The organism is Microvirga sp. CF3062 (assembly GCF_036314045.1).
Classification (GTDB): domain Bacteria; phylum Pseudomonadota; class Alphaproteobacteria; order Rhizobiales; family Beijerinckiaceae; genus Microvirga.
In genome coordinates this window covers 57672-115342 of the sequence record NZ_JAYGGN010000006.1, presented here as the reverse complement: position 1 = coordinate 115342, position 57671 = coordinate 57672, and the positions used below count along the sequence as shown (strand labels likewise).

Below are 57671 nucleotides of genomic sequence, written 5' to 3'. Positions count from 1 at the left end.
ATGGTCCAGAGCGCCACCGGGATCGTGACCGGCAGGGCAACGACCAACACTCAGGAGATCACCTCCCAGCCCGGGAGGCCAGCGCGGGCGAGCTTGCCGGAGAGCACATAGCCAAGAGCCGACGACAGGGCAGCCCCAAAGAGAAACACATCCCCCTGCCCCAGCTGGCCACCACCCTGGTGCAGGGTGAAGCCGATCACCAGGGCCGCACCGGCCAAGGCCGCCAGCCAGAAGGCCGGGCTCGGGCGCTCGCCAGCGATCAGGGTGCTGATGGCCGAGGTGGCGAGCGGCAGGATGCCGAGCACCACGCCGCCGTGGGAGGCGGGCACGCTCTGCATGGCAAGCGCCGTGAAGCCGGGGAAGCCCGCAACGAGGCACAGGGCGACGAGACCCAAGGTGCCGGCCTGCCGCCACGACGGCCAGCACTTGCGGAGCAAGAGCAAGGTCGCCAAGGCTAGAAGTCCCGCGAGCGCCGCTCGGCCCGTCGTGATGAAGAGCGGGCTCAAATGCTCGACGGCAATATGCGTGAAGGGCAGCGTGCCGGCGAAGATGCACACGCCGACGAAGCCCAGGAGCAGGCCGAGGGTTTCGCGGGACATTCAGGGAGAGCTTACCGGAACGGCGGCTCGTCGAAGCTGCGGAGCTTGCGCGAATGGAGGGAGGTGCGCTGCCCCCTGAGAATGTCGAGGGCCGCCAAGCCGATCATGAGATGCTCGCTCACGGCGCGCTCATAGAAGGCGTTGGCCGCGCCCGGCAGCTTGATCTCCCCGTGCAGAGGCTTGTCCGACACGCAGAGCAGGGTTCCGTAGGGCACGCGCAGACGATAGCCCTGGGCCGCGATGGTGCCGCTCTCCATATCGACCGCGATGGCGCGGGACAGGTTGATCTGGCGCCGCTCCTGGCTCCAGCGCAGCTCCCAGTTCCGGTCGTCATAGGTCACGACCGTGCCGGTGCGCAGGCGCCGCTTCAGTTCCTCGCCCTTCTCGCCCGTCACCTGGACGGCCGCCTCCTGCAGGGCGACCTGGATCTCGGCGAGCGCCGGGATCGGGATTTCCGGCGGCACCGCGCCGTCGAGGATGTGGTCGCGCCGGAGATAGCCGTGGGCCAGCACGTAGTCGCCGATGGATTGCGACTGGCGCAGGCCGCCGCAATGGCCGACCATGAGCCAGCAATGGGGACGCAGCACGGCCAAATGATCCGTGATGTTCTTCGCGTTCGACGGACCGACGCCGATATTGACCAGGCTGACGCCCTGCCCGTCCTTGCGCATGAGGTGGTAGGCCGGCATCTGGAAGCGGTGCCAGGGCGAGGAGCCGATCAGATCCTCGACGGTCGTCTCGTCCAATCCCCGCTCGATGCTGACGCCGCCCGGCAGGACGAGCCGCGTATAGGGCCCATTCTCGTCGGCGAGCTCCTTCACGGCCCAGCGGATGAACTGGTCCACATAGCGATGATAGTTGGTGAGCAGGATCCAGGGCTGGACGCAGCGCCAGTCGCTGCCGGTGTAGTGCACCAGACGGCGCAGGGAATAATCCACCCGGGCCGCATCGAACAACGCCAGCGGCCGCGCCTCGTTCTCATGGAAATTCCAGGTGCCGTCGGCAATCTCGTCACCGACCTTGGCCAGAAGCGGTGTCGGGAAATGCTGGGCAAGCTCGGAGGCGGAATGCGCGCCCCGGCCCAACTCGTCGCCCCGCTCGAACACGTAAGGATAGGGGATCTCCTGGTCACTGACCCCGACCTCGATGGTGGCGCCGTAATCGCGCACGAGGAAATTCAGCTGCTCCAGCAGGTAGTTCCGGTAGAATGTGGGCTGGGTGATGGTCGTGGCATAGACCCCCGGCCCCTGGAACTTGGCATAGGCGCGCTGCTTGATCGGCGGCACCGAGGCAGCCCGGTAGTCCAGGCGCAGTTCCGGATAGCGGAAGCGGGAACGTTCGAGGGGCGTGGGGGCCGTGCCGGTGGCGAAGAAATGCTCCAGCGCATGGCGTTGCGCCTCGATGGCGCTGTCATGGAGCTGGATAAGTCGCTCGACGGCTTCTTCAGGCGTGGCAACGGATTCGAAGCTGGAAATGTTGTCGACTGGCACGGAACGTCTTCTTTCTTCTATCTCGTGCCTCAAGGGTCATACACTGTTTCGTCGAAGAACCCAACTCCCTTTCAAAAAGCACGCCGGATCACAGTTGCCGCGAGACATGGACTGCATCCGCGCATCAACCGGCTTTCCGCGCCGTACACGGCGCTCACGGCTACGCACTGCCCAGGAGCTATCCATCAGGTGAAGTTCCCTCATTCGGGATACTGGCGTAGAATTGAGCCTTGGGGGCAAAACTCTTGATGTCTTCTGCACAGAGCCGGGTGCTCTCGCGGAAAAGGAAGGCATACAATGCTTCGCACAGTTAGTCTCGTTCTCGCCTTCAGCCTGGCCACAGCTGCACCAGCCTTCGCCCGCCGGTGTCCGATGGACATGGCTGCCATCGATAAGGCCATGCAGACGGCGCAGCTCTCGGCGGCTGATCGGCAAAGGGTCATGAGCCTGCGCCAGAGAGGGGAGGAAGCCCACAAGGCCGGCAACCATCCCGAGTCGGAGAGGCTCCTCGATGAGGCCAAAACGATCCTGAAGATCTAATGATCTGCATTGGGACCGGCTTCAGAACGGAAGCCGGTCTCCCTGCCAGTCGAAGAAGCCGCCGCTGTCCTCAAGCGCAACCCTGTCGATGAGCGCGACCAGACCGGCAGCGCTGTCCTGCACGGAGATGTCGGCGCCAGCGCCACCCATATCCGTTTGCACCCATCCGGGATGCACAGACACCGCAACGATCCCTTCGGAGCGCAGATCCGTCGCGAGCCCCTGCATCACCTTGTTCACGGCAGCCTTGGACGCGCGATAGGCGATGCGGTCGGACTTGGCGTGGGACATCGAGCCCATGCGGCTGCTGATGGTGACGATCTTGGCGGCTTTCGCGCGCCTCAGGTGAGGCAGGAAGGCCTGGGCAACGCGCAGAGGGCCGAGGGTGTTCACGTTCAGGGTTTCGAGAAACCCATCGAAATCCATGTCGAGGGTTGATTGCGGCTGCGGGCCGATGATGCCTGCATTGTTGACGAGAACATCGACAGGTTCCTCGACCTGTGTCGCGGCCTTTCGGATCGAGGCCTCGTCCCGCACGTCCAGGAAGAGCATTCTGAGCTGTCCGCCTGCCAGGAAATCGGCCCACTCGGCCGAGACGCTGCCTTCATGGCGAACCGTTCCGATTACCCGCTCGCCACGATGCAAGAGAACGCGGGCGAGCTCCCGCCCGATCCCGCGTCCCATGCCTGTGATGAGGGTAGTCCCCACGGAAACTACCGCGAGAACTTCTTGTACTTGATCCGGTGCGGGATCGTGGAGTCCGTGCCGAGGCGGCGCTTCTTGTCCTCCTCGTAATCGGCGAAGTTGCCCTCGAACCATTCCACATGGCTGTCGCCCTCGAAGGCCAGGATGTGGGTGGCGATGCGGTCGAGGAACCAGCGGTCGTGCGAGATGATCACGGCGCAGCCCGCGTAATCCTCCAGAGCCTCTTCCAGCGCGCGCAGGGTATCGACATCGAGGTCGTTGGTCGGCTCGTCGAGGAGGAGCACATTCGAGCCCGACTTCAGGATCTTGGCGAGGTGCACGCGGTTGCGCTCGCCGCCCGAGAGCACACCGACCTTCTTCTGCTGGTCGGAGCCCTTGAAGTTGAACGCGCCGCAATAGGCGCGGGCGTTGATCTCGCGCTTGCCGAGATAGAGGATCTCGTTGCCGCCGGAGATTTCCTCGTAGAGGGTCTTGTTGGCATCGAGCGAGTCGCGGCTCTGGTCGACGTAGCCGAGCTTCACGCTCTCGCCGATCTTGATGCCGCCCTCGTCCGGCTGCTCCTGGCCGGTGATCATGCGGAACAGGGTCGTCTTACCGGCGCCGTTCGGGCCGATGACCCCGACGATGCCGCCCGGCGGCAGCTTGAAGGACAGGCCGTCGATCAGAAGCTTGTCATCAAAGGCCTTCTTGAGATTGTCGAACTCGATGACGTTATTGCCCAGGCGCTCGGCGATGGGAATGATGATCTGTGCAGTCGTCGGGCCCTTCTCGTTGGCCTTGGCCACGAGATCATCATAGCGCTGGATACGCGCCTTCGACTTGGCCTGGCGGGCCTTGGGCGAGGCCGACACCCACTCGCGCTCGCGCTCGATGGTGCGCTTGTGAGCCTCGTCCTCACGCCCCTCCTGCTCGAGGCGCTTCTGCTTCTGCGTCAGCCAGGACGAGTAATTGCCCTCGTACGGTATGCCCTTGCCACGGTCGAGCTCGAGGATCCAGCCGGTGACGTTGTCGAGGAAGTAGCGGTCGTGGGTGACGATCAGGATCGCGCCGGGATAGCTGCGCAGGTGGCCCTCAAGCCAGCCGGTGGTCTCGGCGTCCAGATGGTTGGTGGGCTCGTCGAGCAGCAGCAGTTCGGGTTGCTCCAGGAGCAGCTTGCACAGGGCCACGCGGCGGCGCTCGCCGCCCGAGAGCTTGTCCACGGACCAATCGTCCGGCGGGCAACGCAGGGCGTCCATGGCCTGGTCGACCTGGGAGTCGAGATCCCACAGGCCCTTAGCCTCGATCTCGTCCTGGAGACGGGTCATCTCGTCCGCCGTCTCCTCGGAATAGTTCATGGCGAGCTCGTTGTAGCGGTCGAGGATCGCCTTCTTGGCGGCCACGCCCTCCATGACGTTCTCGCGCACGTTCTTCGACGGATCGAGCTGGGGCTCCTGGGGCAGGTAGCCGACGCGGGCGCCATCGGCCACCCAGCCTTCGCCGTTCCAGTCCGTATCGGTGCCGGCCATGATGCGCAAAAGCGTCGACTTACCGGCGCCGTTGACGCCGAGCACGCCGATCTTGGCGTCCGGGTAGAATGAGAGATGGACGTTGTCCAAAACCTTCTTGCCGCCCGAATAGATCTTGGTGAGGCCACGCATGTGGTAGATGAATTGACGGGACACTTAAAAAAGCCCTGCTTGATCGAGATGTGAATGGAGTTGGCCGTCAGTTAGCAGGGGCGGACGACCGGGGCAAGGCGCGGGAGTGTCGCCTTCGGAGATGGTCATCCCGGGGCCGCAGCGCGGAGCCGGGATCGTAGGCCGAAAATGGCACCTCATCCTGCCCCCGATCCCGGATCGGCCTTGCCACGCGGGATGACGTATTTTGGTTACAAACCGAACGGGTAGGTCTCCGGCATGCCCTTGCCGTGGGCATGGGTCAGCGGCGTGACGGCCTTGGTCTCCTCCAACCAGACGAAGGCGTCGAACTGCTCGGCGAGGACCGCCTCGAAATAGTGGCTGTAGAGCTCCGTCTCCGGCCGGTAGATCACGCCGACGGCCCGCTCCAGGCGCGGCCGGGAGAGAACCTCGGTGAGGGCGGCTTGGCCGTTCTCGCGCCAGTCGGTGAGGAAGCAGCTTAAGGCCGTATCGCGGAAGATCCGCTCATGGCTGTCCGGCCGGGCTGGGCGGACGCTCTTCACCTGCATCGGCTCGTCCCAATCATCGGCGGCTGCCACGGTGCCGCGATCCGTGCCAAAGCCGATGAGCACGGCCTCATCACGATAGGTCTTGCGGCAGAGCTCGCCGATGTTGAACTCGCCCTGCCAGCCCATGGCCGTGGCGGCGGCGTTGCCGATATGGGAGTTGTGCGCCCACACAACGGCCTTTGCATTGTCGCGCCGCGCGAGCAGGCTTTGCAGGGTCTCGAACATGTGCCGGTCGCGCAGGTTCCAGGACTCCGTCGCGCCCTCGTACATGATCCGATAATAGTGCTCGGCCGCATGGACGATCTTGGCATTCTGCACCGCGTCGAAGAAGGCTTCGCCGCCATCCGCCTGGAGATACTCCATCCGCTTGTCCAGTATCTCCTGCAACTGATTCAGCAAGACCTCGTCGCAGGGCTTCTTCTGACCTGTGAGAACCGCACGGCCATAGCGGGCCGGATCCGATTGCCAGGGGCTCAGGCAGCCGTAGCGCCCCCTCGCATCCTTCGCGGCCTCTGGATCGACCTTGTCGAGATAGTCGAGAACGGAGCGGATGGACCCATTCAGGCTGTAGACGTCGAGCCCGCGAAACTCAGCCCGCTCATCCTCGGCCAAGTCCTTGTTGTGCTCGCGCATCCAGTTGACGAAATCGGCCACCTCCTCGTTGCGCCACATCCAGGTGGGGAAGCGCTCGAAGGCCGCGTCGTCGCCGTCGGGAACAGGGCGATGGCGCACATAAGCGTCAATGCGCGCCGCATCGGGCCAGTCGGCCTCGACGGCCACGATAGAAAAGCCGTGATGCTCGATCAGGCGCTTCGTGATGGCAGCGCGGGCGCGGTAGAATTCTGATGTGCCGTGCGTGGCCTCGCCTAAGAGCACAACCTTGGCATCGGCAAAGCGGTCGAACATGGCGCCGAAAGCCTCTTCATCTGCAATCGCTGGCAGAGGCTCCCCATGCTCACGCACGAGATCGATAGCCTCCTTGACCGAGGCTTCGTTCTCGTTCCGCTTCCAGGACAACCGGGCCATGGCTGCATCTCCTGCAAGGCCGGGCAGATTGTCCGGCTCCGCCAGAGAACGACAGCAGGACTCGGCTTGTTCCAGGCGATGGGATTGACTGTCGCCTGAAATGAAGACGGCCGGAGATCTTCTCTCCGGCCGTCTTCACTTAAAAATTTTAGGCTCTTACCAGAACCAAATGTCGTCGCGTTGCAGGGTGGAGGCTTTAAAATTCTTCAGGGTCAAGACATCGCCGCTGCCGAAATCAATGACGGTGTTGCTGCCAACCTGCTTCACCAGTTTCCTGAAGATCTGCATGACCTCTGCATCGGTGTTGCCGCTGCCGATGCCGGTTCCGTTCATGTTGCCTTGAATGATCAGCTGATCGCCTTGCTTGAGCTTGAAGTCGTAGATGACGTCCTTGCCCATGCCGTCGCCGACGACAAACTTATCCCAACCTTTACCGCCCCAGAGCTTGTCTGTCCCGCCACCCGGGATCAGGACGTCATCGCCGGCTCCGCCCCACATCTGGTCGTTACCGAACCAGCCCTCAACAACGTCTTTGCCGTCACCGCCGTAGAGCTTGTCGTCACCCTCATTGCCCTCAACGTTGTCGTCCCCGCTACCGCCATTGACGAGGTCGTTACCCTCTCCGCCGCTGAGCTGGTCGTTGTCGGCTTCGCCATAGAGCTTGTCATGGCCTGTGCCGCCGTTGGCGACATCATAGCCGGCGCCGCCGCGCAGGAGGTCGGTGCCGGCATCACCATTAAGCATGTCGTCGCCGTTCTCGCCCCGGAGGTGGTCGTTATCAGCGCCTCCAGAGACGATGTCGCTGTTATCGCCGCCATAGATCCGATCGGCTCCGCTGCCGCCTTCGAGGTAGTCGTCTCCGGCATTGCCGTAGACAACGTCATTGCCCGTGCCGCCATCGACCGTGTCGTTGCCGAGACCGCCGCTCAGCCGATCACTGCCGCCAAGGCCGAGGACGGTATCGTCGCCTGCCAGGGCATTGATGACGTTCGCTTTGCTGGTCCCGGTGATGGTGTCGTCACCAGCCGTCGGCTTGATCGAGGGGCCGGATTCAGCCGTGAAGGTGAACCAGTTCGCGTTCGGAGCGTCTGTCGTCAGGATCGTCAGGCTGCCGCCATCCGGGAATCGGACGATATAGCCGCCATTGGTTTGCACGATCTGGAGGTCGTCGAACCCGGCCGCCCCCGCATTGATCAGGCGGATCTTGTCGCCTTGTGCAGACCGGAAGTCGGTGATGGTGTCGGCACCGTCGCCGCTGGTATAGACGAAGAAGTCTCCGCCTTGGCCGCCCGTCAGGGTGTCGGCTCCGGCACCGCCTGCGATGGTGTCATGGTTGAACCCGCCCGCGAGTCTGTCAGCCGCAGTCGTGCCATCGAGCTTGAGACCGGCGACCGATTGCGGATTCTTGAAGTACTGCTCCACGATGGCATCGGAGAGCTTGCCGTCGGTTCCATAGCCGACGTCAGGAGCTGGGTTTGGCTGATTGGCATCGTAGTTCCAGAGCCAGTAGCCGCCCATCCAGCCTTCATCGGCGCGATCGGTGATGATCTTGTAGAAAGCCTTGAACATGTTCAGCTGTTCGGGCTCGTCGATGAAATTGTCCTCTCCCCATTCCCACGGCGAGGTGTTGTTGAGGTTCATGCTGCGGAAGCCGGTTTCCGTGAAGATCAGCTTCTTGCCGAACTGCTGGGCGACCTGCTTCAAGGCATCCATCGCGGACATGTTCTGTCCGAATTTATTGATGATGGGCGTGCTCGTGCTGGAGACTTGAGACGGCTTGGTCCAGCCATCGACAAGTTGCTGCACGGTCGGATTCGCATTGTTGCTCGTGAAGGCGATGTAAGGATTGGCTCCCATGTAATCGAGCTGATCCCAGAACTCGACGTGAAGCGCTTCCGTCCAAGTTGCCGCGTAGGTGAGCTTGATGTCAGAGCCTACCTCGTTGCGGACGGAAGTGATGATGTCCCGCCAATACGCGGTGTATTGAGGCTGCGTCATGCTCTCGCATTCATTGCCGATGGCGAAGGCAGTGACGCCTTCCGCCTTCGCAAGCCTGGCATAGTGCAGCACGGCTTCCTTGTACGAAGCGAACCATGCGTCGGCCCATACCTTGGCCTGAGCCGGCGTAGATCCTGCGGGCGGTCCGATGAGGGCATTCCAATCATCGTTCTGCATGTTCACATGCAGCTTGAAGATCACCTCCAGGCCACGGTCCTGCGCCGCTTTGATCGCAACTCTGATGGAGGCATCGCTCTCGGTCCGCGGAGCACTATCGGTATTATGACCGCCAGCATCACCATTGTCGCGATAGACGCGGGTGGAGGTCAGTGAATCCATATAAACAGTCGGCACGATCACGACCTGGGAAGCACCATCACCGGCAATGAGGTCGAGATTGGCGCTTTGGTTTCTGTAATTGCCGTCCCACCAAGACGGAAGGCTCTCCGCCTGAAAATCAAAAAGCTTGGCCATATCGTCTGCCCCTATGACTCACAAAATTCGCTTATTCTGCGATATACCGTTTCATTACAATATAACGAAGAAGGGAGCAAGCAGAGCCAGGACGTGAGGATTAATCCGCCACGCTTTATTATTTTGAACTATTAATAAGACTTTAATCCTGAGAACAAGGACAGGTGAATAATCGTCTCTCTATGTAATCATCCGGGCGTCTGATCCGTTGACAGTGACCTTCAGGCAGGCAGCGATGAAGCCTTAAGCAACAGCACTCATCAGCGTATCGAAAGCCTCTTCGGCAGCAATGACAGTCGCCATCTGCACCGTGTGCGCGAAGCGATAGGCCTCGCCGTAGATCGTCTCGTCCGGGAATTCCGTAATCAGTGTCAGCGGACTCGGGTGCCTTTCGTCGGCCGTGATCAGGCAAGGGATCTCGTTGATGATCTCATAAGGTGTGCCGCCGGAATGGATCGAGCAGATCTCGATCTGGCGGCGGTTGAACTCGGCTAGGCCGGGAACGGCCGACAGACCCGTGGTGACAGCCTCAATCAGGGTTCTGGCCGTCTCGGCCCAGGCAGGATGGTGCCTCATGATCAGGAAGAAGCCTTTCGGGATAGTCCAGAGCTCGAAGCCACGCGGCAGATAGCCGGTGAATGGCCTGGTCCATTCATGAGCAGGATAACCATGAAGATTGAGGTGCAACTGCGCGCCCGAAAGGGCCAAGGCCTGGTTGCGGGCGCCGATCTCATAAAGAGGTTCGCTGCCTCCATGTTCCAGATCGTTGCCGAGCGATGTGTAGCGCGCGGCGTGATGCATGTGGCGTGGGCTGCCCTCGCAGAGGCGGCCATGCAGCGCATAGCCGTCCGGGTTCTCGACCGGGATGTAGGCGATGTTCGCCTCCGGGTTGGCGAGAAGCCGGCGCACCGCCCGCAAAGTTCCGACAGGGGCCGAGGTCTCGTTGGCGTGCTGCCCGCTCGTGACGAGAACGGCCGGGCGTGAGCCGGGACGATAGGTGCCGCGCACCGGGCGCCCCTCGCGGGAGACACCCTCGAAGGTTTCTCCCGGAAGCTCCGCCAGCTCGCGGTGGATCTGAGCAAGGGACGGTGCGGCTTCCGCCAATTCGATATCCTGCTCCGGCTGGACCGGATCGGACGGCGTGCCGAAGGCGCGCAGCGTCACGCGAACCTCCGCATCGCCTTCGCCTGCGCGGATGTCCGGCACGATCTGGCCCGGCTGCAGGCCCCGATCTTCAGGTGGGCGGCCCGAGCGGTGCTTGAAAAACTCGAGGATCGAGAAATAGAAATCCTCGTGCAGCGCCTCGCGGGTGCTCATAACCTCATCGCCGTAATCGAGCGGGCGCTCAATGCCGGGCATGGCGACATCGATGGCAAGCGTTTCGGCATAGGGCTCAGCCTCTGGCCAGTCGTGAGCCATGACAGCCGCCATCACCTTGTGAAAAACCTGCTCGATCTCAGTCTCAAGCGGCTCATCCAGGTCGGGACCTCCATCGGCACGCCCTGTCAGCTTCAGCCAGCCGGTCGGGGTGAGGTCGACCTGATCGAGATGGTTGGCGCGCAGGCGGTTGGGCGCGAAGACCTCATGCTCCGCGACGCTCCCATCGGCATATTCGAGCGTGATCTGGTAGGTCAGATCGGCTTCGCCGAGCTCAAAGCGGGTCTCGATGCCCTCCAACAGGGCAGCCAGAGGATAGGCCTCGGAGAGGAAGCGCAGACGGTCGGCCTTTTCGTGCACGGGATAGCGCACAATCGCCCGGATGGTGCCCGCCATGTCGAACTCTTCCAGGAAGGCATGCACGAGCGGCTTGTAGGCGCTGCGCAGGCGGGCGTGAATTCCAACATCGGCCAACATGCGCTCGGCATCGCGCCGCGCCGCCTCGTCCTCGAACAGCCAGGCCTCAATGATCACGCCGCGATAGTCGTCCCTCGCCCATTCGCGCACGAGAACGTCGAGAGTGCGCGGAACCCGTTCGTCGAGCAAAATCGTCATTTCGAGGTCTGTCCTGTCGGGTCGAGAAAATCGCGCAGCCAGTCGCCGAGAAGGTTCAGGCCGAGCACGGTGAACATGATGGCAAGCCCGGGAAACACGCTGACCCACCAGGCGGTCTGGAGATAGGTGCGCCCGTCGGCCAGCATGCCGCCCCAACTCGGAATGAGTGGATCAACACCGAGGCCGAGGAAGGTCAGGCTGCTTTCGAGCAGGATGTTGTTGGCCACCTGCAGGGTCATCAGGATGATGATGGGGCCGAGCACGTTGGGCAGGATGTGCGTAAAGATGATGCGCCCGTTGCCGACCCCGATGGCACGGGCAGAAAGAATGAACTCCCGCTCCCGCAGCGACAGCACGGAGCCACGCACGAGGCGGGCATATTGCACCCATTGGGTGGCGATCATCACAAGGATGACCTTGTCGATGCCCGCACCCAGGATGGCCAGGAACATGATCGCGACGAGGATGAAGGGCAGCGCGAGCTGAATGTCGACGAAGCGCATCAGGAGCATCTCGGCGATGCCGCGATAATAACCCGCCACCAGGCCGACGAGAGTGCCGATGGTGACGGCGCCGAGCACAGAAAGAACGCCGACCATGAGGGAGATCTTGCCGCCCACAGCGACGCGAGCCAGCACATCGCGGCCAAGCGGGTCGGTGCCGAGGATATGCCCCCAGCTCTGGAAGGGCGGAATGAGCCTCGCCATGAGATCCATGCCCTCGCCTCCATCCGGAAACAGCACGGGAGAGAGCAGCACGACCAGGGAGATGCCGCCTGCGAAGAGGATGCCGAGGACAAGCTCGAGCGACTTGAACCACGAGCGCGACGAGGAGACAGCCTGAGCCGTTGCCATAGGCTTCACTCCGTCCGAATGCGCGGATCGATCAGCCCGTAGGCTATATCGATCAGAAGGTTGATGAGAATGATGAAGAGCGCCAGCACCGTGATGGTGCCCTGGAGCACCGGGTAATCGCGGTTGGAGATGGCGTCGAACGCGAGCGTACCCATGCCGGGCCAGTTGAACACCCTCTCCACGATCACGATGCCGCCGATGAGGCCGCCGAACTGCAGGCCGATATAGGTGACGAGCGGAATGGCCGAGTTGCGCAGGGCGTGCTTGTAGAGCACCACGCGGTCGCGCAGGCCCTTGGAGCGCGCCACCATGATGTATTGCTGCGACAGCGTCTCCAGCATCGATGTGCGCACGAGGCGCACGTTGGTGGCGGTGAGAATGACCGCCATGGTCAGCGCCGGCATGACGAAGCTCTCGGGCCCCTCCATGCCGCTCGGCGGCAGAATTCCGAGGACGATGGAGAACAGGAGCACCAGCATGATGGCGAGCCAGAAATTCGGAAACGACAGGCCGACCAGCGACAGGATGCGGATCATCTGATCCTGCCAGCGGCCGCGATGCACTGCGGCGTAGATGCCGAGCGGGACGGACAGGAGGATGGACGTAATCAGCGAGGCGAAGGCCAGCAGGAGCGTTGCGGGCAGCGCGCGAGCGATAAGCATGGAGACAGGCGTGCCGCCCATGAAGCTCCTGCCGAAATCGCCCGTCAGGATGCCTTGAAGAAAGCTGAAATACTGGACGAAGAACGGCCGCTCGAGGCCCAACGCCTGCCGGATGTTCTGCAGGTCCTGTTCGGTGACGCTGCCGGCGCCGACCATCATGACGGCAGGATCGCCCGACAATCTGATCGCGAAGGAGACGATCAGGGTAACGGCGAGAACCACGAAAATAGCTTGCAGCAATCGTTTGAAAATAAAGCCCGCCACAGGGATTCCTTCTTTACTGGAACAGGCCCTGCTTTCGCAGGGCCTGTTCGATGGTGACGAGGGCTCGCGCTTACTCGACCGTCACAGCGTTGAAGCGGAAGCGCAGGTCCGCCGGCGGAACGAAGTTCTTCACCCGCTTGTTCACGCCCATCACGGTGTTCTGGTTGTAGAGCGGGATCTCAAGCGCCTGATCGGCCACATAGCGCGCGACCTCCTGGAGGATCTTCTCGCGCTCCTTGACGTCATAGATGGTGCGCTGCTTCTCGAGCAAGGCATTGAGCTTGGGATCGTTGTCGTACGGGTTCCACTTCTCGCCCGAGTGATACATCAGGTAAGCGGTGTTGTCGTAGTCGAAGGTCCAACCGCCCCAGGCATTGTGCCAGGCTTCGCCGGTCTTGCCGTTGGGGATGATGTCGTTGAGCAAAACCGGAGGCTCGTGCGGCTGGAGCGAAGGCTTGAGGCCCAACGCCTGGAAGTAGCCGGCTGCTGCCTGTGCGACCTCACGGAAGGTGGCGTCATTGCCGCGGAAGTCGATGCGGACCGGAGCGCCGGCCGGGACATTCGCCTGCTGCAGCATCTGCTTCGCCTTGGCAAGATCGAAGGGCAGCGGCTTCATGGCCGGGTCGTTGCCGAACGAAAGCTCGGACTGGAAGCTCGCAATCGACTTGCCATGGCCGAGCAGCACCGCCTTGATGATCGCCTCCCGGTCCACTGCCATGGTGAGGGCCTTGCGGACGTTCACGTCCTTGGTGATGCCCTCCTTGGTATTGAGGCGCAGGGACACGACCGTCGGGCCCGTGATGCTGACCAGAGTGGCGTTAGGACTCTTCTCCACCGTCGGTGCAAGGCCGAAGGGAATGAGCGTCGCGATGTCGATGCGGCCGGCCTGGAGCTCGGCAACTTGCGTGTTGGCTTCAGGAATGAAGCGGGTCACGACCTTGTCCAGCTTCGGCGCGCCACCCCAATGCTCGGGGAACGCCTCAAGCACCAGGTTCACCTTCGGGGTGTATTCCACGAACTTGAACGGGCCGGTGCCGACCGGGTTCATGTTGAAATGGGCGTCGCCCTTCTCCTGGATGTATTTCGGCGGCACGATCATGCCGCCGTAGCCGGCGAGCTTGGTCAGCAGCACGGGGTCGGGCTGCTTCATGATGAAGTCGACGGTATAGGGGTCAACGATCTCCACCTTGGAGATGGAGTTGTAGTTCGACTGCTGCGGCCCCTTCTTGCCTTCCTCGCCCAGCAGGCGGTCGAAGGTGAACTTCACGGCCTCGGCGTTGAAGGGTTCGCCGTTGTGGAACTTCACGTTCTGGCGCAGCTTGAAGCGGATGCGGCTGTTGTTGTCGAGGAACTCCCAGGATGTCGCCAGGGCCGGCTGGAGCTTCATGTCCGGGCCGCGCGAAGTCAGACCATCATAGATGTTGTTGGCGGCCGACGACCACGGCACGAGGAAGCTGTCGATCGGGTCCCAGCTGCCCGGATCGATCGTCGTTGCAACCGTGATGGTGCCCGCCGCCTGCGCACCGGGTGCCATAAGCGGCACCAGAGCCGTGGCGACGGTGAAACCGAGCGCTTTCAGTGTTGTCGAAAACTTCATCTTGTATTGTCTCCCTCTGGAAAATTTTTCTTACGCTGCACCACGAAGCGAATCCGCCTCGATGGCAACCCAATGTCCCGGCCCGACCTCGCGCATGCGATGGATGGCGGGCTCCTGCCCGACCGGGCGCACGGGGCTCGGGATCTCGCCCTCGATCCGCACGCTCGCACGCTCGCGCTGCGGATCGGCGATAGGGACCGCTGCAAGCAGCTTGCGGGTATAGGAATGCTGCGGGTTCTCGAAGATCGCCTGCCGCGACCCGAGTTCGACGATCTGGCCGAGATACATCACGGCGACGCGGTGGCTGATCTTTTCCACTATGGCCATGTCGTGGGTGATGAACAGATAGGACAGCCGCCGCTTCTCCTGCAGCTCCATGAGCAGATTGATGATCTGCGCCTGGATCGACACGTCGAGAGCGGACACGGACTCGTCCGCGATGATGAGCTTAGGATTGCTGGCGAGCGCCCGCGCAATGGAGATGCGCTGGCGCTGGCCGCCGGAGAATTCATGCGGATAGCGTTTGGCATGCTGCGGCAGAAGCCCGACCTGCTCGAGCAATTCCTGCACGCGCCGCTCGCGCGCCCTGGAATCCTTGATCAGCCCGTGAACGATGATGGGCTCGGCGATGCTGTAGCCCACCGTATGGCGCGGATCGAGGGAGGCGAAGGGATCCTGGAAGATGTACTGGATTTCCTGCCGCAGGCGGCGACGCTCGCCTTGGCTCATCGCAGCCATGTCGCGCCCGTCGAAGCGCACCGTGCCGCCCGTGGGTTCGACGAGCTGCTGCAAAGTGCGTCCGATGGTGGACTTGCCGCTGCCGGATTCGCCCACCAGTGCCAGCGTCTCGCCGGGATAGATGTCGAAGTTCACTTCTTCCACCGCATGCACCCGGTGCGTCACGCGGCCAAAGAATGTTTTACCTACATCGAAGCGCGTGGTGAGCTTCTCCACCTGGAGAATGGGCTTCGTGTAATCGGCCGTGTTCTGCTCATGCGTGCCGCCGACGGGCTTGGCCACATCGCCGTCCATCACCATCACAGGCGTGCGTTTCGGCAGCGGTTGGCCCTTGAGGGCACCTAAGCGTGGCACGGCGGAGAGCAGCGCGCGGGTGTAGGGGTGCTGCGGCGCGGCGAAGATATCGCGCACCGGCGCTTGCTCCACCTTCTCGCCCTTCCACATCACTACCACGTCATCGGCCATCTCGGCCACCACGCCCATATCGTGCGTAATGAAGATGACGGCCGTGCCCATCTCGGCTTGCAGGTCGCGGATGATGTTGAGGATCTGCGCCTGGATCGTGACATCCAAAGCCGTTGTCGGTTCGTCGGCGATGAGGAGCTTGGGGTTGCACGCCAGCGCCATGGCGATCATCACGCGCTGGCGCATGCCGCCGGAGAGCTGGTGCGGATAGCGGTCGAGCAGCCTGTCCGCATCCGGCAGGCGCACCTTCTGCAGCAGGTCTCTGGCCCGCAGCCGCGCCTCGCGCCCGTTCAGGCCCTGATGCAGGATCAGGGTTTCGGCGATCTGGTTGCCGACAGTGAAAACCGGATTGAGCGATGTCATCGGCTCCTGGAAAATCATCGCGATGTCGTTGCCGCGGATCTCCCGGAGACTGGTGTCTGAGGCCTTGACGAGATCGATGGCCTCGCCGCCGTCAGGGCGGAACAGCACCTGCCCGCCCGTGATGCGCCCGCCCGTGTAATCCGTCAGGCGCATGATCGCGAGCGAAGTGACGGACTTGCCCGACCCCGATTCGCCGACGACCGCCAGGGTCTTGCCTGGCTGCACATCGAAGCTGACTTCCTTGACGGCTTTGAAAGGCCCCTGCCCCGTGCCGAACTCCACCGAGAGGGAGCGGACCGACAGGAGAGCTTCAGATTGACGATTGGCTGTGTCCGACATCCATCCACGCTCTTGAGACAGCACCGGCCCGACAATCGATCGGACCGGAACCTCTTTGATACCTGTAATCCATCCCAGCCGCGATGCCGATACGTCAAGCACCGTTTGCGTCAGGTCAGGCAATCGCCTGGATCATAGATCCAGCGCGGCGAAAAGCGCGAGTCTTTTGTTACGAAGTCACCCATTCGCCGCCGCGCATGAGCGGCTCGGCCCTGTCGTCCTGTGTGATACCATCCACGTCCACCTGATCGGAGCCGATCATCCAGTCGATATGGATAAGGCTCTTGTTAGAGCCGCGGGATGTCAGCTCGTCCTCGCTCATGGCGCCGCCGCCCCGGATGCACTTGCTGTAGGCCTGTCCCAGGGCGATGTGGCTCGATGCATTCTCGTCGAACAGGGTGTTGAAAAAGAGCAGTCCGCTCTGCGAGATCGGCGAGGAATAGGGCACCAGGGCCACCTCGCCGAGGCGACGGGCGCCCTCATCAGTGTCGAGCACCTTGTTCAGCACGGCCTCGCCGGTGCGCGCCTTGCTCTCGACGATGCGCCCGCCCGCGAACCGCACCTGAATGTCCTGAATCAGGGTGCCGTTGTAGGAGAGCGGCTTGGTGCTCGTCACCGTCCCGTCCACGCGGTCCTTGTGGGGCGTGGTGAAGACCTCCTCGGTGGGGATGTTGGCGTTGCACACGAGACCGTTCTTTGCCGTCGTCGAGCCGCCGTTCCACTCGTGGCCGTCTGCGAGACCGACGCGCAGGTCGGTGCCGGGGCCACGGAAATGGAGCGCCGCATAGTTCTTCTCGTTCAGCATCCGCGTGCGAGTCTGCAGGGCCGCATTGTGCTTCTCCCAAGACGCGATGGGATCGGGCGTGTCGATGCGGGACGCCGAGAAGATCGCCTGCCATAGCTTGGCCAGCGCCACCTCGTCCGAGTCTTCCGGGAACACGGTCTTGGCCCAGGCCAGCGTTGCGGCAGCCACGATGGTCCAGTTGATGTCGAAGCCCGCGATCATGTTGAGCGCCGGCATGTAGGCCTTCGAGCGGGCCCGGTTGGCACGGGAGACCTTGTCCGGATTCTCCTGGGCGAGAAGCGACGGATCCTCACCCACGATGGCAAGCCGGGCGGCATTCTTTTTATAGGCCTCCGCCATGCCCTCGTAGAGCCAAGCCGGAGCCGTGTCGAAACCCTCGTCCCGACCATGCCGGAAGCGCGACAAGGTGCTCTCCTCGTCGGAAAAGATCGTAGTAACGAGGGAGGCGCCGGCCCTGTAGGCATGCTCCGTGATGCGCCGGACGAGCGCCACGGCATCGAGCGGCGCCGTCAGAACCAGTTCCTGCCCCGGCTTCAGCCCAAGCCCAACCCGGACGGCGACCTCGGCCATGCGGTCGAGAAGCTGGGCATGGGAGGCGGCGTTAGGCAAATTTCGGACTTGTTCGTTCATGATGTTCGTCTCTCAGGACTGAAAAGATGATTGGAGAGGCTACACGGCCTTGCCGCTCGTGCAACCTCACTGGGCTGGATCTCAGATATTATCCTGTCCCGCGACGCCAAGGGCCTCCGGGTCGAAGGCAATGCTCTTGATGATGGCGTGAACGGCAAGGCCGGGCTTCAGGCCAAGCTCCTCCACGGACTTGCGAGTCACGCGGGCCACTACAGGATCTCCGCCGCAATCAAGTTGCACATCCACGCTCGCTCCCTCGCCAACATCGATGGAGGAAATCAATCCCGGAAGCACGTTCAGGGCGCTAAGGCCTTCGGGCGCCTTCAGCGAGAGCATGATGTCGCGGGCGCGAAGGCGCACGCGCAGGCTCGTGCCGATGGGATGGGGAAGGCGCGGGACACTCAAGGCGCCAGCTCTCGCCTGCAGCACGGTGAGATCATAGGCCTCATCATGCTTCGACACCTGTGCTTCGATCAGGGCGCCGGCTTCCGTGAGACCGCCCTGCGCAAAGAAGCTTGTGTGCCGCAGGACTTCGGTGGCTGGCCCAGATGTGACGACCCGCCCCTCGGAGAGAACCACGACAGAGGTCGCCAGTCGTGCGATCTCGGCGACGGAATGGCTGACGAGAACGATGGGAACGCCGCTCTCGTCACGCAGGCGCTCGAGATAAGGATAGATCTCGGCCTTGCGCGCATCGTCGAGGGAAGCGAGCGGCTCATCCATCAGCAGGAGCTGCGGATCGGCGAGCAGCGCACGGCCGATGGCCACACGCTGCTTCTCGCCGCCGGAGAGGGTCGACGGACGGCGGTCGAGCAGATGGCCGATGCCGAGAAGATCCACGACATGCTCGAAGCTCGCCTTCCGCTCGATCTTCGGCGTGAACCAGCGGCCGAAGAGCAGGTTGTGGCGCACGTTGAGATGCGGGAAAAGCCGTCCCTCCTGGAACACATAGCCGATGCGACGCCAGTGCTTGGGCACGACGATGCTCGTCTTCGTATCGACGAGCACCCGCCCCTGCACGGCGATGCGAGCATGATCGGGCCGCACGAGACCACCGACGGCATTCACGATGGTCGTCTTGCCGGAGCCTGATGGGCCGAAGAGCGCGGTGAGCCTTCCATCCGATTGGAAACGTGCCTCGAGCGCAAAGCCGCCTTGCCTGTGACGGATGTCGACATCGAGGATCATCAAGCTTGAACCCGTTGCCGGACACGGCGCGCGAGCCATTCCGAGAGCCAGAGCGCAGCGATGGAGATGACAATGGACACGAGCGTCAGCCGCATCGCACCACTCCCGCCTCCCGGGACCTGGGTGTAGGCATAGATCGCGGAAGGGATGGTCTGCGTCTCGCCGGGGATGCTGGACACGAAGGTGATCGTCGCGCCGAACTCCCCCATGGCTTTTGCAAAGGACAACACCATCCCGGCGATGATGCCGGGCAGGATCAGCGGCAGCGTCACCACGCCGAACACCCAGACGGGATGCGCACCAAGAGTACCGGCCGCATCTTCGAGCCTGCGGTCGACGGACGCGATGGAGAGGCGGATGGCGCGCACCAGCAATGGAAAGCCCATGATCGCGCATGCGAGCGCCGCGCCCGTCCAGCGAAATGAGAACACGATGCCGAAATGCTCTGCCAGGAAAGCCCCAATAGGACCGCGCCGCCCGAAGCCGATGAGCAGAAACCAGCCGACCACGACGGGCGGCAAAACCAGCGGCAGATGCACGAGCACGTCGAGCGCCTGCCGTCCCCAGAAGCGCCCGCGCTCCAGCAGGAACGCGATGGCGATGCCAGGGATGAGGCTTGCCGCCATCGCCACGAAGGCGACCTTCAGGCTGAGGCGGACGGCCGTCCACTCTTCCGGAGAAAGCCCCTCCATCAGGAACCCGAGCCCGCCTTGTTCAAGACGGTGAAGCCCTGCTTCTCGAAGAAGGGCTCGGCCTTGTCCGAGCGCAGGAAGCTCAGAAACGCTGCGGCGTCGGGATTGCTCGAGTCTTTCGTCAATGCCACCGGATAGAAGATCGGCGAATGGCTGCCTTCCGGGAACGTCGCCACGATGGTCACGTTCGGGTCGGATGCGGCATCGGTCTTGTACACAATACCCAGCGGCGCCTCGCCGCGGGAGACGAGCAGGAGCGCGGTGCGCACGTTCTCTGTCTGGGCGGTCCGGTCCTTCACGCCTGTCCATATGCCGAGATGCTCGAGCGCTGCCTTGCCGTATTTGCCGGCAGGCACTGCGTTCACATGGCCCATGGCCAGACGATTGCTGCCGAGGACTGCAGCAAGATCGAGACCGGGCTTGAGCTCGGCCTGCACCGCAGAACCCTTCGGCGCAATGAGCACGAGGGAATTGCCGAGGAGGCTGACGCGGCTTTCCGTCTTGATGAGCCCCTTGGTGGCCGCGTAATCCATCCAGTCGAGATCGGCGGAGAAGAAGAGATCGGCCGGGGCTCCCGCTTCGATCTGCTTGGCCAAGGCATTGCTCGCCGCGTAGGACATGACGACCCGCTTGCCCGTGTCGCGCATCCAGGCGGCGCCAGCCTCATCGAGCGCGTTCTTCAGGCTTGCGGCCGCGAAGACCACCACGTCCCGGGTCTGGGCCGAAGCTCCACCCGACAAGGCAAGACTCGCCCACACAAGCGCCCCCAGGAAAACCTGCGCGAGTGCACGGACGCTGAAGCCCATGGGATGGATGATCCTGCCGTTCAAAGGATAAGCCCTGCTGTTATCCAGCGCATCCTAGCCGAGTAGGCTGGCTCTTCAAGCGGGGCGCCGCCGAGGAGAACCTTTCTTCACCTGGGAGCGGACCAGCCGGTAGCCTAGGAGCACGGCCACGATAGCCGCATAGACCAGAGGCTCGGTCGGCCAGGACTTCACGACAAGGATGAAGTGCAGCACCGCGCCGACGGCCGCCACATAGACGAGGCGGTGCAGCCTGGCCCAGGCCTGCCCGCCCATGCGCCGGATGGCGGCATTGTTGGAGGTCACGGCGAGCGGCACGAGGATGACGAAGGTCGCCATGCCGATGGTGATGTAGGGCCGCTTGACGATGTCGGCCACGATGGCCGCCATGTCGAGCCCCTGGTCGAGCACCAGATAGGTGATGAGGTGCAGGGCGGCATAATAGAACGCCAGCAGCCCGATGGCCCGGCGATAGCGCAGCAGGTTGAGGTTGAAGAGTTGCCGCAGCGGCGTGATCGCAAGTGTCGCGATGAGGAAGCGCAACGCCCAGAGGCCGAGCGCCTGCTCCAGGTAACGCATGGGATCGGCGCCGAGCTGATCGGTGATGCCGGCATAGAACAGCCACACGGCCGGAATGAAGCCGACGATGTAGACGAGGATCTTCGGCACCTGCGGCAGGGCGAAGCCCTTGGCTGCGCCGGGCGCAGAGGCTCTTCCGGCCATCAGTAGAGCTTCCGCAGGTCCATGCCCGTATAGAGGCTCGCCACCTGCTCGGCATAGCCGTTGAACATCAATGTCGGGCGGCGCTTCACGAACAGCCCGCCCTCACCGATGCGCCGCTCGGTCGCCTGGCTCCAGCGGGGATGATCCACGCTCGGGTTCACGTTGGCATAGAAGCCGTATTCGCTGGGCGCCTGCTTGTTCCAGGCGGTTGCCGGCTGCTTATCGACGAAGCTGATGCGGGTGATCGACTTGATGCCCTTGAAGCCGTATTTCCACGGCACCACGAGGCGGATCGGTGCGCCGTTCTGGTTCGGCAGGGTCTCGCCGTAGAGCCCGACCGACAGGATGGTGAGCGGGTTCATGGCCTCGTCCAGCCGCAGCCCCTCCACATAGGGCCACTCAAGCACCGGGAAGAGGGAATCCATCCCCGGCATCTCTTCGGGGCGATAGGCCGTCTCGAAGGCCACGTATTTCGCGCTGCCCAAGGGCTCCACGCGCTTGATGATATCCGCCAGCGGAAAGCCGACCCAGGGAATGACCATGGACCAGCCCTCGACGCAGCGCATGCGATAGATGCGCTCCTCCAGAGCCGAGGACTTGATCAAGTCCTCGATGGCGAACTCGGCAGGCTTGCCCACCATGCCGTCGATCTTGACGGTCCAGGGCAACGTCTTGAGCGACTTGGCCTTGGCGACCGGGTCATCCTTGCCGGTACCGAACTCATAGAAGTTGTTATAGCTGGTGACGTCTTCGCGACTCGTCAGCTTCTCGTCCGTCGAGAACGGGCTCTTGGCCGCCGACAGCGGGGCCGCCTCCAAGCCTCTTGGCAGCGTTGCCGCGAGCGCAAGCCCGGCGGCACCGGCCATCCATTGGCGGCGGTTGAAATAGACCTCCCGAGGCGTGATCTCGGAGGGCAGGATATCGGAAGGGCGGCGGATCAGCACGGCATCACCTCGGTTGGAACCCATTGTGAACGGGTACACCTGAGAACGCCAGAGGCGCTCTCACGTTTCCGTTACAAGCTTACCCCGATGGCGCCTCAGGCTATGGCCTGAACAAACTTCTTCGTGATCTCGCGTGGATTCGTGATGGCGGTGCCCACCACAACGGCGTGAGCGCCGCGCCTGAAAGCCTCTGCAACGAGTTCCGGCGTGTCGAAGCGCCCTTCCGCCACGATAGGGACAGGCAGCTCGGCCACCAGCGCCGACAGGAGATCCAGATCGGGACCGCTTGCCTTACGGGAGGCTGTCTCCTCCGTGTAGCCGGAGAGCGTGGTCGCCACATAGGTGGCACCGGCCGCATGGGCCGCGCGTCCCTCTTCCAGCGTGGCGATATCGGCAAAGACCTCCCGGCCAAGCTCCAACCGGATACGCCCGATCAGGCGCTCAACCGGTTCGCCATCGCGCGGGCGTGGCGTGGCATCGAGGCCGATGATGTCGGCACCGGCCCCGGCGATCTCGGCAGCCTGCGTGAAGCCCGGCGTGATGTAGACCGGGAAGCGGTCGCCCCAGACCTTCGCAATGCCGATGATCGGGAGCCTTGTCACGGCGCGGATGGCCGCGATGTCGTTGGCGCCATTGGCGCGGATGCCCCTGGCGCCGCCTGCTTCCGCTGCTTGCGCCATGGCGGACATGTAGACCGGCCCGTGCAGCGGATTGTCGGCGCGGGCCTGACAGGAGACGACGAGCGCACCCTTCGAGATCAGCATGCTACTTCACCGCGCCTGCCGTCATACCCTGGATGAACTGGCGTGACAGGGCGATGTAGAGGAGCGTGATGGGCGCCGCCGCGATGGTGAGGCCGGCAAACAGCATGCCCCAATCGGTGGTGTATTCGCCCATGAAGGTGGTGAGCCCCTGCGGCAGGGTTTTCCGCGCATCGGTCTGGATGAAGACAAGCGGGAAGAAGAAGTCGTTCCAGATCGGCACGGCGTTCTGGATCGCGGCAATCGCCATGGGCGGGCGCGCCAGCGGCAGCATCACCGACCACATGATGCGCGGCTCGGACGCGCCGTCGATGCGGGCGGCATCCTCAAGCTCCGACGGCAGCGTGCGCAGGAAGCCCGCCATGATGAACACGGCAGACGGCAGGCCGATGGCCGTGTAGGTGACGATGAGGCTCCAGCGGCTGTCGAGAAGGCCGAGATCGCGCAGCAGGATGAAGAGCGGAATGACCGCGAGCTTCAGAGGCAGCATGAGGCCGGCCAGGAAGAACAGCAGGATGAAGGTGTTGGTGCGCGACTCGTAGCGCGCCACCGCGTAGCCCGCCATGGTGCCGAGCACAAGAATCAGCAGGACCGACGTGCCCGTCACCAGAATGGAATTCATAAAGTAAGTCGGCATCGCGGTTTCGCCGAGCACCTTGGCGAAGTTCCCGACCTGCGTGAAGTCAGGCAGCGCGAAGGGATGCTCGAAGATCTCGCCCGTGGTCTTGAAGGCGGAGAGCACCATCACCACGACCGGATAGAGCATGATGAAGGAGTTGGCGATCAGGATGACCTGCGCGAGCAGCGCGAAGGAGATCGGCTGGCGCGAGGCGCGGGTATCGGACGCGATGGCGGTCAAAACTGGATCTCCCGACGGCGCAGCCACAGGGTCAGCATGGACGCGAAGACGACGATGAAGAGGAACAGGAGCGTGGCGAGCGCCGAGCCCAGGCCGAAGTTCTGGATGCTGGCGCTCTGGTTGCCGAAGGCCGTGCGGTAGAAGACGAGGCCCAGCACGTCCGTGGTGCCGAAGGGCGAGCCGTCGAGGCCCACCATCACATAAGGGATCTCGAACCAGTTGAATGCGCCGATGAAGAGCAGCGTGAAGAGGATGGTCGTGCTCGGCGCCACCAGGGGCCACACGATGTTCTTCAACAGCTGCCACTCGCTGGTGCCGTCGAGCCGCGCCGCCTCGATGATCTCAGGCGGAATGCGCTGCATGCCGGCGAGATAAACGAGAGTGGGGAAACCGACGAAATGCCAGGCATTGGCGAGGATCAGCGCACCCAGGGCCGTCGAGGAATCGCCAAGCCATGGCTTGGCTAAAGAATCCAGGCCTAGTGAATAGAGAGCCTGATTGATGATGCCGAAGTTCGGGTTGAGAAAAAGCTTCCAGAGGAAGCCCACGATGATGGTTGAGAGCACCACTGGGACGAACACGGCAATCCGGTGGAAGCGGAAGCCGAAGGGCTCCTTGTAGAGCAGCCATGCGAGGACGAACCCGCCGCCGTTCTGGATGATCATCAGGGCGACCAGCGCATAGACGTTGTGCAGGAAAGCGTTCCACACCACGGGCGCCATGGTGGCGCCGAACAGCACTTCCTTGAAATTCTTCAAGCCCACGAACTCGCCGCGCGCAAGCCCCTGCCAGTCATAGAAGGCATAGGCGAAGGCCGACAGGATCGGGTAGACCACGAACAGCGACATGAAGACGATGGGCGGAATGACGAGAAACGCCACCCATAATTGCCGCTTCAGCGACGGAGCCTGTTTGCGCGAGACGAGCATGGACATCGACAGCTTTCGAAAAAGGCGGCGAGCTTGAGAGCCCGCCGCCCCTGTATCACAGGCTTACTTCTGGAAGGGCTTGTAGTAGGTCGCGATGCCCTTGTTGATTTCGGCCGCGGCCTGCTCGGGGGTCTGCTGGCCGGCGAGCATCTTCTGCACGTTCGACTGCAGCAGCACCGAACCGCTCGGCTCCTGATAGCGGAAGCGCACGAGCATCAGGTACGACATGGAGTTTTCAGCAAGCTTCGCTACTTCCTGCGTGATCCCGTCCTCGATCTTGATGCCCTTGATCGGCGACAGGTTCTTCAGGGCGTTGGTGAAGGCGGTGCCGTATTCGGGCGTAGCGAGATAGCGCACGAACTTGAGTGCAGCGTCCTTCTTCTCGGTCTTGGCGTTCACCGCATAGCCGCCATCGTAATAGGTGGCGATCAGCGCCTGGTCGCCCGCCTTCGACACGGGAGCCGGGAACACACCAAGGTCGAGGGTCGGGTTCTGGTTCTTGAAGTTCGCCACCTCATAGGAGCCGCCCGCGAACATGGCCGCGCGGCCCGCCACGAAGAACTGCTGCGAGGACGGGTAGTCCACGCCGGTGAAGTTCGGCGAGAAGTACTGACTGACGTCCTTCAGCTTGGTGAGCGCGCCGACGAAGCGCGGATCGGTGAAGTTCGCCTTGCCGGAGACGATGTCGGCCTCGAACTGCTTGCCGAGCATTGACGAGAGCAACCCGCCGACGATGGTCTCGTTCTGCCAGGCGGTGGCCGTGCCGTTGGCGAACGGCGTGATGTTCTTGGCTTTCAGGGCCTGGGCAAGCGTCATCAGCTCATCCCAGGTCTTCGGCGGGTTCAAGCCGTTATCCGTGAAGATCTTCTTGTTGTAGACGACGAGCTGCGCCTGCATGGCGAAGGGAACGGCATAGACCTTGCCGTCGGAGCGCAGGGTCTCGGCAGCAAGCGCTGCTTCAGGGAAGTTCGCCAGTTCCGGCATGTTCTGCTGGTCGAGGGCGAGCAGGTAGCCTGGGGTCGCGATGGTCTCCAGGTTGCCGTAAGCGCGCACCTGGATCACATCCGGGCCGCGTCCGGCGGCGAGCGCCGTGGAGAGGATCGTCTGGTAGTTCTCAGGCGCATAGGTCTCGAACTTGACCGTGATGCCGGGGTTCTTCTCCTGAAACTTCTTGATGGTGTCCTGGTAGAAAGCGCGGTCTTCCTGGCGCCAGCTCCAGAAGGTCAAATCAGTCTGCTGGGCCATGGCGGCGGTGCCTGAGAGCAGGAAGCTGCCGGCGGCAGCGCCCATCAGAATGCGTCGGGTCAGTTTCATTGTCGTTTCCCTCATTGTTGAAGTCCTTGTCCTCCCACCGCAGAGCCTGCCTTTTGAACAGACCTTGCGGAACTTGTTCAGCTCGATCGCTCGGCTGCAATGACGAGAAAGGTGGCGTCGTCGTGTGTTTTAACACGAGGATAGGCGCCTGCCATGAGGTCGCCTCGCTCCCTTTCCCGCAATTCCTCCAACAGATCCCGCCCCTTTCCGGTAGCGAGCCGGTCGTAAATTTCAGCGTCCGAATAGGCCCCGAACACATCCACGAGCCGCATGAAGCCGTCGGTGGCGAGCACGATGGGCGCACCCGGCCTCACCTGAGCCTCGAACCGCAGCTCCTGTCCGGCCCAGGGCCGACGTGGGTTTACGACCCAGTAGCCGTCCTGTTGGTTGAGCCGGGCGCGGTTCTCCAAAATCTGGCGCCTTACGGCTTCGGGGATCTGTCCCGGCTCATGCGGCTGGGCACCGAGAGCTGCCAGCGTCTTCCGCTCGAAAGGCTTTGCCCGCTCGTCGCTCCAGCGGGCAATCCCATGCTCCGACGGCACGAGGACGATCACATCGCCCAGGATAAGCCCCTGGAGCCTGAGGAGATCGCCCTCCCCCTGGGTCACCTCAATCAGTCCGAGGCACGCAGAGGGAGTATGATGGTCGTTGACCTCCGAAACATGCGCGGTCTCTTCCCCAAAGGCTGACCCGATATCGGCCTCCAGGCGGCGCAGCAGCATATCGGCGGCTTCCGCTCCGGACAGGGCCGCCAACCTCTCGTCCATCAGGGTGGCAAGCCAAGCGGCATCGCTGCCCCCGGAGGTCAGCTGCTCGTTGGAAAGACCAGTGGCTCCATCGATGATCCAGGCGAAACGGCCGCGCAGGCCGGCTCCGTCCTCGTTAAAGCGGGAGCCAGTCAGGGAAAGCCGATCCAAGGACCGGAAGCAGAAGGTGGAGCCAGTCACGTTCACAGCTTAACTGGTCTCATATTGGTCGCCTCATGTCCATACTGGTCTCAAAGGCTGTTCACACCCTTCCTTGGGCCCCGAAAAGGCTTACGCAGGATCGGTTTGATCGAATCCGTGGCTTGAGCGTTAGTGACTTGGATCCCATTGCAGCGGCAAAGGATGAGCCATGGTCACCCTGGAGATAGCCGGCAAAGCGGTTGCCGTGACGAACGCTGAAGAGGAGCAGGCCCGCGAACTCTTTCTCAGCGAGAGCTTTAAAGATGACTTAAAGTCGTTTAAGAGCGAGAGCCGCTCCCTCTGGGACGGCTCAGCTGCCTTGACGACTCGGCCCGCATCGGAAGACGAGATCGATGCCTTCTATGAGGCCCTGGACGAAGAGGACGAGGTCGACGAAGACGGCGAAGACGATGATGACGACCTCGATATCGATGTCGTGTTCCTGGTGTCCATCGACGAAATAGACGACGCCGCTGCCTCCGGCTGATCATCCTTACCGGAGCCCTTGAGGGCTCCTCTTGAAACGGTTCAGCCCATTCTCATGCCTTTCCCTAAGTCCAATCCCAGCCTCGAACGTGCCCTGGCCGACAAAGGCTACAACGACCCGACCCCCGTCCAGGCCGCCGTGCTGCAGCCGGACGCTCTCGATCGGGACCTCCTCGTTTCCGCCCAGACGGGCTCCGGCAAGACGGTCGCCTATGGCCTTGCCATGGCTTCCACCCTTCTGGGCGATGCCGAGCGCTTCGAGGCTCCGCGCGAGCCCCTGGCCCTGATCATCGCGCCGACCCGCGAGCTCGCCCTCCAGGTCAACCGGGAGCTGATCTGGCTCTACGGTCCGGCCGGTGCGCGGGTCGTCTCCTGCGTCGGCGGCATGGATGTGCGCCGCGAGGCGCGGGCGCTGGCCGATGGCTGCCATATCGTGGTCGGCACCCCGGGCCGCCTGCGCGACCACCTGGAGCGTGGCCGCCTCGACACCTCCAAGATGCGCGTCGTCGTGCTCGACGAGGCCGACGAGATGCTCGATCTCGGCTTCCGCGAGGATCTGGAGTTCATTCTCGATGCGACGCCTGAAGGCCGGCGCACCCTGCTGTTCTCCGCAACCCTGCCGAAGAACATCGTCGCATTGGCGCGCCGCTACCAGCGCGATGCGCACCGCATCGACACCCTGGTCCAGAACCAGCCGCATGGCGATATCGATTATCGCGCGCTCCGGTGCGCGCCCAACGAGGTCGAGCATGCAGTGGTCAACGTGCTGCGCTTCTATGAGAGCCGTGGCGCCATGGTGTTCTGCCATACCCGCGAGGCAGTGCGGCACCTGCATGCCAGCCTGCTCGAGCGTGGCTTCCTTGCGGTCGCTCTCTCGGGCGAACTGACACAGAGCGAGCGCAGCCATGCGTTGCAGGCGCTCCGTGACGGACGCGCCCGGGTCTGCGTCGCGACCGATGTGGCCGCCCGCGGCATCGATCTGCCCGATCTCGGCCTCGTAATCCACTTCGACCTGCCGAACGACCATGAGACGCTCCTGCACCGCAGCGGCCGCACGGGCCGCGCAGGACGTAAGGGCACCTGCGTCCTGCTCGTGCCCTATACCCGCCGCCGCAAGGCCGAGCGGCTCGTGGACATGGCAGGCGTCGACGTGACCTGGGCCGGCCCACCGTCAGCAGACGAAATCCGGGTCCGCGACCGGGAGCGGCTGATGCAGGATCCGATCTTCGCCGAAGAGGCGACGGAAGAGGATCTGGCCATGGCCCGTGCGCTGCTCGCCGAGCGCTCGGCGGAGGAAATCGCCAACGCCCTTGTGCGTTTCAACCGCTCCCGGCTGCCGGCGCCGGAGGAGCTCGTCGATGCGGGCTCCGACCACGAGCCGCGCCAGCGCAAGGACAAGCGCGAGCGGACCGAGGAGCGCGGCCGCGGCCCGAGGGAACGGGGCCGGGATTCATCCGAGGGCGGCTTCGAACGGTCGTCCGAGGACATGGTGTGGTTCCGTATGAGCGTCGGGCGCCGCAATAACGCGGATCCCCGCTGGCTGCTGCCGATCATCTGCCGCCTCGGCCACGTGACGAAGAAGGAGATCGGCTCGATCAAGATCTTCGACCGGGAGACGAAGTTCGAGATCGTGAAGTCTCAGGCCTCGAAATTCGCCTCTGCCGTGCGCAAGACCAATGACGAGGACATCAGCATCGAACCTGCCGATGCAGGGCCTGGAAAGCCAGGATTCGGCAAGGCAGGACCCGGCAAGCCGCGCGATGCGAAGCCTTGGAGCGGACCGAAGGGCAATGGACCCAAGAGCCATGGCCCGAACGAGCGAAGCGCTCACCCTGCACGCAAGGGGCCGCCGTCTGCTAAGGGTCCGAAGGATTTCAAGAAACCGAAGGACAAGAAGCGCTCGTCCGACAAGCGCCCCTGATTAAAGCAACAGGCCGAGACATGAGCATGTCCCGGCCTGAACTTTTTTGAGCCCTAGGAGGATCTCAGGTTCTCCAAGTTCCCCAGGTTTCTGGCGACGGGATGGAGCTCCACGGATCCGAATTATTGCATCGCATCATATCTATTGTGCATTGCAACATAAGCCCCATATCAGCGTTAGCTTCAGATCTTATCTTACCCGGAAGGGCCAAACGATAATGCAACGCTTAGGTCAGATGATTCAGCAGCTGGCGCGCCACCGGCGTCAGTGGGAAACCAATATGAAAGCCTCCAAGGCAGCGGGGGCGTTTTTCGAAAGCTCAACCATACCGAGCCGTTTGACCGAGATTGTCGGCTTCGGCTCCAATCCGGGCAATCTGCGCATGCTGACACATGTGCCGGAATCCGCCTTCCCCTCTCCGGCCCTTGTGGTCGTTCTGCATGGCTGTACGCAGACGGCAGCGGGCTATGACTACGGCTCCGGCTGGTCCTCTTTGGCGGACCGATACGGCTTCGTCGTGCTCTATGCCGAGCAGCAGGATGCGAATAACCCGAAACGCTGCTTCAACTGGTTCCAGGCCGGAGACATCGAGCGCGACAAGGGCGAGGCCCACTCGATCCGGCAAATGGTGGAGCACGCGATCAAGCAGCACGATGTGGATCGCAGCCGCGTCTTCGTCACCGGGCTTTCGGCCGGCGGGGCAATGACCGCGACCATGCTCGCCGCCTACCCGGATGTGTTCGCCAGCGGGGCGATCATCGCCGGCCTTCCCTACCACTGCGCCACCAGCGTCCCGGAGGCTTTCGAATGCATGTTCCAGGGCCAGACCCGTTCGGCGCAGGAATGGGGAGGCCTCGTGCGCAACGCCTCGTCCCATCAGGGGCCATGGCCCAAGGTCTCCGTCTGGCACGGCAGCGCCGATGCTACCGTGAAGCCGATGAACGCGGGCGAGATCGTCAAGCAATGGACGGATGTCCACGGTCTCAAGTCGAGCCCCAGCTTCAGTGAAACCGTCGACGGCTATCCGCGCCGTGTCTGGACCAACGCGGCCGGCGAGGATGTCATCGAGGAGTATGTCATCACCGGCATGGCGCATGGCACGCCGCTCGCCGTCGGCGACGATAAGAACAGCTATGGCGCGGCCGGCCCCTTCCTTCTCGATGTGGGCATCTCTTCGAGCTACCGGATCGCAGAGTTCTGGGGCCTCACCGAGCAGGTCGCTGACACCTCGCGGATCCGTGCCACATCGGAGCCGGTTCGACACAAGCCGCCTACAATGGTCATCGATAACCAGCCTGCAGCAGATGAGTGGGCGGCCCACAGCGCCACACGCAAGCCGCGACAGGAGGCCCCCATTCCAACCCCGTCGCATTTGGATGTGGGCTCGGTGATCACGAAAGCCCTCAGGGCGGCGGGCCTGATGAAGTAAGGCCAATTGCAGCGACGAATGCGTGAAGGGCCAGGCATCTATCGGTGCCTGGCCCTTCGTGCTCCTGCTACGGCTTTCTCTCCTGACTCAGCAGATCTTCCTGCTTGCGCTTCTCGCCCGTCACGCAATTCATGCTCGGCATGCTGGCCTGAGCTGGGACGATACGGGGGACGGCATCACCGATCCCTGCAATCTCGCGCATGATCTTCGTGCGGATGACCATGGCGAACTGCTCGGGATCGTGCATGGGCAGAACGAAAGAACCGACACCGCCGATCACGCATTCCTTGAAGTAGAGATCGAGATCCTGCAGTTCCTTGCTACCTGAGGCTCGCCTGAACATGATCGGCAGACCATTGATGACGATGCCATCTGCAACAGCCTCATCCCGCGCGTAGGTGACGTGACGGCCATCGTTGTTGGGACCATCCCCGGACACGTCGACGACACGGCGGATTGGAGTTCCACCCAGCTGCTCGAACAGCTTGCGGCTGTGATCGACAACGCCGGAAATCGATGTCATTCCAGCTTGGCGAACGGGCTGGTAGGACAGGTGATTGGCGAATGAGAGCGCCCTATCGGGACTGTCGATGATGGTCCACGGCACGAGAACGCGCTGGTCCTTGGTGCCCGACCATTCCACATATGTCACGGCGATTCGACCATGAAGGCCGTTTCCAATGGCTTCATGCACGAGGGAGGATCGGAACGCCTCCACGAACCCCTCGCGCTGCAGGCCCTGCTCTTCGCCTTCCATGGACGAGGAGACATCGACGGCAATGACGAGCGCGACATCGAGTTCTGCTTCGGGAGCGATGGGTCCGGCCGCAAGAACTTCGCCAGCCAGAAGAAAAAACGCGAGAGTACTCAGGAGCCTGTTCGCCATGACCACCTCCGCCCCCGGCTCCCGATCCATCGACCGCTGCCAAGGCTGAGCCTGTCAACGCCTCAACCAGGCATTTGATACGCGGGAGCAGCCACTAATTCTGCGACTGGCCAAGCGGCCCAAACGGATTTTTAGGTCTTTTTGAGCATCTTGCATTGAAAAAATATCTTTCATTTCAATAAGATATCCCGAAAAAGCCAAACGCAACAAAATCCACTCTCTATACGCAGAGCAGACAAGGATCGGGGAGTTCAGTAGGTTTCAGTTACGCTACGCAAGGGGCAAAAAATGAAACCAGATATGGACCTGATCGGCGCTCTCACCAGCTTCTCCGTCGGCACGCTCGACGGTCGGGACGCGATGATGGTGATCGAACTCGCAACAACGCCTGAAGAATACGAGCAGGGCATCCGGCGTCAGATGCCGGTGGCCATGACCCCCGAGCATGCCCGCGAACTCGGCGAAGCCCTCCTTCTGGCTGCCAAGGCGGCTCAGATGGGTGAGGCTCCCAGCTACGCGATGAACTGATAGGCTTGCTACTTAGCGAATATGGGGTTCGTTACCGGCACGCCCGGTAAGACCCCATATCAAAATGGAAATGATCGTGGTGAGCCTCGTTGTAATCGGGGCTGAGCACCACATCGAAGAAGCGGCAGGCTCCGTCTCTCAGAGCCCTTAGAAATGCCGTCTGGCGTCTATCGCCTCCGGCCCAGTCATCCTTCACCGTGATCTGCTGCCCATTGGCGAGGACGAAGCCTGCAATGTCGATGGCATTGGCGGTGGCATGTTCGCTGCGCCGCCCGCCGGCTCGATGATTGATGTTCCGGCAGGCATAAGTGCCGAAATGCGTGACCCTCACGATCTCCTGTCCGAGATGGTCCCGCGCAGCCGGAAGCAGGACATGCTGCTCGAACAGAGCCCAAGCCACCGTCAGCGGACAGGTGGCCGTGAAAGTCCCGCTCAAGTCGACCGAGGATCTAGACACCTCAACGGCATTCGATAACCCGCAGCCGTCCTCCGATGCACGATCCGGCACAGATCTGTGCGAAACCGGCGATTCGTCCAGCACAGCCAGACACTGCCTGCGATCGCGCTCGAGACGGGAGAGTTTCAAGCGGGTCAGCCAATTGACATCCTCCGCGATTCTCAAAGGCGCAAACGGATTGAACCTGTTCGGAATGTCGAGAAAACCGACCCGCATCAATCCTGAAGCGACAGCAACCCCGAGCGCGAGAGCAAGCACCAGCCGGGCAAGGATGACCCGCATGATGCTGGAGCGGCGCTGCGGTTGAGGGTGATCGTCATGCACCCTCCTGTTCTAGGGCTGTCCCATTCGGGGTCCACCTGAACGTCACAGTTGCAGTGCCAGTGACACTATAAAAGCCAAAGAACTCATGCACCGCAGGCGCAGGGCAACAAAAAAGCAAGGCAGTTTCCTGCCTTGCTTGTGGAGAGATCTGGCGCCCTCTGCGGTTGAAGAGATCCCTCTTCGACGCATCAGATTCGATCAGATGGAGTCCTTGAGGTCCTTGGCCGCGCGGAAAGCGATCTTCTTCGAGGCCTTGATCTTCACGGGCTCTCCGGTCTGCGGGTTGCGGCCCATGCGGGCAGCGCGCTTGCGCACCTGCAGGATGCCGAGGCCGCTCAGGCGAATCTTGTCGCCCTTCTTCAGGCTCTTGGCGATCATCTCGACCACCTGGTTCAACATCTCGTTGGCCTGGCGCTTGGGAACTTCGTGCATCTCGGAGAGACGATCGGCAATGTTGCGCAGCGTCAGGATCGGGGAAGCAGACGAAGCCGAAGCCTTCGCGGTCTTCTTCACGGATGCCTTCGAAGTCTTGCTCGCAGCCTTGGTCGCAGCCGCCTTGCCGGCAGCCTTGGCAGGCGCCTTTGCGGTCTTCGACTTTGCCTTTGCTGCAGCCTTCGGCGCCGCAGCCTTCTTGGCCGGGGCCTTCTTAGAGGAAACCTTGGTTGCAGTCTTGGCCATCAGGAACTCCTTATTTCGACGGTGAATGCATAAGACAGCAGATCCTCATTAGCGCGTTCAGCCAGGAATTAAAGTGGCAAAGTTAGTTTTACGCACAATAGTAGAGGGATACTTGCCCATATCTCGTCAATGGCTGCTTGGATGCTGCTTCGCATTCAAAGGAACCGCTATGTTGCACGGACAATCCCATGCGGTTTCGGCTCATTGTCGGCAAGGTAAGGGCCCGTGGCAGAATCAGTTCGAAATCTACCTTGGGCATATGAGCGAGACCGTAAGGTCTTCATGACAGCATCAGGTCTCGATGAGAGACCTGATCCCAATTGCTAAGTGGGCCAAGCGAAAGATCGCAATATTCGGATCGACAAAGAGCATCGTCCCATCATATTTCCTAGCGGGACAGAGCAACGCCACGGTGAAAGCATGACACGGGTCGCCTGCATTGGTGAATGCATGATCGAGCTTCGGGAGGAGGCCGATGGCAGGCTATCCCGCAGCTTCGGCGGGGACACCCTCAACACGGCTGTCTATCTCGCCCGCCTCGGCTCACAGGTCGATTACATCACCGCCCTTGGAGACGACAGCTGGAGCGATGAGCTGATGGCCGCGTGGGAGACGGAGGGCGTGGGCACGAGCCGCGTGCTGCGCCTGGCCGGCCGCCTGCCTGGCCTCTACATCATACAGACGGATCCCAAAGGCGAACGCCGCTTTTCATACTGGCGCGAGACCGCGGCCGCTCGTCTGCTGTTCCAGGTGCCGGAAGCCCGCACGATCATCGCCTCTCTCGCCAACGACGACCTCGTCTATTTCTCGGCCATCTCGCTGTCCCTTTACGGAGACGAAGGACGCGAGCGCCTGTTTGACGCCTTGCGCGAGGTGCGCTCGGCTGGAAAGCGCGTGGCTTTCGACACCAACTTCCGCCCACGGGGCTGGCCGGATCAGGAGATTGCGCGAAAGGCCTTCCGGCAAGCCTTCGAATGCGCCGACATCATTCTTGCGTCGACGGAAGACCTCGAGCTGCTGTTCGGAGGCACCGGGGCGGATGAACTGCTGGCCTTCTCGGATCGGTCGGAAATCGTCCTCAAGTATCCGGATCTGACGTGCCGGGTTATGTTGCAGGGCAAGGAGATCGTCGTTCCGGGCACACCTGCGGACGATGTGGTCGACACGACCGCAGCCGGCGACAGCTTCGCGGCGGCCTATCTGCACGCGCGCCTTTTGGGGAAGAGCCCTGAGGCAGCAGCCCAGGCAGGTCATCGCCTTGCCGGCCAAGTGGTGCGCTATCGTGGTGCCATCATCCCTCGCGACGCGATGCCCCGACTGTGAGCCGCCCTGCATGAACACATCGCTCAAGGAGTTCCTCGGATGACCCAAGATTTGTCAGCTCTTGCCGAAACCCGCGACCGGCAGCTTGCCGATCTGCTACGCGCCGGCCCCGTCGTCCCGGTCATAACCCTGGAGCGCGTGGAGGATGCGGTTCCTCTCGCACGCGCCCTGGTGGCAGGTGGACTGCGCCTTCTCGAGATCACCCTGCGCACGCCGGCGGCGGCCGATGCGGCGGCAGCCATCATCCGGGACGTGCCGGAGGCCATCGTCGGCATCGGCACGGTTCTGACACCGAAGGATCTGGAGCGCGCTCAAGGACTCGGCGCCCGCTATGCCCTGAGCCCCGGCGCCACGCCGGACCTGCTTGAGGCTGCGTCCCGAAGCGAGATGCCGTTCATTCCCGGGATTGCAACGGCGTCCGAACTGATGATGGCGCTGGCTCATGGCTTTCAGACCGTCAAGTTCTTCCCCGCCGTCGCAGCAGGCGGCATTCCCGCCCTGAAGGGTCTCGCAGGACCGTTCCCGCAGGCGCGCTTCTGCCCCACGGGCGGCGTCGATGAGAAGAACGCCAAGGATTGGCTCGCCCTTCCCAACGTGGTGGCCATCGGCGGCTCATGGATATGCCCAACCTCGGACATCCGCGCTCAGGCCTGGGATGAAATCACGGCGAAAGCGCAGAGGGCCGTTGCCTCGGCAATGGCCTGAGCCCCGTCCCTGATATTTGGTAGGATTGTCAGGCCCCTCCCCCATGGCGATACTCGTAGCTAAGAGGAGGACCAGACGTGGCTCCGAGCATCTACGACACCGATCTTGACAAGAACCCGGCGAACTACCAGCCGCTGACGCCCCTCAGCTTCCTGGAGCGGGCAGCGAGCGTGCATCCGGACCGGATCGCCGTCATTCATGGAGCGCTAAGGCGCAACTATCGCGACCTCTATGCGCGCTCGCGACGCCTGGCCTCAGCTTTGGCCCAGCGCGGCATCGGGCGGGGCGATACGGTGTCGGTGATGCTGCCGAACACACCGGCCATGCTCGAATGCCACTACGGCGTGCCGATGGCCGGTGCGGTGCTCAATACCCTCAACACTCGCTTGGACGCGAAGATCATCGCCTTCTCCCTGGAGCACAGCGAGGCCAAGGTTCTGATCACGGACAGGGAATTCTCCGCCACTATCAAGGCGGCCATCGAGATGAGTTCGGTCAAGCCCCTCGTCATCGACTATGACGATCCGGAATTCACCGGCCCGGGCGAGCGCCTCGGCAGCATGGAATATGAAGAACTCCTGAGCCAGGGCGATCCGGGCTTCGCCTGGAGCCCGCCGCAGGACGAGTGGGATGCGATCACGCTCAACTACACCTCCGGCACCACGGGCGATCCGAAGGGCGTGGTCTATCACCATCGCGGCGCCTATCTGCTCGCCATGGGCAACATCATCACGGGCGACATGGGCCAGCACCCGGTCTATCTGTGGACCCTGCCCATGTTCCACTGCAACGGCTGGTGCTTCCCCTGGTCGCTCTCCATCGTGGCCGGCACCCATGTGTGCCTGCGTGCCGTGCGGGCCAAGCCCATGTACGATGCACTCGCCGACCACAAGGTCACGCATCTGTGCGGTGCGCCCATCGTCATGTCGACGCTGCTCAATGCGACCGACAGCGAGAGACGGCCTGTGCCGCACACGGTGAAGTTCATGACGGCGGCGGCTCCGCCGCCGGAGGCCGTGCTTGCGGCCATGAAGACTGCGGGCTTCGACGTCACGCACCTCTACGGGCTGACGGAGGTCTATGGTCCCGCCGTCGTCAACGAATGGCACCAGGAATGGGATGATCTCAATGCCGGAGAATACGCGGCGAAGAAGGCGCGCCAGGGCGTACGTTATCCGGTACTCGAATCCCTCGATGTGCTTGATCCCGAGACCATGCGGCCCGTGCCGGCGGACGGTCAGACTCTGGGCGAAGTGATGTTCCGCGGCAACGTGGTCATGAAGGGCTACCTCAAGAACCCGGCCGGCACGGCCAAGGCCTTCGAGGGCGGCTGGTTCCATTCCGGCGATCTCGGGGTGAAATATCCGGACGGCTATGTGCAGCTGAAGGATCGCTCGAAGGACATCATCATCTCCGGCGGCGAGAACATCTCCTCCATCGAGGTGGAGGATGTTCTCTACAAGCACCCAGCCATTCAGGCTGCCGCGGTCGTTGCCATGCCGGACGAGAAATGGGGCGAGACGCCCTGCGCCTTCGTGGAGTTGAAATCCGATCAGTCGGTCCCGGCCGAGGATATCATCGCCTGGTGCCGCCAGAATCTCGCATCCTACAAGTGTCCGCGAACGGTGATCTTCACGGAGCTGCCCAAGACGTCCACGGGCAAGATCCAGAAGTTCCAGCTCAGGGAAATGGCGCGGGCCTACAAGGATGCAAGCTAGCCGTTAGGCATGTCAGCGCCCCTTCCACACCGGCTTGCGCTTCTCGATGAAGGCATCGATACCTTCTGCGGCATCCTCCGCCATCATGTTGCAGGCCATGACGTTGCCCGCATAGGCATAGGCCTCCTCCAGACCCATGGAGCGCTGGCGGCTGAACATGGCCTTGCCCGTGCGGATCGCCACCGGGCTCTTCGCGCAGATGCTCGCCGTCAAGGCAGCAACCTCCTCATCGAGCCCAGCATCAGGCGCCATGCGGCTGACGAGCCCGAAGGACAAGGCCTCGGCGGATGAGATGAAGCGGCCCGTCACCAGCATGTCGAACGCATGTTTCGGCGAGACGTTGCGCGAGAGCGCCACCGCTGGTGTGGAGCAGAACAATCCCACATTGATCCCGGACACCGCGAAGGTCGCGCTCTCGGCGGCAACAGCCAAGTCGCAGGAGGCCACCAGCTGACAGCCTGCGGCAGTGGCCATGCCATGAACCCTCGCGATCACCGGCACGGGCAGGTTGACGATGCCCTGCATCACCCGGCTGCACTTTGCGAACAGGGCGTCGTAATAATCCTGGCGCGGGTTGGCGCGCATCTGCTTGAGGTCGTGACCGGCACAGAAAGCCTTGCCCGATGCGGCGATGACGACGCAGCGAACCGCCTCGTCTTGCTTCAAATCGTCGAGCGCAGCCTGGAGGGCCTCCAGCATCTCCTCGGACAGGGCATTGAATTGCGCCGGGCGATTGAGCGTCAGCGTCACCACCCCGCCCTGCTCCTCGCGCAGCAGGATGCTCTCATGGGACAAGGCCTGCTGGGCGCTCATGGTGCTCTCCTTGTGGTCAGGACACGTTGTTTACGGAATCCAACCCGAATAAGCTCGATCTGGCAAGAAGCCTCTGGAGCGCATCCTCCGGAGAAGCCCATCGAGAAGAGGTGTCCCGTGAGCAAGCCGCCGATCAGCCGTTTCCCTATCCCTGAGATCGCCGATCTGCCGGAGGACATTCGCTCGCGCATCCTGACTGTTCAGGAAAAGTCCGGCTTCGTGCCGAACGTCTTTCTGGTCCTTGCCCGCCGGCCCGACGAGTTCCGCGCCTTCTTCGCCTATCACGATGCCCTGATGGACAAGCCCGGCAATCTCACTAAGGCCGAGCGCGAGATGATCGTGGTGGCGACCAGCAACGCCAACCAGTGCCAGTATTGCGTCATCGCCCACGGGGCGATCCTGCGCATCCGGGCCAAGAACCCACAGATCGCCGATCAGGTCGCCATCAACTACCGCAAGGCTGACATCACGCCTCGTCAAAGAGCGATGCTGGATTTCGCCATGAAGGTGGCTCTAGAGGCCCATACTGTGGGTGATGCAGACATCTCAGGCCTGAGCGCCCACGGCTTCAGCGAGGAAGACGTGTGGGACATCGCGGCGATTGCCGCCTTCTTCGCCATGTCCAACCGTCTCGCCAATGTCAGCAACATGCGGCCGAACGATGAATTCTACATGCTGGGCCGTGTCGAGAAGCAGGTTTAAGGCAGGAGCACCTTGCCTGGATTGAGCCGATTGTCGGGATCGAGCGCTCGCTTGATGGTGCGCGCTAGGTCCATCTCGGCTGAGGCGCGATAGCGGGCAAGTTCCCCGACCCGATACTGGCCGATACCATGCTCAGCCGAGATGCTGCCGCCGAAGGCCGCCACGACATCATGCACGATGCGGTTTACGAGGTTTGCATCGTGGCCAGGGTCGACAAGCACGTTGTAATGGATGTTGCCGTCGCCCAGGTGTCCGAAGGCATTCACGCGCGTTCCTGGCGCCCCGGCAGCCAGCGCATCTCCAGCCTCGGAGAGGAAGCGCGGCACCTCCGTGAGCGGCACGGAGACGTCATGCTTGACGCTCTTGCCCTCACGCGCCTCCGATTCCGTCACATGCTCGCGCAGGGCCCAGAGCTGAGCCGCCTGGGCGCCCGATTCGGCAATGACCCCATCCAGTGCGATCTCCTGCTCGAAGGCTGAGCCCAGCATGGTCTCGGCGGCTTCGCGCACACCGGCAAGGCTGGAGGCCGCTTCCATCAGCACGAACCAATCCCCTTCTGTGATCGGAGCCTTCAAACCGGCATGCTTGGCCACGAGCTGCATGGAGGTGGCGGAGATCAGCTCGAAAGCCGAGATCTGGTCGCCCAGCTCGTCCTGTGCCAGCGCCAGGAGCCGCAGGGCGGCTGCCGGATCGGCCACCGAGAGCAGCGCCGTCACGGCGTACTTCGGCCGCGGCAGGAGCCTGAGGACGGCCGCCGTGACGATCCCGAGCGTCCCCTCGCTGCCGATGAAAAGCTGCTTCCAGTCATAGCCCGCATTGTCCTTGCGCAGGCGGCGCAGGCCGTTGGCAACCGTGCCATCCGGCAGCACCACTTCGAGGCCGAGCACGAGGCTGCGGGTCATGCCGTAGCGCAGCACGTTCACGCCGCCAGCATTGGCCGCCACAACCCCACCGATGGTAGCCGAACCTTCGGCCGCCAGGCTGATCGGCAGGAGCCGGCCGGCAGCGGCAGCGGCGTCCTGCGCGACTTTAAGAATGCACCCGGCCTCCGCCTCGATGGTCAGACCGACGGGATCGACATGGCGGATGGCCGCCATGCGGTTGAGGGACAGGACGACCTGGGTGCCCGACGGATCCGGCACCGCGCCGCCGGCAAGCCCCGTATTGCCGCCCTGGGGCACGATGGCCACCCCTGCTTCGCGGCAGACCTGCACGATCCCGGCGACCTGCCCGGTCGATAAGGGGCGTACCACGCAGGCTGGCTTGCCCGGAAAGAGCCTGCGCCAGTCGACGGCATAGGGTTCGAGATCGGAGCCGTCCGTGATGACGCCGGCCGGTCCGACAAGGCTCGTCAGGCGCTGCAGGAGATCCGTCGGCATGGTCATCGCACCCCCTCATGGCCGGTCCGTTACACGGCGCTGTGCACCGCTCCTGACGGATCACGGTGCGAACGTCAACGCGACATCGACGAGAGGCAGGGCGAGCACGCCAACATTACGGAGGCCAGAACGGTGGTGAACTTGTTCTTCTAGTCTGTATATCCCTGCAGGCATGACGGTCTTCAACCGGCTACTGCCGGAGAAAAGTGAGCTCGGCGCATAGACTTGAACTCCCGAAGGGCGCGAGGGTTCAACGACTTGCCGCAAGCGTCGTGTCACGCAGCAGATTCAGTCCAGTCAGAGACCAGTTCCATACCCTATACCACCCGGTTGCTTTCGCCCTGAGGGCAAGATACCTTCACCATAACAACAACGACAGATCAGACCCCGAGGGTCGGGAGAAGCGCTCTTGAGTCCGCAAGCAACGGCGACGTTATGCGTCGCGGTGAGGGATGGCGCATACGGGCACGACAGAGCCCGAAACGCGGCCGAACGCGCCGCAGGGACGAACTTTGCCGGATGCGGAATGGTCTCGAGAGCAGGGCCTCTGCATCGGGGCGCTTGCGAAATGCCTCGAACCCGAATGATCGCACGTTCACGGCCTGAACCGGCGCTGGTCGGCATCGCCCTTCTCACCATCGATTTTTCCTATTCTGCTCGACCTCCAGGGAAGTGCCGATGACTCTCGTTCTTGATGGCGTTTCAAAGAAGGTCGGAGCCTCCACTCACATCGAGGATGTCAATCTCACCCTGGAGCGCGGCTCGCTCAATGTGCTGCTCGGTGCCACATTATCCGGCAAGACTTCCCTCATGCGGCTCATGGCAGGGCTCGATGCACCGACGAGCGGTCGTGTCGTGGTCGAGGGGAAGGATGTGACGGGCTGGCCGGTGCAACGGCGCAGCGTCGCGATGGTCTATCAGCAGTTCATCAACTATCCCTCGCTCACGGTCTATGAGAACATCGCCTCCCCCTTGCGCGTCTCTGGCACAGCCCGGAGTGAAATCGACGCACGCGTGCGCGACGCCGCCAAGCTTCTGAAGCTCGAGCCCTATCTCGACCGCAAACCGCTCAATCTCTCCGGCGGTCAGCAGCAGCGGACCGCCATCGCGCGGGCGCTGGTGAAGGGTGCCGACCTCGTCCTCCTCGATGAGCCGCTGGCGAACCTCGATTACAAGCTACGCGAGGAACTGCGCGAGGAACTGCCGCGGGTGTTTGCGGCATCGGGAGCCATCTTCGTCTATGCCACCACCGAGCCGTCCGAGGCTCTGCTTCTGGGCGGTAACACGGCCGCCCTGTTCCAGGGCCGGGTGACGCAGTTCGGGCCGACTCCGCAGGTCTATCGCCAGCCTCATGACCTTGTCACAGCCCGCGTCTTCTCCGACCCGCCGCTCAATACCCTGAAAGCCCGCAAGGCGGATGGCGCTGCCACCTTCAGCACCGGCGGACAGGTTCCTGCAATCGGACCTCTCGCCAGCGTACCCGATGGTGAATACACCGTCGGGTTCCGAGCCCATCATCTCACCCTCGAGCCCACCGGCAGCCATGAGATCACGATTTCTTCGACCGTATCCGTTGCCGAGATCACGGGCTCGGAGAGCTACGTGCATCTCGATGCCGGCGACCATCGCTTCGTGGCTCTTGTGCCCGGCGTGAGGCGCTTGGAGCCGAGATCTTCGGTAACCGCCTATCTCGATCCGCGCCGCCTCTTCCTCTTTGATGCGGATGGCCGCCTCGCCGCGGCGGATCCGGCTCAGAAAGCAGCGTGAGAAAGACCAATGGCCCGCATCACGCTCGATCATCTCGCCCACGCCTACAGGGCCAACCCGCGCACGGGGGAGGATTACGCCCTTAAGGAGATCAACCACGTCTGGAGCCAGGGCGGCGCCTATGCCCTGCTGGGGCCGTCGGGCTGTGGCAAGACGACCCTGCTCAACATCATCTCCGGGCTCGTGCGTCCGACGCGCGGGCGCGTGCTCTTCGACGAGCTCGACGTGACGGACCTGTCGACGGAAGCCCGCAATATCGCGCAGGTATTCCAGTTTCCCGTGGTCTACGACACGATGACCGTGCGCGAGAACCTCGCCTTCCCGCTCAAGAACAGGAACGTGCCCCGCGACAGGACGGCCCGGCGGGTGGAGGAGATCGCAAGCCTCCTCGATCTCACTCGCGTGCTCGACCGCAAGGCGAGCAATCTCACGGCCGACATGAAGCAGAAGATCTCCCTCGGCCGCGGCCTCGTGCGCCACGATGTGGCGGCGATTCTGTTCGACGAGCCTCTGACGGTCATCGATCCGCATCTGAAGTGGCAACTGCGCTCCACCTTGAAGGAAATTCATCGGGTTCTGGACATCACTATGATCTACGTGACGCACGACCAGACCGAGGCGCTCACCTTCGCCGACAAGGTCGTGGTCATGCATGACGGCGCCGTGGTGCAGACCGGCACACCCGAAGAGCTGTTCGAACGCCCCGCCCATACCTTCGTGGGTCACTTCATCGGGTCGCCCGGCATGAACATCCTTCCCTGCCGGGTCGAGGGCGCCACTGCCTTCATCGGCACCACCATGATCCCGCTCCGGCGCGCCTATCGCACTCTCTCCGACGGCGAGCGCATCGAACTCGGCATCAGGCCCGAATTCGCTCGACTCCAGCCGAAGGGGACGGGCCTGCCCGTTCACGTGCGGCGCATCGACGATATCGGGCGCGCCCGCATTGCCCGCGTGGAGATGAACGGTCGCCCCCTTGCCGCAAGCATTCCGGACGGCATCTCCATCGAAGGGAGTGAGGCCTCGCTCATGCTCGATCCGAACCATGTGCACATCTATGCCAATGGACATCTGGTCGCGGGCGAAGCCACCGGAGGGCATGCGGCATGACGAAAACCCTCAACAACAGGGCCTGGCTCTTCGTCCTGCCCGTCTTCGCGATCGTCGCGTTCTCGGCGGTCCTGCCGTTGATGACCGTGGTGAACTATTCGGTTCAGGACACCTTCGGCAACAATCAGTTCTTCTGGAACGGCATCGGCTGGTTCCAGGAACTGCTCGATCCGTCGAGTCAGCTCGGCGAGCAGTTCCTGTCCTCGCTCCTGCGCACGCTGCTGTTCTCCGCAATCATCCTGCTGATCGAAGTGCCGCTCGGCATCGCGGTGGCTTTGTCCATGCCGCGAGAAGGCTGGACGGTGGCGCTCTCCCTCGTGCTCATGGCGCTGCCGCTGCTCATTCCGTGGAACGTGGTCGGCACCATTTGGCAGGTCTTCGCCCGCGGCGACATCGGCCTTCTCGGCTGGGTCGTCAACCGTCTGGGCATCGATTACAACTACACCGGCGATCCCATCGACGCCTGGGTGACCATCATCGTCATGGATGTGTGGCACTGGACGAGCCTCGTCGCCCTCCTCTGCTATGCCGGGCTGAAGTCCATTCCGGATGCCTATTATCAGGCTGCCCGCATCGACGGAGCCTCGCGCTGGGCGGTGTTCCGCACGATCCAGTTGCCGAAGATGCGGCGCGTGCTGCTGATCGCCGTGCTGCTGCGCTTCATGGATTCCTTCATGATCTATACCGAGCCCTTCGTGCTCACCGGCGGCGGTCCGGGTAACGCCACCACATTCCTGTCCATTGATCTGGTGAAGCTGGCGCTCGGGCAGTTCGACCTCGGCAAAGCCGCCGCCATGTCCCTGGTCTACAATCTGATCATCCTCGCCATCTGCTGGGTCTTCTACACCGTCATGACCAGCGTGGATGCCGAGCGCGAGAGAGTCGAAGCATGAGCGGAACCATCGCCGTCGGTCGTTCGGACGTGAAGCCTGTCGCGGCCCCGCTGGCTGCGAACCGCGCCCTCTCGGGTCCTCGCGTGAGCGGCCGCGTCGTCGTGATGACGCTCTACCTCCTGTTCCTCATGCTGCCGATCTACTGGCTCGTGAACATGAGCCTGAAGACCAACATGGAGATCACGTCGGGCCTCACCCTCTGGCCGCGCGACATCACCTTCGACAATTACATCAGGATCTTCACGGACGAGAGCTGGTATTCGGGCTATATCAACTCGCTCACCTATGTGATTATCAACACGGTGCTGTCGATCACCTTCGCGCTGCCGGCAGCCTATGCCTTTTCCCGCTACAGGTTTCTGGGCGACAAGCACCTGTTCTTCTGGCTGCTCACCAACCGGATGGCGCCGGCGGCGGTGTTCGCCCTGCCCTTCTTCAACCTCTACTCGGCCATTGGCCTCTTCGATACCCCTTGGGCCGTGGCGCTGGCGCACTGCCTCTTCAACGTGCCGCTCGCCGTCTGGATTCTGGAGGGCTTCATGTCCGGCGTGCCAAGAGAGATCGACGAAACGGCAGCCATCGACGGCTACTCCTTCCCGCGGTTCTTCATCAAGATCTTCATGCCGTTGATCGCATCCGGCGTCGGGGTCGCCGCCTTCTTCTGCTTCATGTTTTCCTGGGTCGAGCTGCTGCTCGCACGCACGCTCACCTCCGTCACGGCCAAACCGATTGCCGCCACCATGACCCGCACGGTCTCAGCCTCCGGCATGGACTGGGGCATGCTGGCTGCTGCAGGCGTGCTCACCATCCTGCCCGGCGCACTCGTGATCTGGTTCGTCCGCAACTACATCGCCAAGGGCTTTGCCCTGGGGCGGGTTTAAGGAGGCGCCCATGCCTGATTTCGCCTGGATGGCCTGGACGTGGCAGACGGGCCTTTTCTTCGCCCTCATCGCGAGCCTGCTCCTGATCATGACGTTGCTTGCCGCTTATCGGCCGGAGACAGAGCGTGTCGGAATCTTGCGTATTCCGACGACACGGGGCGACCGTCTCTTCATCTCGCTTCTCGGTGCCGCCTTCATCCATCTCGGCTGGCTTGGCCTTGTCGGTCTGGATCTGTGGTGGGCATCGGCTCTTTCGCTTCTCTATGCGGCGGCGGTGTTCCGCTACGTGTGAGGAGACAGGAAACTTAAAAGCCCTTCGGTTCACCCGAACCGAGGGGACAAAGACCGGCAGCAAGCCGGCAAGGGGCTCATCTGGGAGGACAAAATGAAAATCACTCAGTCTCATCGGCGCTTGAAACTGTTCGTCTCGACAAGCGTCCTCGCCATGGCGCTCGGCACCGGTGCCGCTCTTGCCGGCATGGAAGAAGCCCGTCGCTGGATCGACAGCGAGTTCCAGCCCTCGACGCTCTCGAAGGACGAGCAGTTGAAGGAAATGGAGTGGTTCGTGAATGCGGCGAAGCCCTTCGCCGGCATGGAGATTAACGTGGTCTCCGAGACCATCACGACCCATGAATACGAGGCGCGCACCCTCGCCAAGGCGTTCTCGGAAATCACCGGCATCAAGCTCACCCACGACCTGATTCAGGAAGGCGACGTGGTGGAGAAGATCCAGACTCAGATGCAGTCTGGCCGCAACATCTACGACGCCTGGGTCAACGATTCCGATCTCATCGGCACCCACTTCCGATACAAGCAGGCGGTGGCGCTCGACGACTGGATGGCAAGCGAAGGTAAGGACGTCACCTCGCCGACGCTGGATATCAACGACTTCATCGGAAAATCGTTCACGACAGCGCCGGACGGCAAGATGTATCAGTTGCCGGACCAGCAGTTCGCCAACGTCTATTGGTTCCGCTACGACTGGTTCCAGCGTCCTGACATCAAGGAGAAGTTCAAGGCCAAGTACGGTTACGACCTCGGCGTGCCGGTGAACTGGTCGGCCTATGAGGACATCGCCGAATTCTTCACCAATGACGTGAAGGAGATTGACGGCGTCAAGGTCTATGGCCACATGGACTATGGCAAGAAGGACCCGTCGCTCGGCTGGCGCTTCACCGATGCATGGCTGTCCATGGCCGGCAACGGCGACAAGGGCATTCCGAACGGTCTGCCGGTCGACGAGTGGGGCATCCGCATGGAAGGCTGCCGCCCGGTCGGCTCCTCCGTCGACCGCGGCGGCGACACCAACGGGCCTGCGGCCGTCTACGCCATCACCAAATATCTCGACTGGTTGAAGAAATATGCACCGCCGCAAGCGGGCGGCATGACCTTCTCCGAGTCGGGCCCGGTACCGGCGCAAGGCAACATCGCCCAGCAGATGTTCTGGTACACGGCCTTCACCGCCGACATGGTGAAGCCCGGCCTTCCCGTGATGAATGCGAACAACACGCCGAAATGGCGCATGGCACCCTCGCCTCACGGTTCCTACTGGAAGGAAGGCATGAAGCTCGGCTACCAGGATGCAGGCTCGTGGACGCTCCTCAAGTCCACACCGGTGGACCGCCGCAAAGCAGCATGGCTCTACGCTCAGTTCGTGACCTCCAAGTCGGTTTCGCTGAAGAAGAGTCATGTGGGTCTCACCTTCATCCGTGAGAGCGACATCTGGCACCCCTCCATGACGGAGCGCGCACCGCAGCTCGGCGGCCTTGTCGAGTTCTACCGCTCGCCTGCCCGCGTGCAGTGGACCCCGACCGGCAACAACATCCCGGACTACCCGAAGCTCGCGCAGCTCTGGTGGCAGAACATCGGCGATGCGGCCTCCGGCTCGAAGACGCCGCAGCAGGCGATGGACTCGCTCGCAGCAGCCCAGGACGACGTGCTCACCCGTCTCGAGCGCGCCAATGTGCAGGGCGAGTGCGGCCCGAAGATGAACCCCAAGACCTCGGCAGAGGAATGGTTCAAGAAGGCGGAAGCCGCCGGCACCATCGCACCCCAGCGCAAGCTGGCGAACGAGAAGCCGAAGGGCGAGACGGTGGACTACGACACGCTCATCAAGAGCTGGCCGGCCAATCCGCCTAAGCGCAGCTGATCAAGACAGGCTCCGCCGGCATCGGCGGGGCCTTTTACAAGACGAACCAGCTCTTCTGCAGATCCATGGCGCCCTTGAGCCTGATCACGGCTTCGACTGCTTTGTCGCTGTCGGTGTTGAGGTAGACGTAAGTTTCGGTCTTCGTTTTCTCGTAACGCACCTGGCCCGTCTTGGTGAACGCCTTGGTGCCGATGAAGCTGAAAGCCTGGTCACTGCCCTTCTTCGTGTTGCCGTCGACGGCCTTCAGGTCGATCCGGTCGCCCTCCCGGCCCTTGAAGTCGAGGATAGTGTCTGCCCTGGCCTTGGACGAGCCCGTATCCCCGTTGTCGAAGGCGAACACGTCCTTGCCTCTTCCGCCCGTCAGCGCGTCGCGGCCACCGCCGCCCCTCAACAGGTCGTTGCCTGCCAGACCGTCGAACGTGTCATCGCCCGCGCCGCCCCACATCGTATCGGCCTGCGTCGTGCCGGTGGCGCGCTCGCTGGTCTCATCGCCGACTACGATCGTCAGGTCTTTCTCGACGGCCGAGCCGAAGGAATCTTCCGCCTTCACGCGAATGACATAGCTCGAAGCCTGCTCATAATCGAGGGAGCCCTGCCCCGTATACACGATCTCGTCGCCGTCGAGGATAAAGCGGCCGCCTGCGTCGGAAAGCAACGAATAGGTATGCGGCCCTGCATCGTCCACGACCGAAAGAGTGCCGACGGAGACCTCCGGCTCGCTATTCTCCAGGATGAGGCCGCTCTCAAGCGCAATGCCGGTGGGCGCATTGTTGAGAAGCTCGGCCAGGGTGTAGGTGCGGTCCACGAATTGGAAGAGTTCGATCCCGCTCAGTAGGTCGGTGCCGTCCCCGTTCATGCGCTGGTCGGCAAGGGTCACGAGGCCGTTCTGGTCGACGGTGCGCACGTAATTCGCGCGCCCCCCGGAGAACACGGCAGTGTCGATCCCGTCGCCGCCCTGCAGCGTATCGGCGCCCGCACTGCCATTGAGCACGTTGGCGGCGGCATTGCCGGTGATCTCGTTGTCGAGACCGTTGCCGGTACCATCGATGGCGCCCGTTCCCGTGAGAACGAGTTTATTCACGAAGTCTGCGAGCGTGATGGTGACCGACGCACGAATCGCATCCGTGCCTCCGTCCATCGCCTCCACGACCACATCGCCAATGTTGTCGACGATGTAGGTGTCGTCGCCGGAGCCGCCGGTCATGCTGTCCGCGCCCGAGCCTCCATCGAGACAATCGTCACCGTCCGCACCCGTCAAGATGTCGTTGCCAGCACCGCCCTCGACACTTGCCCGAATTCCAGCCTTGAGCACGATCTCATCGTCGCCCGAGGAACTGCTGATCTCGATCTCGTCGGAAGCGCCCCAATCGTTGAAGGCCCAGGACGACAAGTCGAGTCTACCAGCCTGGAAGAAGGTGAAGCCAAGTCGGTTGACGTGATCATCCCCCGTAACCTCAAGGGGAGCGATCCCAGCACCGAGAGTGACCTTCGCCTCTCCGGCAAAGCGCAGGCGCTCGATGCTGCGGAGCGTGATGGTGGAGAAGTCGTTGTCACCCCGCACCTCGATGGTATCGATACCGCCGCCGGCGTTGATGAGTTCGCCGGGCGCAGCCTCGCCCGCTCCATAGAGAAAGAGATCGTCGCCGGCTCCCGTATTGAGCTTATCGGCACCAAGGCCCCCGCGCAGAATATTGGCCCCGTTTCCAACCCTGATCAGATCATCCTTGCCGGTTCCTGTGACAGTATCGTCGAAAGGTGTGGCGCCCTCGTTGAATGTGAGTTCGACACGGAATGCGCTGCCCAGCCAGCCTGCGTCGAAGGTCCATCCGGAGAGATCGATCTGGACGGTGCCTCCCCCCAAGGGCCGTTCGACCAGAATCCGATTGGCGATCCCGGCTGCGCCCTCCACATGGAGAGTCTTCGACAGGAGACCATCGCCGATCTGGTCGGCACGCAGCACGGTGGAGCGATTGACGAAATCGCCATTGTCGACGAACCGGAGGACATCGACGTTGGCGATGGCGGCAAAGGAGATGTTGAGGCCATGAATCTCGAGGCTATCCGTCTCGGCCAGTCCCAGTTCAGCGTTCACGCTGCCGTTGACGGACAGATCGGATGCGGTTGCAACGAATGTATCGTTCCCGGCCTGTCCGTGCAGGATCGTGCCGCCGATGCGCCCCCAGAATCGGTCGTCGCCTCCTCCACCATTGAGGGTGTCACCGGCTCGATAGGTGGTGAGTCGATCGGATCCTGTATTGCCCTCAAACGTGTTCGGGCCGCCATAGGTCGTCCCCTGCAACACGTTCTCGACGGCAGTAATCCCTGATTTGAAGACAATATCACTCAGCCATATAAAAGGGAGACCTAGGAAGCGGAAGAGCGTCTCTCCCTGCCAGGAAATCGTTACCTGCTGCACCATAGCAGCCCCGCTCGGGAAGGTGTCGTCGGGGCTGTCCTTGAAGTTCTGGCCGACATAGGAAATCTGGCATCCATCCCATGGTCCGCCGACGACCTCCTGCCTGAAGCTATTGGGCCCCAAGCTGACCTGGCGCCGCGGCCCTGCGAAGATGTCATCGAGCGACGGATTGAAATCCGAGACCGATTGATACGTTATGATTCCCATGATGCTTTGGCCTTGGATGCGCGGGAAAATTCGATGAATTAATCTATCGTTACATACGCAAAGCCCAAGATTCAAGGAATGTTACTGATAGCAACCTGATACAGGAGTCACTCGAAAGAGGCTCTCGAGGCTGCGAAGCTTTCAAAACAGCTGCGTTAGGTGCTCAATCAAGAATAAGCGCCACGCAGGTCGAGCGTGCTTTTCTGCCCGATGTGCTGGTAATTTTGCGAAAGCCAGCTCCGGGCGACCTCTCGGCCCAGATCCCTGAGTTGTTCGAAAAACTCCCATTTGGCGCTCAGGCGCGAGGCGGCGGTAAACGCGTCGAGCACTTCGTCGCCGTGGATCCGATGCATCAGCACACGCTTGTAGTCCTGTTGCGAAAGCTTGCCTTCATCGATCAACCGCGTGACGAAATCGATGGCCCGGAGTTCCTGCAGGAGATGGGCATTGAACGTGATCTCGGTGAGACGGTTCTGAATCTCCGGTGCGGTCTGCGGCGTCGAGCGTCGTTCGATCGGATTGATCTGGACGAGCACGATATCGTCCGCTTCCGTCTCGTAGAAGAGCGGAAACAGGGCAGGATTGCCGGAATAGCCCCCGTCCCAATAGGGCTCTCCATCGATCTCGACGGCCTTGAAGATCATGGGAAGACAGGCCGAGGCAAGAACATGATCGACCGTCAGCTCAGGACCGGTGAAGAGCCGGATCTTTCCGGACCATACATTGGTCGCTGCAATGAAGAGCTTTGCATCCTGGCAGGCGCGCACCCGGTCGAAGTCGATCAGCTCGTTGAGTGCATCCCGCAAGGGATTGATGTCGAGCGGGTTCAAATCATAAGGGCTTGCCACCCGCGACCAAGCATCAAGCCAGAGTTGCGTCGTTGCTCCGCCTAGGCTCCAGAAATTCAACATGCGGTCAAAGAGCGAGCGCTGCACGGGCGACAGAACGCCATCCAGGCTGACGCGCTGCCAGAACGTGCGAAGCTGCTCGCGTGCGCCGTCCCGCCCGCCTTCGAGCCAGCCCTCGAAAAGGACCACCGCGTTTATGGATCCGGCGCTTGCGCCTGTGATCGCCTCGATGGCGAGGCGCCCATCCTCAAGCAATTGGTCGAGAACGCCCCATGTGAAAGCCCCGTGAGCCCCACCGCCCTGCAGGGCGAGCGAAACCGGCTTCTCGGCATTGGGGCTTCTGAGCCCGCGTACAAGGTGGCTGGTCTTTTCGGCTCGTCCGGTCATGACAGGCTCCGATGGCCTGTCAGCTTATCACGAGGTGCATTCCGCGAGGCAATCCTCCAGCTTCAACGGCCGCAATCCGGCACAACATCACTTGGCTGGCTGGCTTGCCTCGCCAGAGGAACCGGCCGGATTCGATCCTGACGGCTGGGCTGTCTGCGCGGCAGCCGCGGCACCCGTGCTGTAGCGCTGCATCGCACGAGCAACGCGCTGTCCGTCACCATCAATCTGCGTGTCGGCGACATAAGGCGGCCAGGGATCGGCCGTGTGGACGACCCTGTTCCAGGCTTGGGCATCGCCTGCCTCAAGGGTCACGGTGTCGCGGCGTTTCAAGTAGTCCACGCAGCCGCCAAGACCGAGTGCCGGCACCAGGACGCAGAGAACTTTGAGCCGGTCAGTATTTCCGGGTGATCTTCTTGCTGACATTCCGCTTTTCCGGCTGGATTTCGACGATATGCCCGTAGGGTCCGATCACCCCTTCACCCTCGGCGAAGCGCTTCTGCATGCCGCTGTCCACCTCGAGCGAGCCCATAAGGAAGAATTCGATATCGTTGCTGGGCTTGCTGCCATCGAGCGGCGTGCGCAGAGGCTGCCCGGGCTTTGCCGGCTTCACCAACCGCGGCGTGACGATGATGACGAGATCGGTCTCCTGCTCCTGGAAACCCGAGGAGCGGAAGAGCGCGCCCACGATCGGCAGTTGACCGAGCCAGGGAAGCTGTTCCTGGTTCTTGGTGTGGACAGTCTGGAGAAGACCCGCCATGGCGAAGCTCTGGCCGTCGCGGACCTCGATTGATGTGCTGGCCCGCCGGGTAATGAACGCTGGGATGGAGATCGCCCCGAGATCCACGCGCACGGAATCGTCGACCTGACTGACTTCCGGCTCAAGCTTCAGGTTGATGAGGCCATTCTCGAGCACAGTTGGGGTGAAGGTCAGGCGGACACCATATTCCTTATAATCGACAGTGATCTTTTCGTCGTAAGCCACCGGGATCGGCACCTCGCCGCCCGCGAGGAAGCTGGCCTTCTCGCCGGAGAGAGCGATGAGGTTTGGCTCGGCCAAGCGGCGTGCGAGCCCCTTCTCCTCAAGCGCCTGCACCAGAATGTCAGCGCTGACACCACCACCGAGGAAGTTGGCAATCAGCGTTCCGAAGGGAGTGTTGCCGCTCGGCAACAAGGGGTTGAAACGAATGACGCCGTCTCGGCCTTCATCATCTCCCCGTGGAATCCAGCTTCCGGTCCGACCATCCCGCCCCGGCGGCTGGCTCAAGCGACGCCCGAACCAGCTGATGCCCAGTTCGCGCCCTGCGTTGCGGTTCGCCTCAATGAAGCGTACCTCCAGCATCACCTGCTGACCGCCGGTGACGCGCAGCGCATTGATGACGCCCTCGGAGCCATACTGCTCTGCGATTTCGACTGCCTTGCGCAGAGAGACCCCATCGGGAACGGTGCCGCTCAGGCGCAGCTTCCCGTTGATGGTCTCGACCTTGATATTGGCCTTGGGAATGACCTCTTGGATTGAGGCGGCAAGGTCCGGAGTATCGGCGCCGACCTCCACATTGACGGTGCCGAGCAATTCGTCGCCCGCATCAAAGACTGCGACGTTGGTCCGTCCCTCCGATCTACCCAAGACATAGAAGGACTGGCTGGTCAGGGGGACGGCCGTGGCGACTTCCGGATTGCCGACGACCACGCGGCCCACATTTGTCGCCGTCTTAGCGGTCATGAACTGCCCACGGGCAACGCTGATCTCGCCCACAGCCTTCCCCCTGTTGAAACGCAGGAACCGCTCCTGCGCGTGGGACGGCGAAACCGGCATGAAGGATGCCAAAATCATCAATGCGAGAGCGATCCCCGCCGCTCTAAACGCAGCGCGGCCGCGCGTTCGATTCAATCCTGCTTGCATTGCCCCGGATCCGCCTTTTGTCCTTGGAATCTTGTAGGTTGCCGCGGAAGAACAAGTCCATTCAGCTTATCGGCCTAGGCTTGCCAAACCGCTGATTAGGAGAGCGGCCTTGTCACCTCGCGACCGCCTGCCTCAGCCATATAGCCTAGGCCATTGCTGTGCGTTTACCCTGTGCAGCGGAAGGTGAGACATTTGACAGCACCCTAGCCTTGAATGGCTTGCAGGTAGGGATGATACATTGCTACACCAGATGTTGGCTCGAAAGAATTGACCTAGTGGAATCCGCGCCGGGCCTCGTTGTCCTGAATAACACCTGGGAAAACCAGGCAAGAAGAACTTGGGGGTTTATCCATGATGTGGCCATCCAAACGCAAGTTGGCGGCCTGCTTGGTTGTATGCGTCGTCCCGCTCCTTCCGGCCTGCAGCACCGGCGCAGGATTATTGTCGAGCTTTGGTGACGGGCCCGCGGCACTCGAACTGCCCGCCTCAGTCGATCCCTATCCTGATGGAGAGGTTCTCCAGGTTGCCAAGACGCAATTTGCGGAAGGCAATTACGGCCACGCGGCCAAGTATTACGAACGGGCCGTCGAAGTTGCCCCAAGGAACCCGGAGGCATGGCTCGGATTGGCTGCCTCCTACGACCGCGTCCGTCGCTTCGACCTCGCGGACCGCGCCTATCGTGAAGCAGGCCTTCTGATCGGTGACCGTGCCGAGTACTACAACAACGTCGGGTATTCATATCTCTTGCGTGGCGACGCGGCGAAAGCCCGGGCCAATTTCCTCAAGGCTTACGAAATTGATCCGGCGAGCGTGACGGTCAACAACAACCTGGAAATGCTGCGGGACAATCTCTCGAAATCGAAGAAGAGCTGAGCGCGCGAGGATGGACATGCTCAGCAGCATGAGCAAACCGTGGCTGCCTTCCACCCGTATTACCCGTTTGGCCAGTTTGCTTATTCTGGTACTTGCTTTTGTCAATTTCCTCTTTCTTATCCGGGCATGGCAATCGGGAGCTTGGATCTTCAATCAGGATGGTCAGATCATCCCTGCTGACTTCGTCAGCTTCTGGTCTACGGGCCGCATGCTGAAGACAGTCTCTGCCGCAGATATCTACGACTGGAGCCTGCATCACATTGCCGAAGTCGAAGTGCTCGGCCCCGGCCACACCGCGCGTCTCCCATGGCTTAACCCGCCGATATTCCTTCTCGCGGTCGCTCCGCTCGCCATGATGCCTTATATGGCCGCCTTCCTCTCTTGGATCGGTGTCACGTTCTTGGCCTATGCTGCGATGCTCCGTGCCGTTCTGCCTGCCATGCCGCTTTGGGGTGCGATGGCAGGCGCCCTGGCGTTCCCAGCGGTGCTTTGGACAATCTTTGTCGGACAGAACGGGCTTCTGACCGGCGCCCTGGTCGGCGGCACCCTTGCACTGCTCGATCGTCATCCATTGGTGGCCGGATTTCTGCTTGGTCTTCTCACCTACAAACCTCAGTTCGGCATTCTGTTTCCGATCATTCTGCTTGTGACGGCCCGCTGGAAGGTTTTTGCATCGGCATCGGCGACCACTCTGGCTCTGTCTGCGTTGGCAGCCCTTTTGTTTGGCACCGAAGTCTGGGAAGCCTTCTGGAACTCCCTCTCTCAGACTCAGGAGGCTATCCTTACCGAAGGGAAGATGGGTCTCTACAAGCTCCAATCGTTCTATGGTGCGGTTCTCTGGCTTACGGGCAACTTGGAAATGGCGTGGTCCGCCCAGGCCTTGGCAACACTGCTTGTCTTGGCTGGCTTGATCTGGGTCTGGCGCGGCCCGACCTCTATGGAAGTTCGATCCGCAGCAATGGGACTCGCCGTCCTTCTCGCGACGCCATACGTACTGATCTACGATCTCCCCGTGTTGGCGATCCCCCTGGCTTTCCTCTTACGTGCCGGATTGCAACGGGGGTTTCCCTCGTTCGAACCATTTCTGATGCTGCTCGTCTGTACCGTCGTCTTCGCATTCCCTTTCTTTAAGGCGCCTTTGGGATTGGTAGCGTGTTGTCTGGTTGCAGTGATGATTCTATCTCGTGTGTGGAGCGAGCGTGCCAAGGCACAGCATCGTGCCTCGCTTCAAGCCATCAGTTGAACCACTAGACCGTTTGGCAGAGGCTTCCGATCTGGCAAGGCCTAAGCCATCAAGCTGAATAGACCACAGCATCCAAATACCTCTTGAATAAGGTAACACAGGCATGAGGGCTTGTGGGGGGCTGCATCGGTGATGCGGCAGATCTTTGGATCACAGGTCGAGGAACAAAACCATGAAGTCTCTTATGACGCGTTTTATCAATGACGAGTCCGGCGCGACGGCCATTGAATACGGCTTGATTGCTGCTGGTTTGGCCGTGATTGTCGTTGCCATCTTCGGAACGACGGGCGGGCCGGTCGATACTCTGATGAGAAACCTGTTCAGCAAGGTTCAGGACACGGTCGATAGCGCCAGCTAGGATCAGATAGCGATCTCACTTGGAGCGGAGAACGTTTTGACTTCTCCGCTCCTCATTCTTTAGCTTCAACGAATTATTTTTCGCCTATCAATCACGGAGAGACCGCAGTGACGATCTCCGCTATGGCAGGAATCTCCGCCAGCCTGTGCTTCGCTGCCGCAACGTTATGGGCTGCCGCCTCGGATCTGACGACAATGAAGATCCGCAATGAACTCGTGCTGTTTCTTCTGGCGGTCTATGCCGCGCTGGCTCCCTTGGCCGGCTTCGGCGTTGTCGAGATCGGCTTGAGCGCGGCCGTGGCCTTTGGCGTTCTCGTCTGCATGTTTGCCTTCTTCGCCCTGGGATGGATCGGCGGCGGCGACGCGAAGCTCGCGGCCGTTGTGGCCCTGTGGCTCGGCGCCGATCATGCTCCGGCTTTCGTGATCTACACCGCCCTGTTCGGCGGCATCGTGACACTCGCTCTTCTCCAGTTTCGGACAATGCCGCTTCCCGCGATCTGTCACCGCCTGCCTTGGGTCGTGAAGCTGCATCAAGCCAGCGTCGGCGTTCCCTACGGCATTGCCATCTCATTGGCAGGCCTGCTCACCTTCTCAAAGACGCCCTGGATAGCGGCTCTGTCATGAAACCGGCAGCAGCCTGCAAACGGCGTCGAGGCCCCTGATCATGCTCCGCATCGTCATTCTTGTCGTCGCTCTCGGTGCCGGAACGCTCGCCGGCTGGCTAGCCCTCTCCCTCAAGCCGAGCGCAGCCGTTACCACCGTCGAAGCGCCGAGGCCGCAGTTCAAGATGACCGATGTCCTGGTGGCGGCTATGGATATTCCTTTGGGCCAAGCCCTTAACGAGAAAGCTCTCCGCTGGCAGTCCTGGCCGGCGGATGCCCTCAACTCCGGCTTCATCACGCGCGCCGCCCAGCCGAACGCGCTCGAGGCGATGAACGGCATGATGGTTCGCAATCCCTTCGTCGTCGGCGAGCCCATCCGAGAGGACAAACTGTCCCGCGGGGCGAACCTTCTTGCCTCGCTGCTTCCGCCAGGCAAGCGCGCCGTGGCCATCCGCATCTCGGCTGAGAGCACGGCAGGCGGCTTCATTCTCCCCAACGACCGGGTCGACGTGATTCAGACGGGCAATCGCCCTGCGGAAGGGCAGAAGGAGAATGTAAGCCGAACGCTCCTGAGCAATATCCGTGTTCTCGCCGTGGATCAGAACATCGCCGAGATCAAGGTCAAGGGCGTTGCAATCGGCAAGACAGCCACCCTGGAGCTTACACCGGCGCAAGCGGAAATCATCGCAACGGCACAGGCCTCTGGCACCCTGTCCCTTGCCCTTCGCTCCGTCGCAGACATTCAGGACGAGGCTGCGCCAAAATCGCCGAGCAGCACGTCGGTGCGCGTGCTGCGGGCCGGGCAGAGCGAAGTCGTGAAGTTCTAAAGGCCATGGACATTCAGATAGGCCTGCCCGGCCGAGGCAGAGGATCTCGTTGATGACTGATCGCACCCTCGACACGGCAGGTAGCCTCCAGGCATTGGCGGCCGGAGCCCCCATCAATCAGCTCAACGTGCTTCGCGACGGTGCCATCGGCGCTCAGCACAATCATAGCCAGACAAGATCAAGAGAGGCCGTCCGGATCCCTCACATATCGATCGATGTCTTCTGCGAGACCCAAGACGTGACCGCATCCATGTCCCGGATGGCGGCAGACCGTCAGATGGCCCGGGCCCGTGTCGGCCTGAACACAGGCGGCATCAAGGCGGCTGCCCGGCATTACGCACAGAACCCGACGCCCAATCTCGTACTCGTCGAGAGCCGCTCGACTGGAGCGGAGTTCCTCGAGGAACTCGACCGGCTGGCGGAAGTCTGCGACGCGGGCACGAGGGTCATGGCAGTCGGCGGCATGAACGACATCACCTTCTACCGCGAGCTTCTCGGTCGAGGGGTCAGTGAGTATATGCTGGCGCCGGTCGATCCTCTTGCGGTCATCGAGGCAATCTCCCGGATCTACGGCGAGGTCAGTTCCGGCAGGCTTGGGCAGGTTTATGCCTTTGTCGGCGCCAAAGGCGGGGTGGGGTCCTCCACCCTCGCGCACAACGTGGCGTGGACTCTGGCGCGCCGCCTCGGCTCGAATGTAGTTCTTGCGGATATGGACCTTCCCTTCGGCACCGCAGGCCTCGACTTCAACGTAGATGGCGGTCAGGGCATTGCCGAGGCGATCAAGGATGTCAGCCGCCTCGACGAAGTTCTGTTCGACCGCCTCCTGACGAGGTGCGGCGAAAATCTGAGCCTGCTATCCGCTCCGGTGGACCTTACCGGCACCTACGATTTGCAGGAGCATGCCATCGAGCGCCTCCTGGAGGTTGCACAGGCCAGCGTACCTTTCATGATCCTGGACATGCCGCATCTGTGGACG

At 62.2% G+C, this 57671-nt stretch carries 53 protein-coding genes (2 of these 53 cut by a window edge); 21 read left to right on the top strand and 32 right to left on the bottom strand.

Features of this window, described 5'->3' with window-relative positions:
* The 3 genes in view from VB618_RS12460 to VB618_RS12450 are tightly spaced (at most 11 nt apart) and all read right to left on the bottom strand, a layout consistent with a single transcriptional unit that may run on beyond the window.
* Positions 1-50, bottom strand: the beginning of a protein-coding gene (locus VB618_RS12460) for an EamA family transporter (protein ID WP_329796986.1). The gene continues 283 nt to the left of window position 1, outside the view; only the first 50 of its 333 coding nucleotides appear in the window; the start codon lies at positions 48-50; the stop codon falls past the left edge of the window.
* The gene (locus VB618_RS12455; RefSeq protein ID WP_329796985.1) at positions 51-599 is read right to left on the bottom strand and encodes an EamA family transporter; all 549 of its coding nucleotides are present in this window, start codon (positions 597-599) and stop codon (positions 51-53) included.
* 11 nt (positions 600-610) lie between these two features.
* Positions 611-2089: an AMP nucleosidase gene (locus VB618_RS12450; protein ID WP_329796984.1), complete on the bottom strand. Its 1479-nt coding sequence runs from the start codon at positions 2087-2089 to the stop codon at positions 611-613.
* A gap of 297 nt (positions 2090-2386) precedes the next feature.
* Between VB618_RS12450 and VB618_RS12445 the strand changes: the two genes are divergently transcribed.
* A complete protein-coding gene (locus VB618_RS12445; protein WP_329796983.1) occupies positions 2387-2629 on the top strand; it encodes a hypothetical protein in 243 nt (80 codons plus the stop codon).
* 21 nt (positions 2630-2650) lie between these two features.
* Here VB618_RS12445 and VB618_RS12440 read toward each other — a convergent pair whose 3' ends face one another.
* The 20 genes from VB618_RS12440 to VB618_RS12345 form a co-directional block, all read right to left on the bottom strand.
* On the bottom strand, positions 2651-3337 hold the full coding sequence (locus VB618_RS12440; RefSeq protein WP_329796981.1) for an SDR family oxidoreductase: 687 nt from the start codon (positions 3335-3337) through the stop codon (positions 2651-2653).
* 5 nt (positions 3338-3342) lie between these two features.
* The gene (gene ettA, locus VB618_RS12435) at positions 3343-4995 is read right to left on the bottom strand and encodes an energy-dependent translational throttle protein EttA (protein ID WP_329796980.1); all 1653 of its coding nucleotides are present in this window, start codon (positions 4993-4995) and stop codon (positions 3343-3345) included.
* A gap of 206 nt (positions 4996-5201) precedes the next feature.
* Positions 5202-6545: an erythromycin esterase family protein gene (locus tag VB618_RS12430; RefSeq protein ID WP_329796979.1), complete on the bottom strand. Its 1344-nt coding sequence runs from the start codon at positions 6543-6545 to the stop codon at positions 5202-5204.
* A 156-nt stretch (positions 6546-6701) separates the two neighbouring features.
* Positions 6702-9017, bottom strand: a complete 2316-nt coding sequence (locus tag VB618_RS12425; protein ID WP_329796978.1) for a glycoside hydrolase family 113 — start codon at positions 9015-9017, stop codon at positions 6702-6704.
* A gap of 243 nt (positions 9018-9260) precedes the next feature.
* Entirely contained in the window at positions 9261-11009 is a 1749-nt protein-coding gene (locus VB618_RS12420; protein WP_329796977.1) for a M14 family zinc carboxypeptidase, read from the bottom strand.
* Positions 11006-11863: an ABC transporter permease gene (locus tag VB618_RS12415; RefSeq protein ID WP_329796976.1), complete on the bottom strand. Its 858-nt coding sequence runs from the start codon at positions 11861-11863 to the stop codon at positions 11006-11008. The genes VB618_RS12420 and VB618_RS12415 overlap by 4 nt, the downstream gene beginning before the upstream one ends.
* Before the next feature lie 5 nt (positions 11864-11868).
* Positions 11869-12789, bottom strand: a complete 921-nt coding sequence (locus VB618_RS12410) for an ABC transporter permease (protein WP_329796975.1) — start codon at positions 12787-12789, stop codon at positions 11869-11871.
* A 70-nt stretch (positions 12790-12859) separates the two neighbouring features.
* Entirely contained in the window at positions 12860-14386 is a 1527-nt protein-coding gene (locus VB618_RS12405) for an ABC transporter substrate-binding protein (RefSeq protein ID WP_442931765.1), read from the bottom strand.
* 30 nt (positions 14387-14416) lie between these two features.
* Entirely contained in the window at positions 14417-16291 is a 1875-nt protein-coding gene (locus tag VB618_RS12400) for an ABC transporter ATP-binding protein (protein ID WP_329796974.1), read from the bottom strand.
* 169 nt (positions 16292-16460) lie between these two features.
* Positions 16461-17726, bottom strand: a complete 1266-nt coding sequence (locus tag VB618_RS12395) for an aminopeptidase (RefSeq protein ID WP_329796973.1) — start codon at positions 17724-17726, stop codon at positions 16461-16463.
* 81 nt (positions 17727-17807) lie between these two features.
* Positions 17808-18914, bottom strand: coding sequence for a molybdenum ABC transporter ATP-binding protein (gene modC / locus VB618_RS12390; RefSeq protein ID WP_329797204.1), 1107 nt, complete (start codon positions 18912-18914; stop codon positions 17808-17810).
* Positions 18914-19606: a molybdate ABC transporter permease subunit gene (modB, locus tag VB618_RS12385; protein WP_329796971.1), complete on the bottom strand. Its 693-nt coding sequence runs from the start codon at positions 19604-19606 to the stop codon at positions 18914-18916. The genes modC and modB overlap by 1 nt, the downstream gene beginning before the upstream one ends.
* Positions 19606-20412: a molybdate ABC transporter substrate-binding protein gene (gene modA / locus VB618_RS12380; RefSeq protein ID WP_329796970.1), complete on the bottom strand. Its 807-nt coding sequence runs from the start codon at positions 20410-20412 to the stop codon at positions 19606-19608. Before modA ends, modB begins: the two co-directional genes overlap by 1 nt.
* Positions 20413-20487: 75 nt before the next feature.
* Positions 20488-21132 (bottom strand): protein-methionine-sulfoxide reductase heme-binding subunit MsrQ, encoded by a 645-nt coding sequence (msrQ, locus tag VB618_RS12375; protein WP_329796969.1) that lies wholly within the window; start codon positions 21130-21132, stop codon positions 20488-20490.
* Positions 21132-22100 (bottom strand): protein-methionine-sulfoxide reductase catalytic subunit MsrP, encoded by a 969-nt coding sequence (msrP, locus tag VB618_RS12370; protein ID WP_329796968.1) that lies wholly within the window; start codon positions 22098-22100, stop codon positions 21132-21134. Before msrP ends, msrQ begins: the two co-directional genes overlap by 1 nt.
* Before the next feature lie 71 nt (positions 22101-22171).
* A complete protein-coding gene (locus VB618_RS12365; protein ID WP_329796967.1) occupies positions 22172-22840 on the bottom strand; it encodes an N-acetylmannosamine-6-phosphate 2-epimerase in 669 nt (222 codons plus the stop codon).
* A 1-nt stretch (position 22841) separates the two neighbouring features.
* On the bottom strand, positions 22842-23696 hold the full coding sequence (locus VB618_RS12360; RefSeq protein WP_329796966.1) for a carbohydrate ABC transporter permease: 855 nt from the start codon (positions 23694-23696) through the stop codon (positions 22842-22844).
* Positions 23693-24631: a carbohydrate ABC transporter permease gene (locus VB618_RS12355; RefSeq protein ID WP_329796965.1), complete on the bottom strand. Its 939-nt coding sequence runs from the start codon at positions 24629-24631 to the stop codon at positions 23693-23695. The genes VB618_RS12360 and VB618_RS12355 overlap by 4 nt, the downstream gene beginning before the upstream one ends.
* Before the next feature lie 57 nt (positions 24632-24688).
* Complete coding sequence (locus VB618_RS12350; protein ID WP_329796964.1) at positions 24689-25939, bottom strand: extracellular solute-binding protein; 1251 nt, start codon at positions 25937-25939, stop codon at positions 24689-24691.
* Positions 25940-26016: 77 nt separating this feature from the next.
* Positions 26017-26892: a hypothetical protein gene (locus VB618_RS12345; RefSeq protein ID WP_329796963.1), complete on the bottom strand. Its 876-nt coding sequence runs from the start codon at positions 26890-26892 to the stop codon at positions 26017-26019.
* 163 nt (positions 26893-27055) lie between these two features.
* Here VB618_RS12345 and VB618_RS12340 point away from each other — a divergent pair, with 163 nt between their 5' ends.
* From VB618_RS12340 to VB618_RS12330, 3 genes are all read left to right on the top strand, one after another.
* A complete protein-coding gene (locus tag VB618_RS12340; protein ID WP_329796962.1) occupies positions 27056-27373 on the top strand; it encodes a hypothetical protein in 318 nt (105 codons plus the stop codon).
* 54 nt (positions 27374-27427) lie between these two features.
* Positions 27428-29293, top strand: coding sequence for a DEAD/DEAH box helicase (locus VB618_RS12335; RefSeq protein WP_329796961.1), 1866 nt, complete (start codon positions 27428-27430; stop codon positions 29291-29293).
* Between the two features lie 217 nt (positions 29294-29510).
* Positions 29511-30722, top strand: coding sequence for an extracellular catalytic domain type 1 short-chain-length polyhydroxyalkanoate depolymerase (locus VB618_RS12330; protein ID WP_442931763.1), 1212 nt, complete (start codon positions 29511-29513; stop codon positions 30720-30722).
* A 67-nt stretch (positions 30723-30789) separates the two neighbouring features.
* Here the strand turns inward: VB618_RS12330 and VB618_RS12325 are convergent, their stop codons facing one another.
* The gene (locus tag VB618_RS12325; RefSeq protein WP_329796959.1) at positions 30790-31608 is read right to left on the bottom strand and encodes a DUF1194 domain-containing protein; all 819 of its coding nucleotides are present in this window, start codon (positions 31606-31608) and stop codon (positions 30790-30792) included.
* A gap of 288 nt (positions 31609-31896) precedes the next feature.
* Here VB618_RS12325 and VB618_RS12320 point away from each other — a divergent pair, with 288 nt between their 5' ends.
* Entirely contained in the window at positions 31897-32136 is a 240-nt protein-coding gene (locus VB618_RS12320; RefSeq protein WP_183447719.1) for a hypothetical protein, read from the top strand.
* A 31-nt stretch (positions 32137-32167) separates the two neighbouring features.
* Here the strand turns inward: VB618_RS12320 and VB618_RS12315 are convergent, their stop codons facing one another.
* Entirely contained in the window at positions 32168-32917 is a 750-nt protein-coding gene (locus VB618_RS12315; protein ID WP_329796958.1) for an extensin-like domain-containing protein, read from the bottom strand.
* A gap of 198 nt (positions 32918-33115) precedes the next feature.
* On the bottom strand, positions 33116-33595 hold the full coding sequence (locus VB618_RS12310) for an HU family DNA-binding protein (protein ID WP_329796957.1): 480 nt from the start codon (positions 33593-33595) through the stop codon (positions 33116-33118).
* A gap of 420 nt (positions 33596-34015) precedes the next feature.
* Between VB618_RS12310 and VB618_RS12305 the strand changes: the two genes are divergently transcribed.
* The 3 genes from VB618_RS12305 to VB618_RS12295 all read left to right on the top strand — a co-directional run bounded on the left by VB618_RS12305 (position 34016) and on the right by VB618_RS12295 (position 37341).
* Positions 34016-34918, top strand: coding sequence for a sugar kinase (locus VB618_RS12305; protein WP_329796956.1), 903 nt, complete (start codon positions 34016-34018; stop codon positions 34916-34918).
* Positions 34919-34957: 39 nt separating this feature from the next.
* Positions 34958-35623, top strand: coding sequence for a bifunctional 4-hydroxy-2-oxoglutarate aldolase/2-dehydro-3-deoxy-phosphogluconate aldolase (gene eda / locus VB618_RS12300; RefSeq protein ID WP_329796955.1), 666 nt, complete (start codon positions 34958-34960; stop codon positions 35621-35623).
* Between the two features lie 77 nt (positions 35624-35700).
* Positions 35701-37341 (top strand): acyl-CoA synthetase, encoded by a 1641-nt coding sequence (locus tag VB618_RS12295; RefSeq protein WP_329796954.1) that lies wholly within the window; start codon positions 35701-35703, stop codon positions 37339-37341.
* A gap of 12 nt (positions 37342-37353) precedes the next feature.
* Here VB618_RS12295 and VB618_RS12290 read toward each other — a convergent pair whose 3' ends face one another.
* Entirely contained in the window at positions 37354-38154 is an 801-nt protein-coding gene (locus tag VB618_RS12290; protein ID WP_329796953.1) for an enoyl-CoA hydratase, read from the bottom strand.
* Between the two features lie 117 nt (positions 38155-38271).
* On the opposite strand from VB618_RS12290, the gene VB618_RS12285 reads away from it, so the two are divergent.
* Entirely contained in the window at positions 38272-38856 is a 585-nt protein-coding gene (locus VB618_RS12285) for a peroxidase-related enzyme (protein ID WP_329796952.1), read from the top strand.
* Here VB618_RS12285 and VB618_RS12280 read toward each other — a convergent pair.
* The gene (locus tag VB618_RS12280) at positions 38853-40241 is read right to left on the bottom strand and encodes an FAD-binding oxidoreductase (protein WP_329796951.1); all 1389 of its coding nucleotides are present in this window, start codon (positions 40239-40241) and stop codon (positions 38853-38855) included. The two genes, VB618_RS12285 and VB618_RS12280, sit on opposite strands and share 4 nt — an antisense overlap.
* Before the next feature lie 672 nt (positions 40242-40913).
* Between VB618_RS12280 and VB618_RS12275 the strand changes: the two genes are divergently transcribed.
* The 6 genes from VB618_RS12275 (at position 40914) to VB618_RS12250 (ending at position 47035) form a co-directional block, all read left to right on the top strand.
* A complete protein-coding gene (locus VB618_RS12275) occupies positions 40914-42002 on the top strand; it encodes an ABC transporter ATP-binding protein (protein WP_329796950.1) in 1089 nt (362 codons plus the stop codon).
* Between the two features lie 9 nt (positions 42003-42011).
* A complete protein-coding gene (locus tag VB618_RS12270; protein WP_329796949.1) occupies positions 42012-43112 on the top strand; it encodes an ABC transporter ATP-binding protein in 1101 nt (366 codons plus the stop codon).
* Positions 43109-44005 (top strand): carbohydrate ABC transporter permease, encoded by an 897-nt coding sequence (locus VB618_RS12265; protein WP_329796948.1) that lies wholly within the window; start codon positions 43109-43111, stop codon positions 44003-44005. The genes VB618_RS12270 and VB618_RS12265 overlap by 4 nt, the downstream gene beginning before the upstream one ends.
* A 104-nt stretch (positions 44006-44109) precedes the next feature.
* On the top strand, positions 44110-44886 hold the full coding sequence (locus tag VB618_RS12260) for a carbohydrate ABC transporter permease (protein WP_329797203.1): 777 nt from the start codon (positions 44110-44112) through the stop codon (positions 44884-44886).
* A gap of 10 nt (positions 44887-44896) precedes the next feature.
* Positions 44897-45178 (top strand): DUF2160 domain-containing protein, encoded by a 282-nt coding sequence (locus VB618_RS12255; RefSeq protein ID WP_329796947.1) that lies wholly within the window; start codon positions 44897-44899, stop codon positions 45176-45178.
* Positions 45179-45331: 153 nt separating this feature from the next.
* Positions 45332-47035 (top strand): ABC transporter substrate-binding protein, encoded by a 1704-nt coding sequence (locus tag VB618_RS12250; RefSeq protein ID WP_329797202.1) that lies wholly within the window; start codon positions 45332-45334, stop codon positions 47033-47035.
* A gap of 34 nt (positions 47036-47069) precedes the next feature.
* On the opposite strand, the gene VB618_RS12245 is transcribed toward VB618_RS12250, so the two are convergent.
* The 4 genes from VB618_RS12245 to VB618_RS12230 all read right to left on the bottom strand — a co-directional run bounded on the left by VB618_RS12245 (position 47070) and on the right by VB618_RS12230 (position 52724).
* Positions 47070-49658 (bottom strand): calcium-binding protein, encoded by a 2589-nt coding sequence (locus VB618_RS12245; RefSeq protein ID WP_329796946.1) that lies wholly within the window; start codon positions 49656-49658, stop codon positions 47070-47072.
* Positions 49659-49825: 167 nt separating this feature from the next.
* Positions 49826-50893, bottom strand: a complete 1068-nt coding sequence (locus tag VB618_RS12240) for a patatin-like phospholipase family protein (protein ID WP_329796945.1) — start codon at positions 50891-50893, stop codon at positions 49826-49828.
* Between the two features lie 87 nt (positions 50894-50980).
* Positions 50981-51316: a hypothetical protein gene (locus VB618_RS12235; protein WP_329796944.1), complete on the bottom strand. Its 336-nt coding sequence runs from the start codon at positions 51314-51316 to the stop codon at positions 50981-50983.
* Positions 51285-52724 (bottom strand): type II and III secretion system protein family protein, encoded by a 1440-nt coding sequence (locus VB618_RS12230; RefSeq protein WP_329796943.1) that lies wholly within the window; start codon positions 52722-52724, stop codon positions 51285-51287. Before VB618_RS12230 ends, VB618_RS12235 begins: the two co-directional genes overlap by 32 nt.
* A 510-nt stretch (positions 52725-53234) precedes the next feature.
* Between VB618_RS12230 and VB618_RS12225 the strand changes: the two genes are divergently transcribed.
* The 6 genes from VB618_RS12225 to VB618_RS12200 form a co-directional block, all read left to right on the top strand.
* Entirely contained in the window at positions 53235-53666 is a 432-nt protein-coding gene (locus VB618_RS12225) for a tetratricopeptide repeat protein (protein WP_329796942.1), read from the top strand.
* A gap of 16 nt (positions 53667-53682) precedes the next feature.
* The gene (locus tag VB618_RS12220; RefSeq protein ID WP_329796941.1) at positions 53683-54909 is read left to right on the top strand and encodes a glycosyltransferase family 87 protein; all 1227 of its coding nucleotides are present in this window, start codon (positions 53683-53685) and stop codon (positions 54907-54909) included.
* A gap of 172 nt (positions 54910-55081) precedes the next feature.
* Positions 55082-55267, top strand: a complete 186-nt coding sequence (locus VB618_RS12215) for a Flp family type IVb pilin (protein ID WP_329796940.1) — start codon at positions 55082-55084, stop codon at positions 55265-55267.
* A 107-nt stretch (positions 55268-55374) separates the two neighbouring features.
* Positions 55375-55890: an A24 family peptidase gene (locus tag VB618_RS12210; protein WP_329796939.1), complete on the top strand. Its 516-nt coding sequence runs from the start codon at positions 55375-55377 to the stop codon at positions 55888-55890.
* Between the two features lie 40 nt (positions 55891-55930).
* Positions 55931-56695 (top strand): Flp pilus assembly protein CpaB, encoded by a 765-nt coding sequence (gene cpaB, locus VB618_RS12205; RefSeq protein ID WP_329796938.1) that lies wholly within the window; start codon positions 55931-55933, stop codon positions 56693-56695.
* A gap of 52 nt (positions 56696-56747) precedes the next feature.
* Positions 56748-57671, top strand: partial view of an AAA family ATPase gene (locus VB618_RS12200; RefSeq protein ID WP_329796937.1) — the 5' portion only. The gene runs 450 nt beyond the window's last position; 924 of the gene's 1374 nt are visible here — the first part of the coding sequence; it begins with the start codon at positions 56748-56750; the stop codon falls past the right edge of the window.

Excerpts from the sequence above, each read along its gene's own strand:
- VB618_RS12230 (WP_329796943.1), bottom strand. The coding sequence starts at position 52,724 with ATGATTTTGGCATCCTTCATGCCGGTTTCGCCGTCCCACGCGCAGGAG.
- eda (WP_329796955.1), top strand. The coding sequence starts at position 34,958 with ATGACCCAAGATTTGTCAGCTCTTGCCGAAACCCGCGACCGGCAGCTT.
- VB618_RS12320 (WP_183447719.1), top strand. The coding sequence starts at position 31,897 with ATGAAACCAGATATGGACCTGATCGGCGCTCTCACCAGCTTCTCCGTC.
- cpaB (WP_329796938.1), top strand. The coding sequence starts at position 55,931 with ATGCTCCGCATCGTCATTCTTGTCGTCGCTCTCGGTGCCGGAACGCTC.
- msrQ (WP_329796969.1), bottom strand. The coding sequence starts at position 21,132 with ATGGCCGGAAGAGCCTCTGCGCCCGGCGCAGCCAAGGGCTTCGCCCTG.
- VB618_RS12240 (WP_329796945.1), bottom strand. The coding sequence starts at position 50,893 with ATGACCGGACGAGCCGAAAAGACCAGCCACCTTGTACGCGGGCTCAGA.
- VB618_RS12400 (WP_329796974.1), bottom strand. The coding sequence starts at position 16,291 with ATGTCGGACACAGCCAATCGTCAATCTGAAGCTCTCCTGTCGGTCCGC.
- VB618_RS12245 (WP_329796946.1), bottom strand. The coding sequence starts at position 49,658 with ATGGGAATCATAACGTATCAATCGGTCTCGGATTTCAATCCGTCGCTC.
- VB618_RS12335 (WP_329796961.1), top strand. The coding sequence starts at position 27,428 with ATGCCTTTCCCTAAGTCCAATCCCAGCCTCGAACGTGCCCTGGCCGAC.
- VB618_RS12415 (WP_329796976.1), bottom strand. The coding sequence starts at position 11,863 with ATGGCAACGGCTCAGGCTGTCTCCTCGTCGCGCTCGTGGTTCAAGTCG.
- VB618_RS12305 (WP_329796956.1), top strand. The coding sequence starts at position 34,016 with ATGACACGGGTCGCCTGCATTGGTGAATGCATGATCGAGCTTCGGGAG.
- VB618_RS12310 (WP_329796957.1), bottom strand. The coding sequence starts at position 33,595 with ATGGCCAAGACTGCAACCAAGGTTTCCTCTAAGAAGGCCCCGGCCAAG.
- VB618_RS12325 (WP_329796959.1), bottom strand. The coding sequence starts at position 31,608 with ATGGCGAACAGGCTCCTGAGTACTCTCGCGTTTTTTCTTCTGGCTGGC.
- VB618_RS12265 (WP_329796948.1), top strand. The coding sequence starts at position 43,109 with ATGACGAAAACCCTCAACAACAGGGCCTGGCTCTTCGTCCTGCCCGTC.
- VB618_RS12395 (WP_329796973.1), bottom strand. The coding sequence starts at position 17,726 with ATGAACGAACAAGTCCGAAATTTGCCTAACGCCGCCTCCCATGCCCAG.
- VB618_RS12350 (WP_329796964.1), bottom strand. The coding sequence starts at position 25,939 with ATGAAACTGACCCGACGCATTCTGATGGGCGCTGCCGCCGGCAGCTTC.
- VB618_RS12255 (WP_329796947.1), top strand. The coding sequence starts at position 44,897 with ATGCCTGATTTCGCCTGGATGGCCTGGACGTGGCAGACGGGCCTTTTC.
- VB618_RS12235 (WP_329796944.1), bottom strand. The coding sequence starts at position 51,316 with ATGTCAGCAAGAAGATCACCCGGAAATACTGACCGGCTCAAAGTTCTC.
- VB618_RS12215 (WP_329796940.1), top strand. The coding sequence starts at position 55,082 with ATGAAGTCTCTTATGACGCGTTTTATCAATGACGAGTCCGGCGCGACG.
- VB618_RS12455 (WP_329796985.1), bottom strand. The coding sequence starts at position 599 with ATGTCCCGCGAAACCCTCGGCCTGCTCCTGGGCTTCGTCGGCGTGTGC.
- VB618_RS12340 (WP_329796962.1), top strand. The coding sequence starts at position 27,056 with ATGGTCACCCTGGAGATAGCCGGCAAAGCGGTTGCCGTGACGAACGCT.
- VB618_RS12430 (WP_329796979.1), bottom strand. The coding sequence starts at position 6,545 with ATGGCCCGGTTGTCCTGGAAGCGGAACGAGAACGAAGCCTCGGTCAAG.
- VB618_RS12250 (WP_329797202.1), top strand. The coding sequence starts at position 45,332 with ATGGCGCTCGGCACCGGTGCCGCTCTTGCCGGCATGGAAGAAGCCCGT.
- modB (WP_329796971.1), bottom strand. The coding sequence starts at position 19,606 with ATGGAGGGGCTTTCTCCGGAAGAGTGGACGGCCGTCCGCCTCAGCCTG.
- VB618_RS12425 (WP_329796978.1), bottom strand. The coding sequence starts at position 9,017 with ATGGCCAAGCTTTTTGATTTTCAGGCGGAGAGCCTTCCGTCTTGGTGG.
- VB618_RS12355 (WP_329796965.1), bottom strand. The coding sequence starts at position 24,631 with ATGTCCATGCTCGTCTCGCGCAAACAGGCTCCGTCGCTGAAGCGGCAA.
- VB618_RS12365 (WP_329796967.1), bottom strand. The coding sequence starts at position 22,840 with ATGCTGATCTCGAAGGGTGCGCTCGTCGTCTCCTGTCAGGCCCGCGCC.
- VB618_RS12270 (WP_329796949.1), top strand. The coding sequence starts at position 42,012 with ATGGCCCGCATCACGCTCGATCATCTCGCCCACGCCTACAGGGCCAAC.
- VB618_RS12280 (WP_329796951.1), bottom strand. The coding sequence starts at position 40,241 with ATGACCATGCCGACGGATCTCCTGCAGCGCCTGACGAGCCTTGTCGGA.
- VB618_RS12330 (WP_442931763.1), top strand. The coding sequence starts at position 29,511 with ATGCAACGCTTAGGTCAGATGATTCAGCAGCTGGCGCGCCACCGGCGT.
- VB618_RS12275 (WP_329796950.1), top strand. The coding sequence starts at position 40,914 with ATGACTCTCGTTCTTGATGGCGTTTCAAAGAAGGTCGGAGCCTCCACT.
- modC (WP_329797204.1), bottom strand. The coding sequence starts at position 18,914 with ATGATCCTCGATGTCGACATCCGTCACAGGCAAGGCGGCTTTGCGCTC.
- VB618_RS12445 (WP_329796983.1), top strand. The coding sequence starts at position 2,387 with ATGCTTCGCACAGTTAGTCTCGTTCTCGCCTTCAGCCTGGCCACAGCT.
- VB618_RS12260 (WP_329797203.1), top strand. The coding sequence starts at position 44,110 with ATGACGCTCTACCTCCTGTTCCTCATGCTGCCGATCTACTGGCTCGTG.
- VB618_RS12405 (WP_442931765.1), bottom strand. The coding sequence starts at position 14,386 with ATGAAGTTTTCGACAACACTGAAAGCGCTCGGTTTCACCGTCGCCACG.
- VB618_RS12420 (WP_329796977.1), bottom strand. The coding sequence starts at position 11,009 with ATGACGATTTTGCTCGACGAACGGGTTCCGCGCACTCTCGACGTTCTC.
- VB618_RS12290 (WP_329796953.1), bottom strand. The coding sequence starts at position 38,154 with ATGAGCGCCCAGCAGGCCTTGTCCCATGAGAGCATCCTGCTGCGCGAG.
- msrP (WP_329796968.1), bottom strand. The coding sequence starts at position 22,100 with ATGGGTTCCAACCGAGGTGATGCCGTGCTGATCCGCCGCCCTTCCGAT.
- modA (WP_329796970.1), bottom strand. The coding sequence starts at position 20,412 with ATGGGCTTCAGCGTCCGTGCACTCGCGCAGGTTTTCCTGGGGGCGCTT.
- VB618_RS12220 (WP_329796941.1), top strand. The coding sequence starts at position 53,683 with ATGCTCAGCAGCATGAGCAAACCGTGGCTGCCTTCCACCCGTATTACC.